This window comes from Robertmurraya massiliosenegalensis JC6, assembly GCF_000311725.1.
Classification (GTDB): domain Bacteria; phylum Bacillota; class Bacilli; order Bacillales; family Cytobacillaceae; genus Robertmurraya; species Robertmurraya massiliosenegalensis.
In genome coordinates this window covers 620372-678042 of sequence record NZ_HE978512.1, presented here as the reverse complement: position 1 = coordinate 678042, position 57671 = coordinate 620372, and the positions used below count along the sequence as shown (strand labels likewise).

Below are 57671 nucleotides of genomic sequence, written 5' to 3'. Positions count from 1 at the left end.
TTCCATGCTCTGCAAAACTTAAAACCTAATTATCGTCAAGTCATTATATTTCGTAAGTTAAAGGAGTTTTCCACCAGGGAAACAGCCGAAATATTAGGTTGGTCAGAAAGTAAAGTGAAAAGCACATTACAGAGAGGCATAAAGGATTTAAAAAGGAATTTAATTGAGGGAGTAATTGATTATGAAGCAACCTTTCGATGATAGTCTAAATGAGTCTTTTAAGAAACTAAATCAGAGTATTCGTATAAAGCCAGAATACAATGATAAATTAAGAAAACGTATTTTGTTTACAAGCATGACAGATGGGAGACGAAAGCGAGTAAACAAAAAAAGCTGGATTTTAGTAGCAGTTGCTATTCTTTTATTGTTAGGAAGCTCACCGTTTTATTCAACAACAATGGCATCGTTGGCTTCAAAAATAATTCCACTCAAAATTCAAGGAGGTAATTCTTCTAATATTGATGCACTTCATACGGATATTGTACAAATTGTAGAACAAGCTGGTTACAATCTATCATCTGTCGGTACTACACCTAACCCCTTTACAATTCATATCGTATTACTGAAAGAAGAAGATAGTTTAGCATCAATGAAAAAGGTTCTCGAACCTAAAATTGAGAAGTTAGTATATGAACAAGGAATCGATCAATATAAATTGAAGATTACGGAAGTTGAAGAAAAACAAGAAAGATATAGGAAATCAGATACGTTAATGGATGATGTTGGTGTTATTATTAGCGAGGCCTTCGAGAAGTATGGATACTCGGATTTGGCTCAACACGCTACTTATGGGATTACAAAGGGCTTTTTTTCAAACACACTTGGAATTGATATGCCAGATCATGTGAAGGAAGCAGAGGAAATACAAAAGTTTGTCGTTGAATCAATTGATAAAGAAGATTTGGACATTAAGAGTGTCGAACTACGTTATTACAATGCAGAACATCGTAGCCAAGACAATCGTTGGGCATATATTGTAAGTAACATTTATGAACCTTTAGCAGGAAAGTCAATTTATAGTGTAACAGGAATAAGCTATAAGGTTAAGGATGGAGTGACGCATGTTTCGATAAAAATGGAATTGTCAGACCAACCTGATGAACAAGTTCTTTCAGAAATTGAAAACGCAATTCGTGAGTATTTAGGATCAGAAGAAATTAAGGAATCGATTCAAAATGATAAATATGAGATTCAATTATTAAATAAAGATAAAGAAAGTTTGTTACAGATTACAAGTTCTTCTTGAAGAATTGTTAAATATGCATAAAGTTTAAAACGAGCTTGTGGTTGCAAGCTCGTTTAGTTTGTGTTTTTTGCCTCTTAAATAGTCACGGTGAACCGTATTATAAGTAAACGATATTCGACTAAAAGAAAAAAGCCGAAAATAGCAAGATTAAAGTCTTGTATATTTTTGGCTTTAATATATTTTGTTTAGATGAATCTTCTAACAATTCTTGCTTATCTTGAACAGTCTCAGTATAAAGGTAAAGTTTTTTTAAATAGTTTTAGAGAGGATGAATTTCAAATAAGTCAAACAGAGATTACTTTAGCTAACTAATGAAGTATTACCAGTGATGTATCAGTCTATAGAGTTATTTTTAGAAATGCAGACAGAAAATAACATGGTCAGAAAATATATTTCAAAAAATAAACATTTGCCTTCATCCGAATTGATTAAGCGATTATTTGAGATTTTCCCAAGCTTAGGGTATGGGGATACACAATATATGAAGTTGATTGATCAAATAAAGTGAATGAATAAATCGAAAGATATAATTATATTTCAATAATGAAACAATTTGTGTTCTCAGCTTAATATAAAGCCTTTAGATATTCCAGGAAGAACAACCTCATATGTAAGTGCGGTTACTAAATAAAAACATCTAGAACTTGAAAATAGACTTTTTTCTTTAACCGAAAATCATCTTAACTTATTTGGCGATATTTCGGATAAAAGTGTTTTGGACATTTGGTGTGGTAATGGGCATTCATTAAAATCACATGGCCAATGAATGGGGCAAAAGAGTTATGGAGATTAGACCTTACTTACGACAAAGCAAGTAACTTATTGTCAAGCTACAAGTTGATGTAAATTAATTTGAATCTCCAATGGAGAAATCTCTGGGCATTAAAGGTATCGTATGAACAGGCAGGTTAGTGAAAGGAGTAGTTTTATTTTAGTATGTATATATTTCTGAAAAGTTATGATATTATTAACTATTCTTAAATTGGAAAGGGGATAGTTCTATGTTTTGTCAATCACATCAATTGATATTGAAGTGATTTGTATGAGAAGGAGATATAAAATGGAACTAGAAACCAATAGATTAAAAATTATACCTTGTACGAAGGAAACTTATCAAATTGCTAAAAATCAAAATTATGATAATGGACCAGAAATTTCAACACATTTGGAGCAGTTAATTAGAGACCCTTCTTTATTGTATTGGGGGAGTTGGATTGTAGTTCGTAAATCAGACAATTTAGTAATTGGAGACATAGGTTTTAAAGGGAAACCAGATGGGAACAAAATGGTAGAGGTCGGATATGGTTTTCTTGAAAAGTATTGGAATAATGGCTACGCAACGGAAGCTATGAGTGCACTAATACAATGGGCATTCGATACAACTAAAGTAAAGAAAGTAAAAGCTGAAACAATGCAAGATAATTGTGGCTCAATTCGGGTATTAGAAAAACTAGGTATGAAAAAAATTGAGTATACAGAAACAATAATTAATTGGGAGTTATCAAATCAAATTGGATAATTACTTAAGGAATGTTATTGTACAGAGTAAACGATTTTGCACCTTTTGACGATTAGCAAATCTAAAACTCTCTTCATTCATGAAGGGGGGATTTGTGAGTTGGATCACATAAGGTGACAGGAGTTTTATGTGAAAAAACTTCTTAAAAAAGCTCAGATTTTTACTCTGAGCTTTTAATTAAATATCGCTTGTATTTTGTGCTAGTTATATTAATTTGAATTTTATGTATGTCCTTTGTGATGTGACGGTGAACTTTATTCTATTAAGATGAGAGATTACTGATTCCAAGAAACTTAGTTTATTTGTCATAATTTTTAGAGTTGTCCCTCCTAAATAAAGATACAATTTAATTTAGGAGGGGTTGTATATGTGGAAGCTATTTTTTCTATTAATTTTAACATTACACGGACTGATTCATTTTTTTGGATTTTTGAAGGCTTTTAGTTTAGCTGAAATAAGCCAACTGACACAAGAAATTTCAAAGCCCTTGGGCATAGTATGGTTATTAACTATGTTTCTTATGTTTTTTGTAGGCATCCTTGTAATAAATAATAAACATTGGGTTTGGATTCCTGCATTCATTGCAGTAGTGATATCGCAAATATTGATAATTGTCTCATGGCAAGATGCGAAATATGGAACCATTCCGAATTTAATCATTTTCATATTTGCTATTTTTTCATGTGCAACTTGGAATTTTTCTAGCCAGGTTGAAAAAGAAGTAGGCTTGCTTTTAGCAAAGTCAAATCAAACAGATATACCCATAGTAAATGAGCAAATGCTCAGTCCTTTACCGACACCTGTTAAACGGTGGTTGAACCATGTAGGAGTAATAGGTAAAGAGGAAATCCAATCTGCTTACTATGAGCAAATTGGACAGATGAAATTGAAACCTGATCAGAAAGCATGGTCCTCAGCTAAAATTGAGCAATACGTAACTGTTGATGCTCCTGGCTTTCTTTGGAAGGTAGATATGAAAATGAATTCTTTTTTTAATGTTGCTGGAAGAGATAAATTGCAGCAAGGAAAAGCACTCATGACTATAAAAATTGGCTCTCTTATACCGGTTGTGAATGTTGAGAATAATAAAAAGACAAATCAATCGACGATGCAAAGATATTTGATGGAATTACCCTGGTATCCATCTGCGGCACTGAGCCCTTATATTACCTGGGAAGAAGTAGACCAAAATACAGCCAAAGCAACCATGAATTATCAAGGGATTACAGGCATTGTTACGTTCTACTTTGATGAATCTGGCGATGTCGCAAAGGTAAGTGCTATGAGATATAAGGATGTGAATGAAGACTCCAAGTTAGTAGAATGTATTGCTGAAGCAAAAGCCTATCGTGACATGGATGGAATCAGAATACCAGTAAAGATGAATGTGACTTGGCAAATGGATGAGGGGCCATTTACTTGGTATAAGCTTGAAGTTATAAAGGTTAAATTTAATTTAAATTGAAATGGCTTGTATATCAGAAATACTCTAAATCAATCATGGGGATGATCCAGAGTTTAAATTTTTGCAGGGAAAGTTAAGTGAGGAAATAATTTGACGTTTGACGGAGATTAATTTAGAATGAGGGATATAATGTCGATGAGTTTAAACATTTGATTTGTTGTGGAGGATTATCATGACTGAGAAGCACAAGAATGAATCACTTTTAAAGAAAAAGGAGGCTTTTTATAACGAACTTAGAAAGAGTACTGAGATCTTTAAGGCACTAGCTGATCCAGTTAGGCAAGATATTTTACTGATGTTTATGGTATCGAAACGTCTTAATGTTTCGCAAATTGTTGAACAATCTCCTATGTCGAGACCGACTATTTCACATCACCTTAAAATAATGAAAATGGCAGGCATCTTAGATTCTAAAAAAGAAGCGACAGAAGTTTATTATTGGTTAACTGCTAACCATTCAACTGTGAAGCAGCTTAAAAAGATCGTGTCCAGTCTTGAAGAAATTGAAAATCATCAAGATAAAGAAAACGACAAAATATAGGGTGAAAAATTACTTTCTACGTTCAAAGAATCAGGACAAATTAGAAAGTATTATTTTTCGCTAAAACGTCGAAGTGTTTAAACATTTGATAAAAGGTGGAGAGAAAATGGTAAAGTATGAAAATAAAACAGCTTTAATTACGGGAGCTTCATCAGGTATAGGGGAAGTATTTGCATATGAACTCGCAAAAAGGCGATGTAACCTCGTTTTAGTTGCTCGTTCAAAAGATAAACTAGATCGTTTATCTAGTAAACTGGAGTCAGATTATCGTATAAAAGTAATCAGTTTACCGATGGATTTGACTAATCGTCATGCGCCCAAGTTAATATGGGATGCTCTAAAAGAGAGGGGGATTAGGATCGATATACTTGTGAATAATGCTGGAGCAGGAACGTTAGAACGCTTTCATCAAATCAACGAAGAACGGATAAACAATGAAATACAGCTAAATATTACTTCATTAACAGAACTAACACGTAGATTTCTTGAACCGATGATTAAAAGGAATAATGGGATTATTATAAATGTTGCATCTATGACAGCGTTTCAACCTGCTCCTTACATGGCTGTTTATGGTGCGACTAAATCTTATGTATTATCTTTTACACAAGCATTATGGGCTGAAAATAGGGAGAACGGGATCAAAATTTTAGCTCTATGTCCTGGTGAGACAAGAAGTTCTTTTCACACTTCATCTGGATCAGACCATTTAAAAGGAAATAGAATGGAACCAATTGAAGTAGTGAAAACGGCTTTTAAAGGAATAGAAAAAGGCAATAGTTATCAAATAGCTGGTAGAACAAACTATATTTTTTCCTTGTTTTCTCGCTTGCTTCCTAGAAAGACTGTACTAAACATCGCAGCGAACATGTTTAAGAAGTAAGGTACTTTGATGATGTTGATCAATTGAAATATTCTTTGTATAATTCATCCGTAATTTTTTGTGGACTTGTTCAGAGCGAAGTTTGATTTAAAAAAGCCGCTTAATTCATTGAGGAGAAAGTGCTTTAAGTGGTTTTTTGGTTTTAAATAGCTTATTGAATATGTATTTTATATATAAATCGCACACACGAAAGACCGTAGCAGCTTGTATCATAATCCTCGTTCTATACCACCTCATAAAATAGCTTTCTTCTCTTATATGATTCCCCTTATAGCAATTTTTCATTTTGTAATCTCTCTAGAAATAAAAAAAGGTTCCACAATTCGAAAAAATGTTTACTATTTAGAAGGTAGTATATCTAGTGCTTCTCAAGTTAAAAAACGAATGAATGCAACTCTAAACAATATAAATATTAGAACTTCAGGATGGAAGTGTTCGTTTTTAAATTTACCTTCGTACATTGTGAAATCGACTCGGACACATAAAAAACATACTCATAACTTAAGTTATGAATAAAACTGTCGCAAGAAATAAGGGAGTATAACATGAAAAAACGCGGGATCACTGTTAAATTATTCGCTGTAACAGCTTTATTCTTTTTGGTGTTTTACGCCATGATTTTGATATTACAGCTATTATTCTTTGATCGTTTTTATCAGCATCACAAAACGAAAGAGGCAGCAGAGTACATACATCAATTAGCAGAAGGGTATGAACAAAATTCTTGGAGTGAAGCGGAACTAACAAAACAGACACTTTCTTACATGAGGAAGACGAAAAGTCCGTTGACGATTGTCGATGCAGAAGGTTTCCAGTTGGTACAGGATCCGTTTATTATCATGCTGGAAACAGGAGATGGCAATGTTGTAGAGGTATCTCTTTCCTTACTCGTCACCCATTATGGAAAACAGATTCGAGCTTTGCATATCGCAGAGGGCGATATATTGATGGTGCAAGGAGAGGCAGATGCTGAAGTAGCTTCAGTCATTTATCCATCTGTTATTACGAAGAATGATGCTAGTGTCGGTGAAGACTTAGTAGAGAACGAAGTGACAATCGAAGGAAAAGTAAAAAGTATTTCACTGCCTAAGGCTGGGATGATCGAAAGAGGACTAGGAATTCTCTACGATGCGCTGTTGGAATGGTTTCCATTAAAGGAAGAGCAGATCAAGCAGCTTTCCAAAGGGGAAAGTTTGCAGCTGGATTGGGTGGAGCCATGGAGTGGTAAACATAATTTAGTACTCATTGAGCCGATTAAAAAAGATGACGAAATGCAATTTATGTTATCTGTCACATCGCTTCAAGAAATCAGAGAAACCAATGAAGCACTTCAACATTTTTATGTATATATCGGAATAGCGGGCTTCGTTCTCATTCTTTTGCTTTCGCTATTCTTTTCCCGTATTGTAAGCAGACCGCTGATTAAGCTAAATGAAATGGCTAAAAAAATGGTACATTTAGACTTTTCAACGGTGAAACCGATTAAGCAGAAAGATGAATTGGGGAGCCTTTCAAACAATATGCTTGTTATGGCAAAAAATCTCGATGTCGCATTAAATGATTTGAAACAAGCCAATGGAAAGCTAAAGCAAGATGTGGAAAAACGTGTGCAGATGGAAAAGGAACAGCGTGAATTTTTTGAGCATGCATCACATGAACTGAAGACACCGCTTAGCATCGTTAAAAGCTTCGCTGAAGGCCTACAGGATGGCGTTAATCCGGATAAGCAAGACCACTATGTAGAAGTGATTATTGAAGAGTCAGAAAAGATGGAAGTGCTGATTACAGATATGCTGGATTTGGCTAAGTTGGAGAACGGTGCCATTAAGCTAAGAAAAACATCTTTTCTACTCAGTGAAATGATAGAGAACTTAGCTGATAAATTATTCTATATCGCAAAGAAGAAAGATGTCCTAATTGAAATCCTACCGAAGAATGAACAGCATATTTTGGCCGATTATGAGTGGCTGGAACGAGTGATGCAAAATCTTCTTATAAATGCGGTCCGGCATAGTGAGCCCAATTCTGTCATTGTCATTCGAATTGAATTAGATCAGGAAAACGGTAGGGTTGTGTTCAAAATTGAAAACAAAGGTACGCAAATACCAGAAGAGCAACTGGATAAAATCTGGAGACGTTTCTATCGGACCGAATCTTCTCGGAGCCGAATGACGGGCGGTACAGGATTAGGACTGGCAATTGTTCAGCAAATATTAGATTTACATGGATTTCAATACGGGGCCGAAAATATGCCTGACGGTGTGCGTTTCTATATCCTTTTTAAGTAATAGGACTAATTTCTTATGAGGACACATGAAAGACATATATCCTTGTTAATATTTAGAAATTGGAAGGAAGATTCACGATGGGGAAGAAAGTGGTGCTTGTCGAGGATGAAGTACGAATTCGAGAAGTGGTAGCAGATTATTTCAAAAAGGACGGCTGGGAAGTGTATGAAGCGGATAATGGCAGCAGTGGTATCGACTGGTTTGATGCTATAATTCCGGATTTAATCATTCTCGATATTATGATGCCACAAATGGACGGGTTTGCTGTTACCAAGCACGTTCGAATGAGGTCAGGAGTACCCATTATTCTACTAACAGCAAAATCTAGTGACGATGATAAAATTCATGGGTTTGAACTTGGAGCTGATGATTATGTAACGAAGCCATTCAGTCCAAGAGTGTTAGTAGCACGTGCTAATTCTTTAATGAAACGAGTAACTGAACAATATTTGCCAACTGGTCATATGCTTAGCTTCGGTGAAGCAACCATTAATACGAAGTCCCATCAGCTTCAGCTTGAGGGTCAACAAGTCGAATTGACACCAAAGGAATATGAATTATTGTTGTTCTTGATTCAGCATAAAAATAATGTTCTTTCTCGTGAAACCATCTTGAACCATGTATGGGGGCTGGATTTTGATGGTGATAGTCGTGTTGTTGATACCCATATTAAAAAGCTCAGAGCTAAATTAGGCTGTGAATCCCATCATATCCGTACTGTGATAGGAACTGGCTATAAATTTGAATAAAAGAAGAGAGAAAATGAATAAGCTTAAACAACTGTTTAAGAGCACTGGTGTCCGGTTTGCTTTACATACTAGTTTTTATTTGGCAATCCTAATTACCTTGTTCTTTATGTACGGTTTCCATACAGCCAATACAGGCAACTATATTTATAATGATTTTTAAATGGAGTAGATACTTTAAATGAAACTTTTAAGATGGATTGCGCAGCATGCGGCAAGAAACCCCGAACAGATCGCGTTTCGTACAGAGGACAAAGCGCTTAACTATAAAAAACTATGGAGCAGATCGAGCAGGCTAGCAAGTTTTATACAAGCCATCCAGCTCGAGCGGCAGACTCCAGTTGTCGTGTATGGTCATATGGGAATGGATATGCCAGTGTCATTCCTTGCCTGTGCACAGGCTGGACATCCTTATATACCGGTTGATACGTCCATCCCAATGGAACGAGTTCGTCTAATCGTAGAAAAATCTGGTGCAGGTTTGGTCATTAATACAACTGATAACATGCTGGATTTTGAACATGTCATGGTTTTAGACATGCAGGTACTGGAACTCGTACTAGAACAAGGAGAGCTTATTAGTGATGAATACTGGATTAAGTCAGATGAAGTTTTTTATATCATTTATACATCCGGAAGTACTGGTAATCCCAAAGGTGTGCAAATAACTGCAGCAAATTTACAATCTTTTACCGATTGGATGACAGGTGACTTTCCGTTAGGTCAAGGCAAGGTGTTCTTGAACCAAGCGCCTTTCTCATTTGATCTGTCTGTCATGGACTTTTACCCATCGCTTCAGAGCGGGGGTACCATTCATACATTGGAGAAAGAAGTCATCAATAAGCCAAAGCTTTTGTTTGAGAATTTAAGTCATTCTGGATTACAAATATGGACTTCAACGCCATCCTTTGTACAAATGTGTTTTCCAAATCCAGATTTTAATCAAACGATGCTTCCTGATCTTGAGGTATTCCTTTTTTGTGGGGAGGTCCTACCTTTAGCTGTAGCCAAAGAGCTGAAAGAACGTTTTCCAAGTGCAAGGATTTTTAATACGTATGGTCCTACAGAAGCAACAGTAGCTGTGACGTCTATTGAAATTCAGGAAGATTTGCTTGCAAAAGAGAAAGCACTACCAGTGGGCTATCCAAAATTTGATATGCGTATTCTCGTTGTGGATGAATCGGGTAATCCGCTTGCTGAAGGAGAAAAAGGGGAGCTTATCCTTGTGGGGCCAAGTGTCTCAAAAGGCTATCTGGGTGAACCGTTGCTGACAGAAAATGCATTCGGGATGATAGACGGAATGAAGGCCTATCGTACCGGAGACGCCGGTTTTATTCAGGACGGATTGGTGTACTGCTTGGGCAGACTGGATTATCAAATTAAACTTCATGGCTACCGAATGGAGTTGGAGGAGATTGAGTTCCACCTTAATCAGTCTAAGTATATTAAGGCTGCCATTATTATCCCTTATGCACCAAACGAGGAAATTGAATACTTGATTGCGGCGGTGGTACCAGCGGAACATAACTTTGAGAAGGAGTACCAATTGACTGCTGCGATTCGAAAGGATCTTGCTTTACACTTACCAGCATATATGATCCCGCGTAAGTTCACGTATCATACGGCTATTCCAATGACGATGAATGGAAAAGCAGACCGTAAGAAAATGCAGGAAGAGGTATTTGCATGACCCCATATAGCTCATTCCTTTTCTTTATCATTCTAGGTATTTTGCTGTTGCCAACGATGATTCTCGGCATAATGGGCAAGCGCCTGCGTTATTACAATGTGTTCGTCACCATTGTTGTATTGGCTATTATATTTTCTGGAGGAAACGAAGGCTTCTTCTCGTTAGTAGTCTTTAGCATCTTTCAGGTTGTACTCGTAAAAGGCTATATCACGTATCGTCGGGTAAAGAATATCAGTCTCGTATTCTATATAATTAGTTTTCTGTCGATTCTGCCTTTGATTTTATTGAAGGTATTGCCGATTTTGGCAGTGGATAATTGGGCAAGCTTTCTAGGGATCTCCTATCTGACATTCCGAGCGGTCCAAATTATTATGGAAACAAGAGATGGATTGATTAAGGAGCAGATCTCGACTTTTCAGCTTGTCAATTTTATGCTGTTTTACCCAACGATTTCATCAGGTCCGATTGATCGCTTCCGCCGATTTCAAAAGGATGAAGAAAAGCACTGGACAAAAGAGGAGTACAAGGGACTGCTTTATAAAGGGATTAATAAAATCTTCCTTGGTTTTTTATATAAATTTATCATTGGTTATAGCATCAATACGTACTTCATTATGAATCTAGATTATATAGCGGATGGTCAGATCACGAAGGAACTGTTGTATATGTACAGTTATAGCTTATACCTATTTTTCGACTTTGCCGGCTATACGGCATTTGCGGTCGGAGTTAGTTATATTATGGGAATCCGATCACCGGAGAACTTTAATAAGCCCTTCATTAGCCGCAACATCAAGGATTTCTGGAACAGATGGCATATGTCACTGTCATTCTGGTTCCGTGATTATGTATTCATGCGCTTCGTCTTTCTAATGAAGAAGAAAAAATGGATACAGAACAAAATGCTCGTTTCGAATTTAGGTTATATCCTACTGTTTTTGCTGATGGGAGTATGGCATGGATTGGCGATTCAGTACATCATGTATGGAGCCTACCATGCTTTGATGATGACCGGATTTAACTTCTTCGAGAGCTGGAATAAAAAACATAAACGCTGGCCAACAGGAAGAGCAATGACAATGGTATCAATCGTCATCACTTTTCATGTCGTTTGTTTCGGTTTTTATCTGTTTTCCGGCAGACCATTTCAATAAAAGGGGAATGTAAATATGGATTTTAAAGAGAAGGTACTACAAATTATTGCAGAAGTTTGTGAAGATGATGTTGTGAAAGAAGAGCATGATTTGGATATATTTGAGGCAGGATTGATGGATTCATTTGCGACAGTGGAATTACTTGTTCAATTCGAGGAGCAGCTTGATATTAATGTACCAATAACGGAGTTTGACCGAGATACATGGAATACACCCAATGCTATCGTTGAGCGTCTAAATGAGCTGAAATAATGAAGAAGAAGTATCTGTTTGGGCCAATCATACTTGCATTGGTCCTATTTACAGGGGTCGTATTCATACCTGAATCATGGCTGGCCAAATTAATTCCAGCAGATCGTTTGGAAGAATCAGCTATCAGTATGGAGCCAAATATGTTTCAAGGAACCTATTTGCAAAGTGAAATGCTCAAAAGTTCTACGTATGTCCCGATCTATGGTTCTTCTGAATTGTCGCGCTGGGATCCATTTCATCCATCGAATTATTTCGAAACGAATGATGCAGCCTTTACACCTTATTTAATTGGAAAAGGCGGAATGACCTCTATTATTCATGACTTAAACTTTGCAACGCATGCCAAACAATTGAAGAACAAGCAGATGGTCATTATCGTATCGCCGCAGTGGTTTGTCAAGAATGGTACAGACGAGCAGCATTTTTCACCCAATTATTCCTCACTGCAAGCGTACCAGCTTCCTTTCAATAAGGAAGTGGACGAGCAGGTGAAACGGAAATTGATGCAACGTTTACAACAGTACGATGCAGTCAAGAACGATACGATCCTTTCTCAACTTTACAATGCGTATCTGAATGACAAAAAGGTGATGTTTCATGCCTTATCAGTTCCTGCAAAGGCTTATATATCGATTCTTAAGAAAAAAGATATGTATTTCACCATTCTGATGGATAAACCAACGAATCGTTATCAGTCAGATGAAGTGAAGGACAAGACTTGGGAGGAGTTACGGGCACAAGCCGCTACATATGGCGAAGAAAGGACGCAACATTCCCGCTTTTATATTGATGATAGAGTGTATAAACATCGGAACGACTACATCAAGAGCATGGAAGGAAAGAACAAAAGACATTCCTATGCAGAATCGCTAGAATACGATGATTTCCAACTGATGCTTGATATTCTCAAAGAATCAGATGCTAAACCACTGTTTGTCATTATCCCCGTGAATGGGGCGTATTATGATTACACAGGCTTTCCTAAAAAAGGACGTCAAGACTACTACTCTCGTATTAAGAAGCAGATTAGTGATAGTGACTTTACTTATGCCGACTATTCCGACCATGAATACGATCCGTATTTTATGCGTGACACGATTCATATTGGTTGGAAAGGTTGGGTATATTTAAATGAGGATTTGCAGAAGTTCCTCGAATAACAGTAGGACGACTCATCTAATAGGTGGGTCGTCTTTGTATGTGATATACATCATGATGAAAGATAATATGGATTTTATCTCTATTGTCTCTGTTGACCATGATTTACCCGAAAAAGTGGTGCAACAGAGACAGCTGCACTTATCCTTATACTGCGAACAATGTTTCGCCAACTAGTAAATTGTTGAAATGTAATAAATGAGATTGAAATCAATAGTATTTCAATTACAATTTATTTATGAATAAATATTCTTAACTGCGTTTTAGTGTAGAATGTGGTTTAATGATATATTCATAGTAAGTTGAAATGAATAACTTGCAAAATAATTTGTAGATGGTGGCTTTAATGATGATGGAAAATAGAAATACCTATATATATAATTCACACCAAAGATGTCTTAATCGAAACATGAAACCGCATGTTTTTTCGGCGCCTAAGGATAAATTGTCAGAAAGAGAGTTAGAACAAAAGAAAACTAAGCTCGCTGAAACTATCTCTGTAGCAAGAACATTCATGACGAAGTTAATAGCTGAATTGGATGGGACAGCCGTTGTTATCGTTATTACTGATCATGAAGGTTACATGATAGAGATGTACGGAGATGAAATGATTAAGGGGCAAATTGAATCTTTAGGTTTATCTACCGGAATTAGATTAAAGGAAGAAGAGGCGGGAACAAATAGTATTGAAATGGCATTAAAAATAGGACAATCAGCCCAACTCATTGGACCAGATCATTTCTTTCAATGTTTACATGAAAGTGCTTGTTTCTCTGTACCATTTTATTCCTCTGGGAAGATAAGTGGAACGATTTCGGTAATGATGGCTGCTCATCACGCATCTTCTTTCCATGTAGGATTACTTCAGTCTGCTGTAGATTCGATCGAACGAGAGGTTAGAGTAAAGAAGCAAAATAAGAGACTATTAGTCTTGAATCAAGTGCTTATGGAGAACAGTCGAAACGGGGTCGTTTTAGCCAATGAGGACGGAAAAATAGTCGAAATAAACCCTTTTGCTGAGAACGTTTTAGCTTGCAAAAAAGAAGATATTTGTAATCGTCAAATTACAGAAGTAGCTGTTATCGGAGAGTACATGGGGGATGTGTTAAGAGGTCATAATAAGTACGAAGATGTAGAAATATCGATAGCCAATAAAACGTATCTATTTGACTCATTTCCCATCTATGATGAATCCAATCAAATAAACGGAGCATTTGGCCAGTTTAGAGATATTACAGAAAGACTTGTTTTGGAAAGACAACTGATGCTAAGTGAGAAATTGTCAGCAATAGGGAAAATAAGTGCCGGACTTGCTCATGAGATTCGAAATCCACTAACATCCATCATTGGTTTATTAGTAGTTCTTAAAGAAAGTTTAAGAACGGGTAACGATAAGCAAAAAGAATATTTTAGAATCATGTTTAGTGAATTAGAAAGAATAAAAAATCTTGTTCAGCAATTTGTGATGATGGCAAAACCTGATCAAAAAGAAATCTCGAAATCTAGTGTAAGCATACATGCCCTTATCGAAGATATTTTGACGTTAATGGAGAATGATTTTAGAAATAAAAATATTAAGATTCATTATCATGCTTCTTATAAAGAAAAGGTTCAAATAGATAAGGATAAAATGAAGCAGGTCTTTCTAAATATTCTACAGAACGCCTATGATGCAATTGAGTTTGAGGGGAATATATCAATTGATATTCAGCAGAGTCATCTAGATAATGGGATTGAAATCGGGATTAAAGACGATGGATTTGGAATGGATCAAAATACGTTAGACAAACTTTCTGTTCCTTTTCATTCAACGAAGAAAAACGGATTAGGTCTAGGATTATCGTTAAGCTATAATATTATTGAATTGCATAATGGAAGAATCAAAGTAGAAAGTGAACAAGGAAAAGGGACTATTTTTACCATATGGTTGCCTCTATCTTAACATCAATGAAATCAAAAAAAGTAACAGCACCTTCTAATTGGATGGAGAGGTGCTGTTTACGGTTAGTATTCGCCTTTAATGACAAAAAACGATCCACGAATGGTTCCGGCTAGTTTAGACCTCTGCCTACTAAACTTAAACTTTCCGTCTAATGCCTTTGGAACTTCCATCCCTATAGGTCCTATTTTGTTCATTTATAAAAAAGTAAACCCGAAGATTACGATGTATACAACTATCGGCTGCATCTACCTTTATTTTTATTACCTATTAAAAAATAATCCGTTTTTAGTAAAGTATCTATTTATGTGGTTAGCTCTTCCGTTAAGTGCTATTTATCAAAGCTACCAATTGGTAGTGATGGGTGGCATTGCTTCGATTATTCTTACCTTTTATTCATATTTTTATCTTCGCACTGAGATTTTTCCGAATGTTAGTACGGAGGATTTGGTTTACTTTGTGATGTTCGGAATATTTACGACAACATTTTTATTAACCTTTATTTTTAAAATAAAAGAGGCAAACAATAAGCTTAAGCAACTGGCCTATAAAGACCCTTTAACTGGGGCTGCGAATCGCTTATTACTAAAGGAGAGGTTTTCTTTATTAAAAGAGAAAAAAGTTCAATCAATCGCATTATTATTTATTGATATGAACGGTTTTAAACGAACAAACGATACCTATGGACACGAAGTTGGGGATCAATTACTGGCAAAGACGGTATCTAGGTTAAATGAGTTATTGAGTAATAAAGACTTACTTTGCCGATTAGGTGGAGATGAATTTGTCATTTTATCATCCAATGTCGATATGTCTAATGTAGAAAATCTAATAGAGCGCATTCAAGATGCACTAGAAGAGCCTATACTATTAACGGAACAAACGATAAAAGTGTCAGGGAGTATCGGGTGGTCATACACAGCAGATGTACCTGATGCAAATTTAGAAAACATGATTAAAGAAGCAGATAAGGCAATGTACAGAGTAAAGAGACCAAGGATGTAAAATAAGATTCGTGTGATTTTTAGGAGTGGGGGAATAAAAAGGGTATAATGAATTAGTATAAATATAAAAAGAGGAAGTGTGCTTCAATGATTAACATAACGATTCCAAAAGCGGATGTTACCATTACAAAAAAGGACCATCCAGAGCTTAGTAATATTTATGGTTTTACAGATTTCCACCTCATCACCAGGGATAAGGGCGGTATCTTTATGTTTTATAACAATAATGATGAGCTACTGTTTGTAGGAAAAGCTAGGAAGTTAAGGCAACGAATTAAAAAACATTTTGAAGATACGGTATCTCCAATGAAAATGCACAGAGACGAAGTGACGAAAATCGCCGTCTGTATCGTGGATGATCCTGTGCATAGAGAAATTTATGAAACCTATATCATTAACAAATTAAAAGCTAAGTATAATATAGATAAAGTATTCTTTCGCTGATCGTTGATTCACGATAAAGCGATCTCTTCTGATTGAAGGAAGGAAAATACAAGTACCGGGCAAGTAGTGCAATATGCCCGGTTTTTTTGTGTTTCCGGAATTATTGGAGAAAGTTCCGGAAAAAGTGAAAAAGTTCCGGAATTCCTGCTCAAAGTTCCGGAATTAATTTATTTTTTCCGGAATTATGCTCAAAAGTTCCGGAATTCCGATGTTTGCAGGTGCCATAAACCTTTAAAATTTAGTCACTCATCTTCTTCTTGATACATTTTCTCCACGTATTCTTGAAATCTTTTTGCAGCTGGACTTAAATATTTCTCCTTGTTCCAGGCTAATCCAATCTTTCTTTCAAAAACAGGTTCACGAATGGACAATTGCTTTATATTTCCGATGCGTAAGCCTTCTATTTTTGGAAGTAGAGAGATGCCGAGATTAGCAGAAACAAATCCTAGAACTGTAACCGCTTCATCTCCCTCGAAAGTGATGGACGGTTGGAGTCCTGTGGCGTTAAATATTTGATCAAAAACGGTCCTTATACTATATCCCTGTTTTAATGTAACAAACTTGTATTCTGCCAGCTCGTGAATGGATACATTTTTTCGATTCGCTAAGGGGTGGTCATTTGAGACAAAAGCAAAGATCTTTTCGTTCCACAAATGTACCCATTCAATTCCACGTCTTTGTTGCGTGATGGCAGAAAAGCAAAAGTCTATCTCTCCTTTATCTAGCTGATCGAGTATTTCGTTCGGAGAGTTTTGATACATTTCAAAATGTACGAAAGGATACTCTTTTAAAAAATGATGAATAAGCTTTGGAACAGAGGATGCCCCGAGTGATTGCAGAAAAGCTATTGATATTCTTCCATGATCGGGGTCAACCAAATCTTGAAGCTCTTGCTTTGCCAATGAAATCTCTTTAAGTACTCCGCATGTCCTTTTATAAAACATTTTTCCATAACGGGTAAGGATTACTTGACGCCCAAGTCGTTCAAATAGAGGAACACCAAGATCGCTTTCTAGATTTGAAATTGAACGGCTGAGGGTTGGTTGAGCTATGGAAAGTATTTCTGCTGCACGGGTAAAATGTTGAGTTTCCGCCACAATTTTAAAGTATTCGAGTTGCTGCCACTCCATAAGTCACCTCTATTAATAGTAAATTTAATTCCAATCCATTACTTAATACTATCAGATTTATAATAATAATGTATTAGACGTCATCGATTATAAGTGTTTTAATGAAGACGAATAGATAGATCTTCCAATAAGTTAGCGATTTAGAAAGCGATTATAGGAGAGGATTAACATGCATGCAATCGAAAAGCTTTTAGCAAAAAAATCCGGAAAAACATCTGTGTCAACAGGTGAAATTGTCAATTGTGAGGTTGATCTTGCTGGGATTAATGATCTTTATCTGCAGACCATTCGCTCTTTCTATGAAATGGGTGGAGAAAAAGTCTATGACCCTAGTAAAGTCATCATGTTTCTCGATCATTATGCTCCTGCTTCGACGATTACACAAGCCGATAATCAAAAGCAATTTCGGGAATTTTGTTGGGATCAGGGCATTGATTTATTGATGGATACTAATCAGGGTGTATGCCATCAAGTCATGGCTGATCGAGGACTTTCCCATCCAGGTGAAATTGTCGTTGTTACCGATTCACACACAACAACCCACGGTGCGTTTGGGGCATTTGGAACAGGAGTTGGGGCCACCGATTTGGCCACCATTTTAATTACGGGTAAGCTTTGGTTCCGTGTACCTGAGATTGTACGTATTCATCTCGTTGGCACTATTCCAGAGGGTGTTTTTGCAAAGGATATCATCTTACATGTTATCGGCCAAGTAGGTGCTGATTATGCTGTTTACAAAGGCGTAGAATTTACGGGACCTGTCGTATCACAACTCTCAATTTCAGAGCGAATGGCATTATGTAATATGAGCACTGAAATGGGAGCTAAAACAAGCTACATTCAACCAGATGAGGTCACCTTTGATTATTTAAAAGCTAAAGTAACTCGGCCGTATGAGATTTTCACAACAGATCCGGACTTTCAGTATGCGGATGAACTTACTTTTGATGTTTCAAATTTAAGACCACAATTAGCAGCACCATTTAGCGTAGATAATGTTGCTGATCTTCAAGAATTTATTGGTAGACCTGTTGATCAAGCCTATTTAGGATCTTGTACAGGTGGTCGAGTCGAGGATTTAGCCGCAGCCGCAAAAGTCTTGGAAGGAAAGAAAATTAATAGTCGAACAAGATTTGTTGTCGTTCCAGCATCTCAAGAAGTCTTCTTGGAAGCTATGGGGCAAGGTCATATACAAACTCTTTTACAGGCAGGCGCAACATTTGTTACCCCTGGTTGTGCAGCATGTTTAGGCACACACCAAGGTATGCTCGCTGAAGGTGAGACATGTATTAGCTCGACAAATCGGAATTTTCCAGGAAGGATGGGTCATACGAAAGCGAATATTTTCCTAGGGTCACCAGCTGCTGTAGCTGCCGCCGCACTCGAAGGAAAAATTGTAGACCCAACGCAGTATTTAAAATAAGTTGACAAAGGAGATCCTTAGAATGGAAAAACAATTACAAGGAAGAGCTTTTGTTTTCGGTAAAAACATTGATACAGATCAAATATACCCAGGTCGTTTTGTTGAGCTGACAAATGTCGAGGATGTTGCCAAACATGCGATGGAGGGAGCAGACCCGAACTTTGTTAAACAATTCAAAAAAGGAGATATTATTGTTGCTTCAACCAATTTTGGGTGTGGTTCCAGTAGAGAGCATGCTGCGATTACTCTCAAAGCTGTCGGTGTCGGAGCGATAGTAGCTGAATCCTTTGGAAGGATATTTTATCGAAATGCAATTAATTTGGGAGTACCTGTACTCGTTTGTCCAGGGATTAGTACGGCCGTTACGCCAGGAGATGAATTAACGATTGATATCCAGTCAGGGACGATCGTCAACGAAACAAAAGGTTCCGTTATACAGGCCCAGCCGATATCGGAGTATATTATGAATATACTTGCAAGTAGTGGAATTAAAGCAATGATCAAAAATCAACTTCAACAATTATAGCGTTCATAAACTAGATGGGAGCTACTTCCTTTTTCTGGTTGCCACCATATTATTGATAGAATATGAAGGAGTTTGACTATGCCTTTAAAAAGAAAAAAACTTTCAATCATTGGAAGTGGATATACAGGTTCCACAGTTGCATTATTACTAGCGCAAAAAGAATTAGGAGATATTGTGTTAGTTGACACACATCATAATAAAAATGCAACGAAAGGAAAAGCACTTGATATGCTTCAAGCTAGTCCTGTCCAGGGGTTTGATGTCCATATTACCGGAACCTCAAATTATGAGGAAACCGCTGATTCTGATATTGTCATTATTACCGCAGGAATGGCACGTAAGCCTGGTATGAGTCGTGATGATCTTGTTCAAACGAATCAAAAGATCATGGCTAGCATCACAAAAGAGATTGTAAAATACTCTCCTAACTGTATCATTATAGTTTTAACAAATCCTGTTGATGCGATGGCATATACCGTTTTTAAGGAGTCTGGTTTCCCAAGAAACCGTGTGATCGGACAATCTGGGGTGCTTGATACAGCTCGTTTTCAAACTTTCATTGCGGAGGAATTAAATATCTCAGTGAAAGATATAAAAGGTTTTGTTCTCGGTGGACATGGAGACACAATGGTACCATTAGTAAGGTATTCTTATGCAGGTGGAATTCCATTGACAACCTTGTTATCAGAAGAAAAGCTTGCTGAGATCGTAGACCGGACTCGTAAAGGGGGCGGAGAAATTGTCGAACTGCTTGGAAATGGTAGTGCCTATTTTGCTCCAGCAGCCTCTTTAGCTGAAATGACGGAAGCAATATTAAAGGATCAGCGCCGAATATTACCAGCGGTTACTTATCTTGAAGGTGAATATGGCTATCATGATCTTTTTCTCGGTGTTCCGACTGTTTTAAGTGCAAATGGGATTGAAAAAATTATTGAGCTTACTTTAACAGATGAGGAGAAAACAGCTCTTGATCGCTCGGCAGAATCCGTAAAAACTGTTATAAATGTGTTAGCGTAATAATATAAAAAACAGTTCATCCATAAAGTTGTAAAGAGAGAGGTCGTCATCATTTGACGGTCTCTTTCTTTATGTCAACTAAGCCAATTTCAATAAAGATTTTACAATAACTCCATATTAAATTAACAAAACAGTAAAATTTTCTGAATATTTTAATGATAAACTGATCCAGGTTGTCAAAAATTGTTGCATCTAGTTAGCTCGTGTCAAAAATGGTGACTTTGGGAATGGGATGAAAAACAAGGAGGAATTTTAATGAAGCGTAATGAAAAGTTCAGCTTTTTCAGTAAGGTTTTTCTTGCCGGTACATTACTAGTTTCCGGTATTCCAGCTTATGCAAGTGATGCATTCGCAGAAACGGGCTATCAAAATTCGCTGGAAGTCAAAAAAATTGCAGGGTATAAAATGGGTCAGGCAAATGCAGATGGTGGCGTTGCTGAAATTGTTAAATACAACGCCGATAACGCAAAATTCTATGTGATTAACGGGCAGGAACAAACACTCGATATCGTCAGTCTTAAAGGTTTAACATCATCAGATACTGTTCAGCAACTTCAAAAAGAGAAATCAATTAATATTGCAGATGCAATAAAAGATGCAGAATTTACATATGGAGATTTAACGAGCATTGATATCAATACATCACATGACATGATCGCTGTAGCTGTTCAGGAGAAGGATTATACAAAACCAGGGAAAATCGTCGTCATCGATTATGATGGAGAAATTAAAGCTGAATACGAAGCAGGTGTCCAGCCAGATATGGTCAAAATAGCTGACGATGGAAAGTATATATTATCTGCTGATGAGGCGGAGCCTCGTCTAGGTTTAGGTCATGTTGATCCAGAGGGTTCTATTACGATTGTGGATGTGGCTTCTGGAAAAAGCAAGCTAGTGAAATTCGATGATGTACATGTGATTGCAGACGATGTTCATATTCGCAATAATGGAACGAAAGCAGATGCAAGCAAAGACTTTGAACCTGAATACATTGCCATTTCAAAAGATGGGAAAAGGGCCTATGTAACGTTACAAGAGAATAATGCGATTGCGACAATTGATATTGAAAAAGGCAAAGTTTTATCTGTAAAATCCCTTGGATATAAGGATCATTCCTTGCCAGAAAACGAACTTGATGCTGCAAGAAATGGAAAAATTGAATTCGAAAATTTACCTATTTTAGGCGTGTACATGCCAGATGCAGTTGCCTCTGTCAATATTGGTGGCATTGATTATTTAGTGACGGGTAACGAGGGAGATGCAACAGAGTGGGGCGAAGATGATTCTGAATTTATCAATATAGCAGACTTTAAAGATTTCAAAGATTCGATCACACTTACTAAAACCTTTCAAGGGATGTCAGCTGAAGAAGCACAAGAAGCATTTGAGAGGATGAAAGGTTCAAAGGATTATGACAAACTTGAAGTATTAACCGATCGTGGAACAGATGCAATCTATACATTGGGTGGCCGCTCTTTCTCTATTTGGAAGGCTGACACAATGGAACTGGTTTACGACAGTGGAAGTGATTTCGAAAAAATCACAGCAGAACGTCTTCCAGATTATTTTAACTGGTCAAATGATGATGATGAAATGGACAAGCGTAGTGCGAAAAAAGGTCCAGAGCCTGAGGATGTAAAAGTCGGTGTGATTGGTGATCAAGTTTATGCCTTTGTCGGTCTTGAGAGAATCGGTGGGGTGATGACCTATAATATTTCCAATCCCCAAAATGCGCAGTTTGCTAACTATCTAAACACAAGAGATTTCTCTGCTAAAATAGCAGGGGATGTAGCACCAGAAGGTCTCGAATTTGTTCCGCAAGATCTAAGCCCAACAGGTCGTCCACTTGTGATTGTCGGAAATGAGGTAAGTGGAACGGTTTCTGTGAATGAATATCAAGTTCCTATTCAACCAACACCACCTGAAGATCCGAACAGTGCTTATGAAGAACTAGATAAGAGTTTAATGAACGAGGGCGGGAACATCATTTTCGATTTTTCAATAAACTCGCAGTTAAGCTTAACCTTAACGACAGATAAAGTCACAGACATATTAAGTGCAAATCCAAAAGCAAAAGTTAAAATCATAATGGACACGATTGAGGTTGAATTGCCGCTAATTTTATTGAAAAATGTGCAACAAAGCGTTACGATTAGCATAATTCCGAAGTCATATGAAGGTGCAGTTGGTCCAGTATATGACTTAACAATTCAAGCTGAAGATGGAACAGTCATTGATAAATTTGAAGACAATAAAGGTATTCTTCAGTTTAAAGTTGAACCAAATAAGATTGAGAATTGGGCAAATGTTGTTGTTTATTATATTGATGAGAATGGAAAGAAGGCAGAGAAAATCACGCCTACAAGCTATGATTCTACTCTAGGAAAAGTATGGGTAGAAGTAAGCCATTTTAGTACATTTGGAGTATTTGAAGAAACTTCTTCAGATAATAATGGAGAAGATTCATCCGATGATCATAAAGACTCCAATACTGACGGCGATCAATCGGGTGATAAAGGCTCTGATAGTGGAGATAATTCAGCGAATTCAGGTGGAAATGTACCTGGGAATAAAGATTCTAATACAAATGGAAAGCAATCAGAGAAAAATAGTTCAGGAAATAAACTTCCAAATACAGCGACAAATCACTTTAATCTCATCGCAATAGGCTTCGTGATAGTCATCTTAGGTGGGATTGGAGTATTCATAAGAAAAAGAAGAGTTATGCACGATTAATTGCTTCGGTCAACTGAAGATCCCTCTGTTTTAAGGGGGATCTTTTTGAACTAATGTAAAAAAGATATGAGGGAGATTATGAAAAAATATTACCTTATTATATTGGTTGGGGTTTGTTTAATTGGCTATGCATCATGGGAAATTGTTCAGTCTAAAGTGAAAGCCAGCCAAACATTGGAGGAAGCTAAAAGAGTTGTTGTAGAGTCATCAGCAGATAGCGTGAAAGATACTTTTTCACCGAAGCAAGGAGATACGGTAGGTTTATTAAAGATTCCCGCAATCAATTCAGAATTAGCCATCGTTGAAGGAACCGATCCCGAAGAATTAGAAAAGGGAGTGGGTCATTATAAAGGGTCCTATTTTCCAGAACAAAATGGTCAAATTGTTTTATCTGGACATAGAGATACCGTGTTTACGCGACTAGGTGAGCTAAAATTGGGAGATGAACTCCAAGTTGAAATTCCTTATGGAGAATTCTCATATAAAATTATTGATACTAAAATCGTTGACGCAGATGATAGAAGTATTATCACATTACAAAATGAAAAAGAAGAGTTGATTTTAACGACTTGCTACCCTTTTGGATACATTGGAAATGCACCACAACGATATATTATCTATGCAGAAAAAGTAAAAAACTAACCGTTCCGTATTCAGTTACCTTCTTAATTAAGGGCTCATTTCTCAAACATCGTTGCTTTTGGACAATAGGATTTATACACAATATTTTGTTTGAAAAACCGAAAAAGAAATTTATACGTACCGCACGCCCTGTATGAGACGGAATGGCTGGCACTTTAGTCATTTCAAAACCACAATCCGTATTGAATAGACACACCAAAAGACGTATGAATGGGCATACGTTTTAGGAAATTATAAATTCCCTCGACTTGTGGATAGGTTCGTATAAACAGTAGGCGTATCGGTATGAAAACATAACAGGAAAAATTCCGCTTAATGAGCAACCATCATGAAAAAGAGCCGAAATAACAGGAAGAATTCCTGCTATTCCCTCAAAAAATGCCAAAATAAACGTTTTTGCCCTCCATAAGCGGAAAATCTTCCGTTATTTCTCCTAAAAGGGACGTCATTGAGGAGATAACAGGAAAAATTCCGCTTAAGGGGGAGAGATGTTTGGAACGAATAAGTCAAACCGGAAGCTCCTACATTTTGTAGGTGTTTTTTTTTCATATATCCTCATCACGACTCAAGTTAAAAAATAGCTCTCTTTTTCAACAGAAAATTGGTTGATAACCTCCTAGTTTGGGACAAAATAGGATCAATACTTCCAAATTTCTGTTCAAGGATGGTTGAAATGATCCTCTTACTTTTAGCTTCAATATCTTGGATAATACTGATTGTATTATGCCTCATTCCGAAAAATTTAAGAGTTAATGAGCTTGTTTTTTTGTACATGCTTATTGAAATAATCACCATTTCAATCTTCACTTTCCTTGATATTAATTTGCATTGGGTCATCGTGTCTAAAAGTATAAAGGGATCTCTTTCCATGTATTTGGCTCGCACTTTGATCATTCCTTTCCATTACCTCTTGTTCATTAGCGTGCTTTTTTCACATATAAAAGCGAAGTGGAAAGGTTTAATATCGGCAGCAATTCTAATCTCATTATGCCTAAATGACCAAGTATATTTATGGGGGAAGGTGATGTCCTTTGAAAACTGGCATGTCATCTATTCAGTTTTGATGTATGGAGTATTCATGCTGCTCCTTTGGTGGATCGCACATTGGTTTAAGGGACTTGAAAAAGGAGAACATCAACAGACATGAAGGTAATTTACTATGACAATCAATTTAATTTGAATGAATGGTTTATCATTGGTGCACTTGTTATTGGCGTTTTAGTAGTAGTTTTACTCCCCAAACGCTTTACTCAACAGACAACAATTGTTTTTATTACCACAGGTGTGTTTTTTGGTTTCTTTGCCGATCACGGTCTCAGTGTTTTGCCAGTAAGCTTTTATGATGTAAATGATAGTAGTCACTTTGAAGTGATGGATTTTTTTTCGCATATCATGTACGGTCCATACAGTTATCTATTCTTTTATCTATTTCATCTTTTAAACGTCAAGCCACGTTATACACCGATATATGTGTTAGCTTGGGCGTTTGTGAGTCTAGGTATGGAAATCATTTGTAAAAAAATAGGGATCTTCCACTATCGACATGGATTTAATTTTTATTATTCTTTTGTCATTTATTTATTGGTTCTAAGTTTCTGGGTGTATTTTTATTCGCTGATTATGAAATACGGAAATAAAGAATTATAAGCAGGGGATTTGCTGCGAGAGTAGACATATTTCTTTGAAATTCGAGGAAAGATAAAGTCAAACTGGCTTGCCGGATTAGGGGCGTTCTATAGATGATGGGAACCGCTTTTTGGAGTCATACAATTTGGTTTATCCTACTCGGAATAACGACGATTATTGAGTTAATTGTTATCTTCTTAAAGGTAAAACAACGAAAACCCATTTTTGCTTTGTATTTAACGGTTAGTGGGATGACCTTTTTCTTTGAAATGATTATTTTATCTGTTTTAAAAGCGTATACGTATTTCCCCAAAATCATTTTGAACTCTCCACCGGATGATTCGATAGTTGGAAATTTATTTTCGCAGTTCTCAGTATCGGCTACAGCACTACTGCTTGCCACATTGAAACTGAGATATTATTGGTATATTGTTTTTGCCGTACTATATGGATTAATTGAGGAATTATTTAAAGCTTTGGGGATATATAAACAAAACTGGTATCAAACTTGGATGACCGTTGTCTTTTTGATGTTTTTTTTCTGGGTAACAAAGCAAGCTTATCGTATTTGTTTTACACGATTGAAAGGTTTTCTATCGTACTTATATATATTTCTCGGATTGTTAACGTTGCATCAAAATACCATTGTTTGGGTATTACGCCTAAGTGGTATTCAGAAATTCAGTGATCATTTGCTTGCCGATAAGGTACATAGTCTGATTCTGTTATCGAGCATGTATATGCTACTACTTGGTACAATCATTATGATTATTTATTATGCGGGAATTCGCTGGAAATGGAAAATCGCAGTGATCGTATTCCTTTATATGGCACATTTTTTGGCTATGAAGCTCGATTTGATGAGTTTTAAGGAAGGCTGGTTTTGGATTTCTTCATCCATTTCTATATGGAGTATGTACTTGTATACTTACATGCTTGATACATTATATTCAAGTAGGAAGGGAGCTTTATATAGACAATTGGAAAATGAACGCTAAATTTACAATCTTAGATTCTGATTTTTAGGTGCAAAGCCTTTAAACCCTAATTGAAAAACAAAGAATCACTCCTGAGGTCAGGAGTGATTTTTCATTAGTAATTTGATTCTATTTTCGGTTTGGGTATCTTGAAGGGGGATATGGACGGAAACTTCAAGATCAGCATAGCCCAATGGTTGCAGTGTAAGATGATCAAAGGTCAGTACCCCGACGTCTGGATGATTAAGGACTTTATAGGCATCTTGATCATCGAGTACATCATGTTGTTGCCAATAGTTTACAAACTCCTCACTTTTTATAATTACCTACGGGTTTTCAGAATAGACTACGAACGCTAATAGAATAGAACGACAAGAAATATTTAATCAATTAAATGGGGAATAAGTAAATGTTTCGTAACAAAACTGGCTTAGAGAAATTCTCAGCCAGTTTTGTTATAAAGTTTTGGAAGGCTAATTTATATTTCACGAATAAAGCGAAATGCCCGACTAATCGTTGTTGGAACAATGGAAGCATGATTTTCATCTGAAGCGATATACAGCATTCTGGAAGAACTAGGTAATTCTTCATAAAACGCTTTTGCATCCTCTACCATGAAGCCTTCATGTTCACCGACAGCGATAAATAATTTTTGCAGATCGTGAGGATGAGCCTTTTTTACATAATCAAAGAGCTCTTTTCCGTTCCACCAAATAGAAGGACTTATGGCAAGATATGTTTGAAAATCGTGACAGTGAGTCAAATAGCACCAAATTGTATAGTATCCAGCTAAAGAATGCCCATAAAGCGTTTGTTTATTTGTATCCACCTCAAACTTTTTTTCAATAAAGGGTTTTAGTTCCTCTTCCATGAATTTTTGAAATAGGGGTGCTCCACCATTTTCTCCTAGGTCCATTTGTTTCCCTTTAGCATGTTTAGGGAAAATATATTGGGCTGCAGGGGCGGTGAATTCATAGAATCTACGCTGCCTCATATCCTGCTCATCGTGACAAATACCGACAACGATACTCGGTTCTATTCTCGTTTTCCGTTTATTTTGTGACTGAAGTTTAATCGCATGTTTAGCAAATTCAAAATAAGATTGTCCATCCAACACATAGATAATCGGAAATCCTGTTTGAGGAGGAGTCGTATTCGGTACATACACTTGAATGGTATATTCATACTCAGTTGATTGCGAGAAATACTGAAACTCAAAATCTCTTTTTTGCAAATTTTCCAGTCTCCCTTACAAGAAAATAATCATTGAATGAATCCAATAGTAATACATTCCTTCGCTATCATACAAATCTATTTTCTATTTTCTCATACTAAAAAATTACAAAAATGAATGTACATACTTGAAAAAAATCCATTATTTATAAAAATAAATGTTTATTTTATAGGAAATCGTGGTTTGATTTAGGGAAAAATGTCCATTCTTTCATCCGCAAATATCTATTCATTTCCCTAAAATGGTTTGATAGGATGGGATTAGTAATGAGAATCAATATCAATTAAAGTTGGAGGGAAATAGATGAGTAAGTATTGGAAATATGGAATGGCAGCCTTGTTAACCTTTTCTTTGGCTGCTTGTAACACATCAGAAGAAAGTAATACAAAAACAGAGGAAAAACCGGTTGAAACAGCAACCAAATCAGAGGTAGAAGAAGCGAAGGAAATAAAATTGAATTACTTAGGGGCAGAGTATACCTTCTCAAACCCAGTAGAGAATATTGTAGCCGCAAGCTTTGAAGCAATGGAAGATTCAGTCGCTCTTGGCATTAAACCAGTCGGTGTTTTAGAAGTGGGTGGAAAAATCCCCGAATATTTAAATGAACTAGAGGGAGCAACATTAGTTGGAAATAAGAGAGCCCCGAGTGCTGAAGCCATTCTCGCGCTAGACCCCGATGCCATCATTGGAACGTCTAAATGGGGGGAAGATGTGATGACTCAAATGAATAAATTGGCTACGACTCTCCCATACTCTCATATTTCAGCCAATTGGAAAGATAATCTATTAGCTTTAGCTGAATTGACCAATAAAACGGCAGAAGCTGAAAAATTGATTGCTGATTATGAACAAAAAGTGGCGGATACAAAAGAGGAGATTGCTAACTCTGACATAAGTGAAAAATCAGTTCTCATGATTCGTGTCCGTGGTGGGTTAATGTACGTTTATCCAGAGAATGTTTATTTCAACCCGATTCTTTATCAAGATCTAGGATTAAAAGTTCCGGATGTCGTTGCAAAGGCTGAAGCACAAGCGGAAATTTCATTAGAAACGTTATCAGAGGTAGACCCAGATAGTATCTTCTTACAATTTGAGGAGACAGAAAATGCCGATGCTCCTAAAGCGTTGGAAGAGCTTCAAAATAATGCGATTTTTAATAGCTTGAAAGCATCAAAAAATGGAGAAGTGTACGTGAATACAATCGCCCCATTAGCTGAAGGTGGTACAGCTTGGTCGAAAACAAGATTTTTAGATGTTGTGGAAGAAAATTTACTGAAGTGAGCTGATTTCACGCTGTAAGACGGTGCGCGAAAAACGAATATTAAGAGGTTACGTCGCTTATTAAGCCATATGCGTTCGTTTTTTAACTTGAAGTGTAGATTAAAATATGGAAGTGGGGGATTGGAAGCAGGATGATTCTTTGCTTCCAATCTTCACGTTAGAAGATAGGTGCAAAAGAGTGAATCAAACAGCTAACATTCGAAAGATTATTATGCTCATAACTCCTGTACTCATCATCGGGATTACGGTGATCTCTGTATTGTATGGAACAAAGGAGATAAGTATTGAAACGATTTGGCAAGCGCTGTTCGATTTTGATGAAAGGAACGCTGATCATCAAATCATTCGCACTAGCAGAATCCCTAGAGCAATCGCCGTTTTATTCGTCGGTGCCTTTTTAGCTGTTGCAGGAGCAATTATGCAAGGAATTACCCGTAATTATCTTGCCTCACCCTCTCTAATGGGGGTGAATGATGGCTCTGCTTTTGTCATCACAGTGGCCATTGTATTTGTGCCAGGATTGGCTAATTATCAAATGATTCTATTATCGATTATTGGTTCTGCACTTGGAGCAGGCCTAGTTTTTGGATTTGGAGCAGCGATTAAAAATGGGTTATCACCTGTACGGCTAGCGATTATTGGAACGGTTATTGGAACTTTTTTAAGCAGTGTCGCATCCGCTATTGCGATGTATTTTCAAGTCTCCCAAACCGTTGCCGCATGGTATAACACAAAAATTCATATTGTGAACACCGATATGCTGTTGCTTTCCATTCCATTTGGCTTAGTCGGGATGCTCATCGCTTTATTTTGTGCACGTGCCATTACGGTCACATCCTTAGGCGACGATATTGCGGTTGGACTTGGGCAAAAAACAAAGTTGATTCGCTACTTATCGATGATTGCTGTTGTTTTATTAACCGGAACTGCAGTGGCCCTTGTCGGAAAAATTGCTTTCGTTGGACTGGTGATCCCGCATATCGTTCGATTTTTAGTAGGAGTAGATTATCGATCGATTATTCCATGTTCCATCCTTGTTGGGGCTTTTTTCCTTAGTCTTTGTGATTTAGTTAGTCGTTTTATTAACTATCCTTTTGAAACGCCGATTGGGGTCGTCACCGCTTTTGTCGGCATCCCATTCTTCCTCTATTTAATCCGCTCTCGTGGAGGTGATAGGCATGCCTAAACGAAAGAAGAGTCAGTTTTTTATCAAAATAACTATCCTTTTCTTACTTATCTTTATCGGATTTTACCTCCATGTCACTAATGGCATGTTTGATATGAGTATCTTAGAGGTGGTGAATACCCTTGTTGGTTTAGAAGATAATGAAAAGTTTCGCTTGGTTATTTTCGAACTTCGCCTCCCGCGGATTGTGATTGCGATTTTAGTAGGGATTGGTTTAGCGTTAGCTGGCTGTGTGCTACAAGGGATTACGAAAAACGATCTTGCTGACCCGGGGATTCTGGGCATTAATGCAGGAGCAGGAGCGGCCGTTGTCTTTTTCATGTATTTCTTTCAATTTCAGGCGGTGCGTACAGATGGTTCTGAATGGCTAAATATTATGATGATGCCGTTATTTGGATTAGTCGGTGGAACCATCGCTGCTGCAATTATTTTTGTTCTTTCCTATAAAAATGGTCGTTTAGATGTACAACGATTGCTGCTAACAGGGATTGCCATAAATAGTGGATTCGGAGCCTTGTCTTTGTACCTCTCCTTGAAAATGAATGAAAAAGACTTTGAATCAGCTGCTCTTTGGCAAGCTGGTGCGATCTATAATGCAAACTGGATATTTATTATTTCGATGCTGCCATGGATTCTCATTTTAGGATTCTATTTATTTAAAAAGTCTTATTTACTCGATTATTTTCAGCTTGAAGATAACATGGTTGTCAGCTTAGGAATTCATTTGGAAAGGGAAAAAGTCATTTTACTCCTTGCTAGCGTTGGTCTAGTTAGTGCCTGTGTATCAGTATCTGGAAGCATTGGTTTTATCGGATTAATGGCTCCCCATATTGCCCGTCAATTAGTGGGGGTTAAACATCGCTATGTTGTTCCTGTGAGCGCACTAAGTGGCGCAGCATTGCTTGTGTTTTCTGATTTTATTGGAAAAACCTTATTTGCGCCATCAGAATTAGCGGTAGGGATTGTTGTTGCCATTATCGGAATCCCATACTTCTTGTATTTATTAGTTAAATCCCGATAAAAGGAGGGCGAGCGGATGCAAACGGCTTTCCGTATTAAAGAATTAACAGCAGGTTATGAACGAAATCTGATTTTTGAAAACTTAACAGCTTCAATTGAATATGGAAAAATAACGACGATCATTGGTCCAAATGGTTGTGGCAAATCAACCTTACTTAAAACAATGGGACGGATATTGAAAAAGGAAAGAGGTCAGGTGTTTATTCAAGAGCAGGACATGCAGACTCTTTCAACGAAGGAAATTGCGAAACGATTAGCAATTCTATCTCAATCTCCTTCAGCTCCTCCGCAGTTAACAGTAGGAGAATTAATTTCATACGGTCGTTATCCCCATCGAAAAAATGTCAATCGTCTGACCGAGCATGATAAGGAGATGATTGAGTGGGCGATGGACGTAACTCAAACAGCTGAGTTCGAAGCACGTGAGTTGGCTCAATTATCAGGTGGTCAAAGACAACGAGTATGGCTTGCGATGGCATTAGCGCAAAAAACGGACATTCTTTTATTGGATGAACCTACGACATACTTAGATATGGCTCATCAAATTGAAGTCTTAAAAATTGTAAAAAAATTAAATGAAGAGCACCATTGTACGATTGTCATGGTCCTGCATGATATCAATCAGGCTTCTCGCTTTTCAGATACGATTATGGCGATGAGAAATGGGAAAGTGTTAGCGACTGGCACACCTGAAGCGATTATGACACCATCCGTTTTGAAAGAGGTATTCCAGATTACGGCTAATATTATCGAGGATGAGGGGATTCCGATTTGTGTATCGTATGATGTACTCTCATGAAGGTGAAGGAAGGAGAATGGACATGTCTTTGTGTATTGGCTTAACTCTTTCCCCAACATGGCTAAATGGAGATGGTTGGAGGAAGGATGATAGTAAAGCTGAGCAGCTATTGTCAAGTGATTATTATCTAGAATTGGCTAAAAAAGCAGAAGCTTCCAAGCTGGATTTTGTCTTTAAACCAGACAGCCTCTTTCTAAATAAAGAAATGATCAATCAATCTCCAGGCTTTAGTAGTTTAGATCCTATTGTATTGCTAACCTCTATTGTGAGAGAAACTGAGAAAATTGGTCTTGTTGCTACGATGTCAACCACTTTTAGTGAGCCATTTACTGTTGCCAGACAGCTTCAATCCCTAAATTGGATTAGTAAAGGGCGCATCGGTTGGAATATTGTTACATCTATTGAGGGGAGCGGGAACTTCGGAAAAAGTTCAATGCCATCTTCAAAAGAAAGATATGACCGAGCACTAGAATTTACCGAAGTAGTGCGAAAACTTTGGGAAAGCTACCCAAATGAATCCCTTACAATGGATCGTGAATCAGGTCAATTTGCCAATAAAGATATGATTTCTGCCATTCACCATATAGGCGATTTTTATAAAGTAGAAGGTCCATTGAATATCCCGTCATATTGTTCTAAGTCAATTCCATTCTTTCAGGCAGGTGCCTCTAATGTAGGCAGAAACTTTGCTTCACTAGTGGCGGATGCGTGCTTTGCCGCAACACCAGATATGGAGTCAGCAATTGAATTAAGAAGTGATTTGCAAAAAAGAGCGAATGAACATGGGCGTAAAACGGAGGCCATCCGTGTTTTACCTGGCATGCACTTCTTTTTAGGAGAAACCCACGAGGAAGCAACACTGCTTTATAAAAATGCACATACCCATTTAACGACAGAACAGAGATTAGGATCGGTTAAACGAATCTTAGGAGTGGACCTAAGTCATCTTCCTCTTCAATCGAAAGTAACGACTGATCACATTCCTGAAGTGTTCACAAACGTACGAAGTAAAACGCATGCAGATTTATTAAGAAGGATTATTGTCAAAGAAGAGCCAACCTTGCAAGAATTACTTTTAAAACCTGAAGTAATTGGTTCTGCTCATTGGGTGATAGTAGGTACAGCTGAGGAAGCTGTAGCAGAAATCACAAAATGGTTTGAGCATGGGGCATTAGACGGATTTATTGCTTTACCAGGTGGCTCTGTCCGATCATTGAATCTATTTTTTGAAAAAGTAGTCCCTCTATTAGTCGAAAAAGGGTTATTTAGAGAAGAGTATACCGGCTCTACGTTGCGAGAGCATTTGAATAGTAACAAATCGAGGGGACGGCATCCCCTCGATTAACCTTGATGTACTTTTCGATAGTTGCTTGGTGACATTTTCGTAATATTTTTAAATACTCTACTAAAATAGAAACTATCTTGATATCCAACTGCTTCGGATATTTCAGAGACGGTTAACTCACTAATGGTTAACAATTCTTTCGCTTTTGAAATTCTGTATCTCGTTAAATACTGAATCGGGGTTAAACCGGTAATTTTCTCAAAAAGATAGGCAATTCTTCTCCGATCTATATCGAACATATCAGCTACTTCACTAATGGATACTTCTTCCTCATAGTGAGTATGAAAATAATCTAAGATTTTCGTCACTTGCTGCAACGTAAAGTTATATTGACTATTTCTAGCTCCATGTAAAATGGCTTGAAGGAGATTCATAAAAAGAACCTTTAACTCAAATTGCGAAAAATAATCAGGATTCATATTTTTGCCTAATAACTGTTGAATTACATTTAGGACATCGTCCATATGATCAATTTCAATCGAGAAATGCTTGTTTATAAATGATTTAAAGTGCTCTTCTGCATGGATTAAATGATAGTGTATGACGACATAACTCCACTCTTCCTCAAACGTTTTAATCTCTATATCCATACCTGCACCAGCATGAACGATCAAATTTTCATTGATATAATAGGGAACTCCATTCAATGAGAAGCGAGCGGAGCCCTTTAATGGTATGATCAGTCCACAAGTTTGCGAATCGGTCTTGCGATTTGTATCTATTTTTCCAGCCGGTAATGTACTTTTAAACGCATTTCTAAATTCAATCGAGGAGGTCGCAAAATACTCGATTAATTCATTCGTTTTGATAGCCAATGTAGTCACCCTTTATAAACTCAATTGAAAATGATTATCATTATTAATAATTATATCAATATTTAATCCAAAAATCCTCCCAAATTATTACGATAAAGGTTCTTTACAAGATGTATTTGCCATACTAAGCTTGGAAATGGATAGAAACAAGTTGATTTTTAGGGAGAGAATACGAGCGTGAAAAAAATTTCATGTATATCAATTTTCATTTTTGTTCTTTCAATGTTAATTGTTGGTTGTAATAGTAAAGAAAATGTTAAAGAAGAGAATACGGAGAATGCAACTGCTGATAGTGAAGTAGTAGTTACATCTGATCTTTCTAATGGAGAAGATTTTGAATGGGTAGCAGAGAAACAAGAAGAATTAACGGTTTTAATCAAAAATCAATTAAAAATAAAGGAAGAGTCCGTTTTGTTAGTACTTTCACAAATAAGTGAAGGAGAGCTTTCTCTAACAGCAGTATTAGATGTAGACCAAGAACTTGATAGTAAATCGATACAGGAACTCGTAGAAAACATGATTCAATTAATTTCAGAGGATGGAGCTTTCAGAATCAATAAAGAAAATATCGTCATTACAGACAGCAATAATAAGCAGCTTAATTAGGAGTGAATATAGAATTGTGTGAAGCATCGTCGATTGATAATTATTTTTTTAGTTAAATAGTAATGGATGTTGAAGAAAATTTCCCAATGGAACTTTAATAAAAATCGATTGGTGATCATAATGAAATATTTCCGGGAAATATATCGATAGCTTCATAGCGTTCCGAACGGTATGAATAGTATTAGCTAGTTGTATAGACAACTATATCGGTTAATGCTATAATCGAACCGAGATATCGGTTGAAAACGCATTCAGATAAGTTTTTGCACTAATTATTTTTAAATGGGATTTAGAAGAATGCGAAATCGATTCGTTAAAAAATATGTAAGAGGAGGTCTTTTACCATGATGAAGTATTTACAAAATCTTGGTAAGTCCCTTATGTTACCGGTTGCGGTGCTACCTGCTGCTGCCCTACTAATGGGGATTGGATATGCTATTGACCATGAAGGCTGGGGTGCCGGAAATCCAGTTGCTGCCTTTTTCATTGGGGCAGGTTCATCGATTTTAGATTTTATCCCGATTCTTTTTGCGGTTGGGGTCGCCATTGGGATGACGAAGGCAAAGGATGGTGCGGCTGCACTTAGTGGTTTAGTCGGCTATCTTGTGATAACAAAATTACTTTCTACTGATTCAGTTGCGAATTTAAGGCATATTCCGGTTGAAGAAGTAAATATGGCTTTTGACGGAATCGAAAATGTTTTTATTGGTATTATGGCGGGTTGTATTTCAGCGGCCCTTTACAATCGTTTTAGTAATGTAAAACTACCAGATGCTTTAGCATTCTTTAGTGGGAAACGATTAGTTCCGATTTTAACGGCAATTGTTATGTTGGGCGTTTCCATGATCATGTTATTTGTATGGCCAGTTGTTTATTCTGCTCTTATTTCATTCGGAGAAGCGATTAGTAGTTTAGGTGCTGCTGGAGCTGGTTTATATGGATTCTTTAATCGTTTATTAATTCCGACTGGTTTACACCATGCACTAAACAATGTGTTTTGGTTTGATGTAGCAGGAATTAATGATATCGGAAATTTCTGGGCTGGTAATGGTGAACAAGGGATTACTGGAAGATATCAAGCTGGTTTCTTCCCAATCATGATGTTTGGTCTCCCTGCAGCAGCTCTTGCTATGTATCATACAGCGAAAACAAAGCGTAAAAAGCAAGCCGCATCACTACTAATGGCCGGTGGAATTGCTGCATTCTTAACCGGGGTTACAGAGCCGCTTGAATTTTCATTCATGTTCTTAGCGCCAGCGCTATATGTGGTGCATGCTGTGTTAACAGGGATTTCCTTATTTATCGCGGCAACATTCCAATGGACTGCAGGATTTGGCTTTAGTGCCGGACTCATTGACTTTGTATTAAGCTCACAGCTACCTTTAGCAAATAAGCCGTTTATGTTAATTGTGCAAGGATTAGTATTTGCTGTTATCTATTATGTCGTCTTCCGATTCCTTATTTCGAAGTTTAACCTCAAAACACCAGGACGTGAAGATGAGGATGTTGTCGTAAATGAAGATATGGCTCAAGCTGGTTCAAAAGACCGATTTGGCATCATGGCTGAGACGATTTATGCAGGACTAGGTGGAGATAGCAACGTCGTTTCAGTTGATAACTGTGCAACTCGCCTACGTGTTGAAGTAAAAGATATGGACGCTGTTGACCAAAACAAAATTAAAACAACCGGTGTTCCTGGAATTAAAGTGGTTGGAAAGAATAGTATCCAGGTCATTGTAGGAACCCAAGTACAAGCAGTAGCAGAAGAAGTGAAGAAAATCCGTAAAGAAGATTAATTAAAAAAGGCTAGTATCTACTATGGATACTAGCCATCTTCTTTGGGAAAAATAAATCAACTATGTTTTCAATAAATGCAATTAGTCACGTTTCATGGTCATTTTAAATTTATATTTATCTGCTCGGTAGGTAGAGATTACAAATTCGATTGGGGTATGTTCTTCATTTTGTAAAAAGGTGGTGCGCTCCATCACTAAGACGGGACTATCCTTTTTAATCTTCAAATACGTTGCTTCGTCATCGTTTGCAAGGGAAGCTTCAATGGTTTGATGACCAAAGCCAATTTTAACGTGCAATTTTTTTTCTAAGTAATCATAGAAAGAAGTTGAAAATTCTTGAACATTCATATCACCAATGATTTTTTTCGGTGTGTAAATGGTTTCTAATGCTACAGGTTCCTCATTTGCTAAACGAACTCGCTTAATTTTGCAAATCATGTCAGTAGGAGAAATAGCCAGAATGGAAGCCAGTTTTTCATCTGGTTGTTCAAAATCAAAGCTAATTAATTGATTAGAAGGGATGAGTCCACGATTTCGCATATCTTCACTGAAACTAGTGAGACCGGATAAATCCTGTTCAAATTTCTTATCTGCGACAAATGTACCTTTTCCTTTTTCACGATAAACAAGTCCTTCTTTTACCAAATTATTGATTGCTTGTCGTACAGTCATCCGACTAATTGCATATTTTTCGGCAAATTCTCGTTCTGACGGTAATAGATCTCCAGGTTTAAAATGTTTTGAGTAGATCATACTTTTTATTTGTTCTTCTAATTGATAATATATAGGTATATGGGATTGTTTATCAATCAAGGAAATACCCCTCCTTCTTGGGAACGTAAGACACTATAAATTTTATCAAAATAATGTAAGCCTGTACATACGTCTACTGGTATAGACAACTATACTGATTAAAAGGATGCGAAACAAAAAATGGAACGTTTATTGATTAACGATGTAAAAATCTTTTTAGAAAACAAAATTATTGATGGTGGAGCTGTATGGATAGAAAATGGACAAATTAAAGCAATAGAGGAGAAGCCTGTTGATAACATAGGTAGTGATGTTCAAGTAATCGATGGGAAGGCTCTCAATTTAATTCCAGGCTTTATCGATGCACATATTCATGGAGCAAATGGCGCTGACACGATGGATGCAACCGAGAAAGCAATAGATGATATGGCTATCCTGTTGCCAAAAGAGGGGACGACGAGCTTTTTAGCGACGACGATTACTCAGTCTCCTGAAACTATAGAAAGAGCATTGGAAAATGTGGCTCGCTATAACAATAAACCAGGTCATGCAGAAGTGGTGGGGGTCCATTTAGAAGGACCGTATGTCAATAAAGTTAAAGCAGGGGCACAGCCTGTTCAGTATATTACAGAGCCGGATTTAGAACAATTTAATCAATGGCAGAAGATTTCTGGAAATCAGATTCGCACCATAACCATGGCACCAGAACTTGATCAAGAGGGAATTTTTATCAGAGCTTTAAATGAGCAAGGGATTAACGTATCAGCAGGGCATACGGATGCTAGCTTTGCTGGTATAAAAAAAGCGGTTCAGCAAGGGGTCCAGCAATTAACCCATTTATGTAATGCGATGAACGGAATTCACCACCGTGATATTGGGGCAGTTGGAGCTGCTTTTCAGTTAGAGAGCGTGAATGCAGAGTTAATTCCTGATGGCATTCATGTTTCCCCTGACATGATGGAGCTGATTTATCGAAATGTTGGAAGCGAGAGGTTGATTTTAATTACCGATGCGATGCGGGCGAAGGGATTACCTGCGGGTGATTATGAGCTAGGAGGACAACCGGTAAAAGTAACGGAAGACCGGGCCGTATTAGAGGATGGAACATTAGCTGGAAGTATTGTGACGATGCGGGACGGTGCTGCAAATATGTTAGCCATAGAGGGAGTGACGCTCGTAGATATCGTGAAAATGGCATCTAGTAATCCAGCTAAGCAAGTGGGCGTCTTTGATCGTAAAGGAAGCATTGATATTGGAAAAGACGCCGATCTTTTATTAGTTGATGATCAATTGAAGATCAAATACACAATTTGTCGTGGAGAAATGGCATTTAAAGGAGAGTAGTACAAATGGAATTTATTAAAGTTAATGATTATCAGGACATGAGCGATAAAGCTTGTTCGCTCATGATTGAGGCTATTAATCGTGTGGAGAATCCAGTACTTGGTTTAGCAACTGGCTCGACTCCAGAGGGTCTTTATCAAAAATTAATTGAGAAATATAGCGAAGGGAAGGTTTCCTTCAAAGATGTGACGACATTTAATCTCGATGAGTATGTCGGTTTGAAGCGGGAAGACGTCAACAGCTATTATCGCTATATGAAGGAAAAGCTTTTTAACCATATAGATATTGAGATGGAACGAGTGCATTTACCAAATGGTACGGCAGATGATCTGATTGCTGAATGCAAAAATTACGATCAAAAAATTCAAGAGGCAGGGAGAATTGATCTACAGATATTAGGAATGGGGATCAATGGTCATATTGGTTTTAATGAGCCAGGGACTCCTTTTTCAAGTCGAACACATATTGTTGATTTGGCAGCCTCCACTCGTGAAGCGAATTCAAGATTTTTCCCTACATTGGAGGATGTACCGAGACAGGCTGTAACAATGGGGATTGCTACGATAATGGAAAGTAAAGAAATCCTATTGCTTGTTTCAGGAGAACAAAAAGCAGAAGCGATTGCTCGCCTAGCTGAAGGAGAAATTTCAGAAGACTTCCCAGCTTCCATTTTACGTAACCATCCGAATGTAAAGGTAATTGTAGATGAAGGGGCAATGATAAAGCTTAACGAATAAGGTGGATGAAATGATGCTTAAAGAAGCATGTGTGGAGAATTTTACGAAGGTTCCGGAGCTTATTGTGAAGGGAGCAGAACGAATTGAGTTATGTGATAATCTTGCGGTTGGCGGCACCACGGTAAGCCCAGGGGTTGCAGCGGTGACGATCAAGTATTGTCAAAAAGAAAATGTTAAGGTTATGGCGATGATTAGGCCAAGAGGTGGAAACTTTATTTATAATCTAGACGAAATAGAGATCATGAAGCAGGATCTCCTTCATCTTAAACAGCTAGGCACAGACGGAGTGGTGTTTGGCTGCCTAAATGATGCGAACTGGATAGATGAAAAGGCGATGACTTCTTTACTAGATTTGGCCGAAGGATTAGACATTACTTTTCATATGGCATTTGATCAGATAGCTCCTGAAGAGCAGTTCAAAGCGATTGATTGGCTGGCTGAAAATGGTGTTCAGCGTATTTTAACCCATGGAGGTCCGGCGGATTCTAAAATTGAAGACAATTTAGCAAGGATCCAGGAATATATTGACCATGCGGCTGGCAGAATCATTATTCTTCCTGGCGGTGGCATAACGGATAAAAATCTGCACGTCATTAAAACCCAATTATTGATCCATGAAGCACATGGGACAAGAATCGTTGGGTAAACCATTTCGCTATCGTTTTTGAAAGAAAACAGGCTGGGACAAGGTGAATTTGAGGATACTCAAATTCACCTTTCTCTATTTTTGTATGAACCAAGCTACCGTACAATCAACCGATTCATGCTCAACCAGAAGTGAAAGATTTAATTCGGCAATGTTTCGTTCCATTTCGCTGCCAAGCCAACTACTTCATACGGAAAATTGGGTTTCCATTTTACGTTTATGCTCCGAAAAGAGAGATTGAGTGTAAGCATTATGCGTGGAGGATAGGCAGGACAACTCCATTTCTTCCGGTTCATCTAATTCGATCCAACCATTTCGCGCCCTTAAGCGGAATTTTTCCTGTTATCTCATCAATGGAAGCCCTTTTAGGCGAAATAACGGAAGATTTTCCGCTTATGGAGAGCAAAATCGTTTATTTTGGCATTTTTTGAGGGAATAGCAGGAATATTTCCTGTTATTTCGGCTTTTTTTTCTTGAGGTTGCTCATTAAGCGGAATTTTTCCTGTTATTTTTTCATCCTGATACGCCAACTGTTTAATCCACTCCAAACTGGAATCAAAAAGACGTTATCATCGACTTTTTGGACATTTTAAGGTGGTTTACAATTATGTTTACTTGTACACAAACGGTAAACATTTTGTCCGCAATCACGTTTACTTGTAAACAAACTCGTATACATATTATTGCGACGGGGTGTAAACGGGTTTGTTACTAAAGATTACGGAAATGTCTACAAAACAATGGAGTTTACGAACTGTTTACAGTTGTATATCTTTTAGCCAAAGCCGATTGAAGAATCTAGTAATCTCTTATAGCCTTTTAATAGAAGTAGAGGATATACCAAAAATTATTAAAAAAGGAATGATGAAGAGATGAAGTCAAGAATTGCAGCTGTAGATGTTGGAAATGATTCCATTAAAGCTATTTTTGGTGAATTAGAATATGAATTAAATATCCCTAATATTGTCGCAAGAGATACAGAAGATCGCCCGGTCATTGGAATCGAAGAACTCGATCATAAAGACCCGCTAGAAGGTATACATATTAAGGTCCACTCCCCTGCCTTGAAAGACAATAACGCAATCTATCGTGTTGGCCATTTAGCCACAAAGAGTAGCAATGCAACAGAACTTGATCCAGGCAGTTCTAAGTCTGAAGAAGATCAAACATTAGTGATGTTATTTGCGACTTTGGCATTGGATGCGGTTCGTGGAGAAAATCATTTTCCAAAAGTTAAAAATGTAGTTGATGCAAATTATACGCTTGGTACGGGTCTTCCTCTTCGTGAAGTGAAGGAAGGCAAGGATGCTGGATATCGCTCTAAATTAGTAGGTTCTGTCCATCAAGTCGAATTTTTAGTTACGCCCAAATACCAAGGACTAAAAGTAAATCTCAAATTTAATGAAGTGAAGATCTATCCTGAAGGTTTCGCTGCTTTTATTAATCTTGTTATGGATCATCAGCTAAAAATTATTAATAAGGATTTAATCGATAAAAGAATCATCATCCAAGATATAGGTGGATTATCGACGGATATTGCTGTGATTAAGAACCGTACTGTCGATGACGATAAAGCACAGGGATTTAATCTCGGAGTATCGGAATCTCTTGAAGCGATAAGAGAGGAAATTAGATCGAAGCATGGAATCGAGCTTGATAGCCGCCGTGATGTTGTGGAAATTATTACGAGAAAAAATGATCGAAATCATATTATGGTAAAAGGAAGCCGGACGAGTGTTCATGATATTACGGATCGCATTTTATTAGAGTTGGCGAAAAAGCAGTATCGATTATTACGGAATGTTTGGCAAAGGAATTCACAAACAGAAATATGTTATTTCGTTGGCGGTGGGGCCAATGTGTTAAAAGAGTATATAAAAACATTGAATAACAATTTAGATGGATACAATATTGACTTTTTTGAAGACGAGAAAGAGAGCATTTGGATGATGGCAAATGCTTATTATAAACTGATCACCGATTTTGTTCGGAAGACAGAAAAACCTAAATCTCCGCAAGAACCTGTAAAGAATTAATAGGGTGTTTCAATGAAAAGCTCTAGTTCAAATGAGATTAAGAGAGGACAAGCCATTTCATTTCGTGTCCCCTCTGATACTCCAGATCATCTATTAAAGCATTTACAAAGGCTGAAGGAAATAGAAAGAAGGAATTTTTCGAGTAAAATTGCTGAGTTTGTCCTCCGAGGAGTTGGAGAAACATCGTCAAAGGAACGGGAGACAATTACCGTTCCTCTTCCTCATAAATTAAGTAAATCACAACGAGATTGGCTAAAGCATGAGCATTCAGAGGCCCTCTTAGGGACGATAGTCTATCAACTATTAAACGATCCAATTCGAGCAACCGCCTTGATGACATCACTAAATAGCAATTCTATTAATATAAACGAAGCATTGTATTTACAAGAAGACGAAGAGTTCCCTGAAACGGAGACACCGCATGATTCGTTTCCAGTTATAAAGGAAACCGCTGTAACGATAGAAACGGATAAGATGGATGATTTAGATGCATTTGAGTGGAATTCAGTGGAACACAACCAACCGATAACCGAAGAAGAGGAAGAAAATGATCTAGATCATTTATTAGGGGATTTTCTTAGTAAGATGAATAAGTAGTATTCTTTTAATTGAAACTAAAAACGATTCGTAAAGTATCGAATCGTTTTTAGTGATTATGGAGGGTTAATTGCTTAAAAGACGCTTTTTTTCAAAGTGTTCATGCCTTTTCTTAAATTCAAGTGGAGATTCTTTTTCGTATTTTAAAAATACTTTACTGAAGTAGGCAGCATCAGAGAATCCTAAATCTACTGCAATCCGATAGATAGGAAGATTAGATTCTTTGAGGAGGGTCTTTGCTTCTTCAATTCGTAATTTTGTTACGTAATCGGTAAAGGTTGTTCCTAATTCTTTCTTAAAAAGCCTGCTAAAATATTGTGGATTTAGATGGACCATAGTTGCCACCTCGGTTAGCCGAAGCTCATGCTTGTAATTTTGCTTTATATAACTTATGACTTCCATTAATATTTGTTGGGTAGAGTTGTTTTCAAATATATTAGTTGTGTGATTTCTGTCTAACTTTGAGTTTAATGATAAGGCTTTTTCAATCGCATTTTTAATTTCTTGAGGTTTTGCGGGCTTTAATAAATAGTCAATTACGCCATATTTAATGGCTTCTTGTGCATAGATAAAATCGTTATATGCAGTAATAATGATGCACTTTACATTTGGAAGAAATTGAATGATCTTTTTCTGTGCTTCAATACCAGTGGACTCTGGCATTCTTATGTCCATAAGTATAACGTTAGGTTGCTGTGTTTTTGCCATTTCAATGGCTTCGGTACCATTTTTTGCATCTTCAAGGATTTCAATATTATGAAACTCCCTTCCAATAATCTTCCTTAAAGCTACTCTTTCCAAGGGTTCGTCTTCAACAATCAAAAGTTTAATCATTTCATATCTCCCCTTATTTTGGATAGTCTTTAATACATGGAATATGGACTGTCACACTTGTTCCAACATGGGGGGTGCTTTCAAAATGCAATCCATACTTTGAACCGAAAAAATGTTTTAATCGTTCCTGAGTATTGAGTACTCCGATTCCAGTAGAGTTCGTATCATCAAAATGATTAAGTCGCTCAAGTAATTCGGTTGCAATTCCGATCCCATTATCCTTAATCGTAAGTATTACTTCATCTTGGTCATTGATTAGACCACTAATTTCTACCTTTCCTCCTTCCTTTTTTGTTTCAAGACCGTGGACTAAACAGTTTTCTACCAATGGTTGCAAGGTCATAGAAGGAATACGATATTCTAGTAAGGTATCGTCAATGGAAATACTATACGTAATTCGATCACTAAAGCGTAGAGTCTGTATAAAAAGGTACTTCTCAATATTACTCATTTCATCCCTTATTTTAGGGAAATCTTCAATATTTTTAAGGCTATATCTTAATAAGTCTGATAGATTATAAATCAATTCTTCTGTTTGTGGAGCATCTTCAATTAAAGACATTCGAGCGATTGAATTTAATGTATTAAAAAGAAAATGGGGATTGATTTGGGCTTGAATGGTCTTTAATTCCATTTTCTTCGCTTTTTGCTCAAGGCGAAGCTTATCTCTACTTTCTCGTAGATATTTCTCCTGTGTTAGCCTATGCATCCCCATCTGAGCAAAATAGTTTGCTAGAAAATTATAAAAATCTGAGCAATTTTCTAAATATTCCTGTGATACGATCGGAATTTGGTTAATGACCTCTTGTAATTCATCTTCTGGAATATCGAACTCTTTAGAAATCGTTTTCAAATCTATGGAGTCTCTTGTCTGTTCACCTTCTATTAGTACTTGTCCACCTAATACTGAACCGAGGAAAATATCGTTTACAAAAATAGGGGAGACACAGTCCTTTAAGCCCATGTGACAATCATAAATTCTTGCTTGCCGATATTTGACGGCTAGTTTACCAGCTCTATCATCACATGAAACGCATTGTTTGGCTCCTTTTTGTGAAGAACGAATGAGGCTACAAAAAGGGGTGAAATTATTATGACCGATTGGATTACCCTCACAATCCACCGTAATGACAGGGATATTAACGATTTTTGCCAGTTTAGCTTGTGCACTCATTAATGTCTTAACATCGATGACGTCTGTTAGTAGTAAATTTTCTTGCACGACTCTACTACCTCCTAGTAAATAAAATATATGTAAGGAACTAGGTGTCTAAGTACTTCTTGTGAATGATTGAACAAACTAAGCAATTACATTTTAACATAGTCAAATAAATTAAAATACTGACTATTTCTTGAACGGTATTTCGAAATAATTACATAAGGGTAGAGTTCTTTCTGTAGTAAATATATTCACTATACCTACCTATTTTTGTATTTTCTAACATGAATGTCAAAAAAGTATAAGTTAAAAAGTTAAATTTCTTATAGTTCTTGTCAAAATAGTCAAATGAAAATACGAAAATGAATAGTAACATTTTAAATAGATTCACAATAATTTTTTGGAGGTGTTTTCTTGTGGGACAAGAAGCATTAGGAATGATTGAGACTAAAGGTTTGGTGGCAGCAGTTGAAGCAGCAGATTCAATGGTAAAGGCAGCTAATGTTGAGCTAATTGGGTATGAAAAAATTGGTTCTGGCCTTGTTACGGTGATGGTTCGTGGGGATGTAGGGGCTGTTAAGGCGTCAACTGATGCAGGAGTAGCTTCCGCAAAACGTGTTGGAGAAGTTATTTCTGTACATGTAATTCCAAGACCGCATATGGATGTTGAAAGAATTCTACCGAAGTTTGCTGAAATGGAACCTGTGAGGTAAGACCATGGATCAATATTTGTTACAAAAGGTATTAGAAGAAGCCCAAAGGAAGTTAAATACGGATGGAGATGTAAGCCCTTTCGTTAAAGTTGGGACAAATAATGATCATCAATCAGAACAAGGAAAGAAGGTTGGAACCATGACGGTTGAAATGCCTACAATTACGGAATATGTTGGCTCAACAATTGGCGATACAGTTGGATTGGTAATCGCCAATTTAGATAGAAATCTTCATGAGAGTGTTGGATTAGACCCGAAATATCGATCGATTGGAATTATCAGTGCTCGAACCGGTGGAGGACCGCATATTATGGCGGCCGATGAAGCTGTTAAAGCTACTAATTCCGAAATCGTATCAATTGAATTAGCGAGAGATACAAAAGGAGGAGCAGGACACGGGGCAACCATTATCTTTGCCGCTGAAGATGTTTCCGATGCAAGAAGAGCTGTAGAAGTCACATTAAAAGAAGTAGAACGTACTTTTGGAGATGTATATGGCTGTGATGCGGGACATATTGAACTTCACTATACGGCTAGAGCTAGCCTTGCGGTGGAAAAAGCATTTGGTGCTCCTATAGGAAAGTCATTTGGAATCATTGTGGGTGCACCTGCTGCAGTTGGATTAGTGATGGCGGATACTGCACTTAAGACGGCTAATGTTGATATAGTGACATATGCAAGTCCTGATAAGGGAACAGCGCGTTCAAATGAAATTATTGTCACAATTACTGGGGATTCTGGTGCCGTTAGGCAGTCCCTTATCTCTGCAAGAGAAGTTGGCTTAAGCATCTTAATATCAATGGGACAAGATCCTCAACCCGTGACAACACCAAACCTTTAAATCATCAATGAAGGATAGCCATTTGAGCTAAAAGAAATAAAGCATTTTTGGGAAAATTTTCTCTTTTAGCTCTCTGGTTTAACTTTGTAGAAATGAATGGGATTAAGGAACAATAGGAGTGTTTTTTATGAAACAAGAAGCTCTAGGATTAATTGAAGTTATTGGATTGGTTCCAGCGCTTGAAGCCGCTGATGCTAGTTTAAAAGCTGCTAATGTTCGTTTTGTTGGGTATGAGACAGTCACTCCAGGAATGGTAACGGTAAAAATTGAAGGGGATGTCGGTGCTGTTCAAGCCGCTGTTGCTGCTGGGAAGATGAGCGCCTCAAATATTGGTACAGTTATTTCCAGTTTGGTTATCCCTAGACCTGCGCTAGCACTTAATCAGTTCCATCAATCTTTGGAGGCTACAGAGGAAAAAGAAGAAGAAGGGACTTTATACGTAGAAGAAGCTCATGAAGAAACATCAGAATTAGTGTCAGGGATTGAACAACAAGAAGTTTCAATTGCGATAGAGGAAGAAGCGGAAGCTAACGATGTAGTCTTGACGGAACAGGAAATTGAGTCAGAGGATTCTTTAGAGATAGCTAAAGCAGAAGCAAGCTGTAATCTATGCAACGACCCGAAATGTACAAGAGAGAAGGGACAGCCAAGAACCCTTTGTTTACATCATAAAGAACATCAAGAAGTGTTAGGATGATTGGGAAAATGAATGTAGAAGAATCCATTATCAAAGAGTTTGCCTTAGAGCTAACTAAGAAGATGAGTATTAAAGATAGAACCCTGAGTATACCAGTTGGCGTTTCGAATAGGCATATTCATCTTAATAAAGAAGATATGGAAGTCCTATTTGGAACAGATTATGAACTAACATTTAAATCACCCTTAAGTCAGACAGGTCAATTTGCAGCAAAGGAAACAGTCTGTATTGCAGGGCCAAAGGGCTGTTATCCAAACGTACGTGTGCTCGGACCTGTTCGGAACTATAGTCAAATTGAAATATCAAGAACCGACTCATTTCAATTAGGGATTAAACCGCCGATTCGAGTTTCTGGTGATACGCTTGCCTCATCTGACCTATGTGTAATTGGACCAAAAGGGATGATGGTTTTTAAAGAAAAAGTAATATGTGCAAAAAGGCATATTCACATGTCTCCAAGTGATGCCGAACAATTTGGGGTTACAGATGGTGAGTTAGTGGATGTAGAGACTATAGGAGAGAAAAAGGCAATTCTCCATAACGTGTTAGTTCGAGTAACAGGAGACTCTACATTGGAATTACACATTGATACTGACGAAGCAAATGCAACTGAATTAAAAAATAGAGATATGGTTCGCATAATAGGTCGTAGTAGGTGAAACCAATGGAACAGTGTGTAAATGCATTAATCAAAGAGTTGGAGACAAAGATTCTGACTGAAGAAATAGATTCTTCTTATGATTTGAAATTAGGAATAAAAGTGGGTGTTGATCTAGGTACCTCTAATATTGTCATCGTCGTTTTAGATAAAAATGATCAACCTATCACAGGAGCAATGGAATCAGCAAAAGTAGTTAGAGATGGAATTGTCGTTGATTTCATTGGGGCCGTAAAGGTTTTGGGTAGGTTGAAGGCCCAACTTGAACAACGTTTGGGTATTCAACTTGAAGAGGCTGCTACAGCGATACCACCAGGAATTTTACCGGGAAATATTAAAGTCATTACCAATGTTGTGGAAGCGGCTGGTTTTGTAGTAACTAATGTCGTGGAAGAACCCGTAGCTGCAGCTAAAGTACTAGCCATCTCGGATGGAGCTGTTGTAGATATTGGTGGAGGGACAACCGGCATTTCAGTTCTGAAAAATGGAGAAATCTTATATTCTGTGGATGAACCTACTGGTGGAACCCATTTAACACTCGTTTTATCTGGAAGTATGAAAGTTGAGTTTGACGAAGCAGAAAAGATCAAGCATCAACGAGAAAGCCATCCTTTAGTATTTCCGATTGTACGTCCAGTTCTTGAAAAAATGGCTGAAATTACAAAGAGAAATATCATTAAAGATGTTAAACAAATCTACTTGGTGGGTGGAACGTCCTGTATGGATGGTATAGAAGAAGTATTCCAAAAGTATACTGCTATCTACACCATAAAGCCATACAATCCATTACTTGTCACTCCTCTAGGAATTGCGATGTATGCAAAATAAGGGGGCGGGTTGATAGATGAATATCGAAGAGCTTGTCCGGAACTTGCTCCAGAATTTACTTCCTGAAAGAAGCAAGAAAATCCTCATTTTTCTAAGTGGAGGCTCAGTTAATACGGAAATTTTATTAAAAGTATTAGCTGAATTTGACCAAAAGAATTATGAGCTTGTTCTTTCCGATAGTGGAAAAAAAATGATTCCAAATACACTGATTGAAGAATTGAATGGTGAAACAATCCAATCTTTTTCAGAACTTGAAAAGTCACTGAATGAAGCTGATTTTGTGTTAATTCCAATAATGACACGTAATACACTATCTAAAGTAGCCCTTGGGATTGCTGACAATCTTGTAACAACAGGGATTGCAAGAGCTCTGATGATGGGCAAAGAAGTGTTGGCTGTAAAAGATAGTTTTGATTCAAACCATCCGATCAATCGGGTGAAGGAATTAGCCCGTAATCAGGCATATAACGAAATGTTGAAAAGCTATGAAACATGTTTGGAACAGTTTGGGGTGAAATTCATCCCATTAGAAGAGTTTAAATCAGTTCTCTTAAATAAGATAAATCCAAGTAGTGAGAGAATTAATGCTGAAAAAAAACTTGTACTAACGCAAAGCAATCATCAAACATCTTCTGAAGACAAGGTAAAGGTGGATTCGTCCATACTTACAGCAGGGGATATTAGAAAATATGAACAACATGCTGTCATTCAAATTAAACCTTCCACTATTGTTACACCGTTAGCTAAAGATTTTATAAGCGACAATCAAATGAAAATAGAAATTACGAATGAATAGATTTCTCATGGGCATTAGGAGGTAAAGAAATGGAAATCTGGGATAATGATTTAAGATCCATCCAAGAAACTAGAAATCTTATAGACAAGGCAAAGGAAGCACAACATATTTTCAGCCAATTTACTCAAGAACAAATTGATCGAGTTGTTTTAAAGATGTCTGAAGCGGCAGAACAACAAGCAGAACGACTAGCGAAAATGGCATATGAAGAAACAGGCTTTGGAAAATGGCAAGATAAAGTATTAAAAAATCATTTTGCTAGTTCTGTAGTTTATGACTATATAAGAGAGTTAAAGACAGTTGGTATCATCCAAGATGATCAAATAAAAAAAATATATGAAGTGGCTGTCCCAGTGGGGATTGTAGCAGGATTAATTCCTTCCACAAATCCAACTTCTACAACGATCTATAAATCGTTAATTGCTTTAAAGTCTGGAAATGGGATTGTATTTTCACCGCATCCATCTGCAAGAAATTGCATTCTAGAAACAGTTAAAATTCTTTCAAAAGCTGCGGTACAGGCAGGTGCTCCAGATGGGTTAATTGGTTGTATTAAGACACCTACACTTCAAGCAACAAATGAATTGATGAAACATAAGGATATTGCTTTGATCCTTGCTACAGGTGGAGAAGCAATGGTAAAGGCTGCGTATAGTTCAGGCACACCTGCCATCGGAGTTGGACCAGGTAATGGACCAGCTTTTATCGAAAGGTCAGCTAATATTCCATTAGCTGTTAAACGAATCTTGGATAGTAAGACATTTGATAATGGCGTGATTTGTGCATCTGAGCAATCGATTGTAGTGGAAAAAGACATTGAAGCACAGGTAGTTGCTGAGTTAGTTGATCAGGGAGCTTATTTCCTATCAAAAGAAGAGTCAGATAAACTCGGAAAGTGGCTGTTGCGAGCAAATGGAACGATGAACCCTCAGATCGTTGGAAAATGCGTGGAAGAGATTGCTGATTTAGCAGAGCTTAAAATTCCAAAAGGGACAAAAGTGCTAATCTCTGAACAAAATAGCGTTTCGAAAACCAATCCATATTCAAGAGAAAAGTTAGCACCTATCTTAGCTTTTTATTGTGAGGATAATTGGGAAAAAGCTTGTGAAAGATGTATGGAATTACTATATAACGAGGGTAAAGGTCATACATTAATCATGCACTCTGAAAATGAAGAAATAATCAGGGAATTTGCCCTGAAAAAACCAGTATCAAGAATGTTAGTAAACACACCTGGTGCCCTAGGCGGGATTGGTGGTACGACAAATTTAGTTCCAGCTTTAACACTTGGATGTGGAGCAGTGGGTGGTAGTTCAACGTCAGATAATGTTGGTCCACTAAACCTCATTAATATTCGTAGAGTCGCCTATGGAGTGAAAGAACTGTATGACTTAAAAGGTGATAGACCAATAAATTCACCTGTAAAAATTTCTGAGGAAAATATTGAAGAAATTATTAAGAACCTGCTTGAGGAAATCATTAGGTAGTTTTGATACTAGCTAAAGGGAGTCGAGTTCAATGTTTATTGCAAAGGTAATTGGCAAAGTCGTATCCACCCAAAAGGCAGAAAAGCTTGTAGGTTCAAAACTACTTGTCATTAAATCACTTAATGAACATACCAAATTTTCAGAAGAAGGTGCCTTAGTGGCAGTTGATAGAGTAGGAGCCGGAATGAATGACATCGTTCTTGTAGACTGGGGGGACTCCCTTTATGAAGAAGCAAAACTTGCTGCAGATATGGCAATTGTTGGGATAATTGATGAAATTCAACTTGAAGGTAAATAAGTAAAAGTCTCTTTTTTGGGAGGGCAGTGATGGAACATTTTAAGATTAAACCAGAGGTGTATTTTAATAATGGAGCGTTGGAATATTTAACGATGGTTAATAAAACAAAAGCTCTCGTAATCACCGATCCTTTTATGATTGAAGTTGGATTCTCTGAACAACTTCTAAATATACTGAAGAATTCTGTATCCGATTGTACTCTTTTTTCTAATATAAAACCAGATCCACCAATTGATATAGTCGCTGATGGAGTTAAGGAAATGTTACGAGTGAAACCTGATATTCTTATTGCTTTAGGCGGAGGATCAACCATTGATGCGGCAAAAAGTATCTTATGGTTTTATGAAAAAATTCTTCAAATTAATGGTGAGGTTGGCTATGAAAGACCGCAATTCGTTGCCATTCCGACAACAAGTGGGACTGGCTCTGAAGTAACGACATTTGCAGTCATTACAATGGGTGATAAAAAAATCCCATTAGTGGACGATGAGTTATTACCGGATATAGCGATTATCGATCCTATGTTTGTGAAAACAGTTCCTCCTTCCATTACGGCTGATACAGCGATCGATGCATTAACACATGCAATTGAAGCTTATGTATCAACGGAAGCATCTGATTACTCGGATGCCTTAGCAGAAAAATCAATAAAATTGATCTTCGATTATTTGTTGCTAGCCTTTAAGGATGGAAATGATATGCACGCAAGAGAAAAGCTTCACAACGCCTCTTGCATCGCCGGGATGGCATTTACAAACGCATATCTCGGATTGAATCATAGTTTGGCACATGCTTTAGGAGGCTCATTTCACATTCCTCATGGGAGAGCAAATGCCATGATTCTCCCACATGTGATACGTTACAACGCTAACCTTGAAAGTGGTCAAGAAACACAAGCTGCTAAAAGATATGCAGAGCTTTCGAAGATTTTGGGGCTGCCAGCTGCCACGGTTTGTGAAGGAGTACACAATTTGGTTACTGCAATAAAAGTATTGTTGGCAGAAACCAATACTCCTAATAGTTTAAGAGAATTGAAGGTAGATAAAGAAATATTTAGAGAAAAGCTCGACTATATGAGTGAGGCAGCACTAAATGATCGCTGTACAGCTACGAACCCAAGAACTACATCAAAAGAAGAGATTATCGAACTATATTCAGCCATCTACGGCGAAAAAGTGAAAGAAGAGAAAATAAGCTTAGTACTTTCTAATTAAAAGGAGAGTTAAAAATGAGTAAGACCTTATGGGGCGAATGTTTAGCTGAATTTTTCGGAACCTTTATCTTGATTTTTATAGGGGTTGGAACTGTAGCAGCAATGGTTACTGCTGATATCTCAATGAGTTTTTGGGAATTATCTATTGCTTGGGGTATAGCGGTAATGATTGCCATATATGTAGTAGGGTCAATCTCAGGAGGCCATATTAATCCAGCTGTTACCATTGGTCTAGGTGTTTGGGGCGGGTTTGACAAAAGGAAGATCCCACACTATATCGCTTCACAAGTGATAGGTGCTTTTGCAGGGGCGGCGGTTGTTTATGGATTGTTCCGCAATGCGATAATCAATTTTGAAAATACGAACGAGATTGTCCGGTCTACAGAGAGTGGGTGGGCATCTGCTGGGATTTTTAGTACCTATCCAAAGCCTTACCTTTCCACAATGGAAGCTCTTTTTGTTGAGATTGCCATCACTGCGTTCTTAATGATTGTAATCTTCGCTGTTACCGATAAGAAAAATGGCGCAGCACCAACGGCTGGATTACCAGCAGTAGCGATAGGGTTAACGATTGCGATTTGTGGAATCTCTTTCGGACCTCTAACGGGGTTTGCTATGAATCCAGCCCGTGATTTAGGTCCACGTATTTTCATGATGATATCAGGTTGGGAAACAAACGTAATTGGACCACAATTATACGGTTTAATCGTTCCGATATTCGGACCAATTATTGGAGCAGTTCTTGGAGGGGGTATTTATAAGAAGTTAATCGCTCCATATTTTCCAGTTGCAAAACAAGAGTCTATGGACAAGGATTATAAAAAAGTTTCTTAAATAGAAAAATGGAGAATCCAATATTGGAATTCTCCTAGATAAAAGTACAAAGTAATCTCACATAATCATACAAAAACGAGTTGAATTTGTAAAGTGTAATAGAAGTAATAAGATACTATCAATCTTTTATATTGAAAGGGGAAACCTATTCATGTCAACAGTTATAGTAGAACCAACATTACGTATCCAAAATTTAATTGATGTTCTTTACTCTGTCACTCCTGAAATTGAAGCGGAAAGAGCTGTTCTAATTACTGAATCCTATAAGGAAACAGAAGCTTATCCAATGGTTATTCGACGAGCTAAAGCACTTGAAAAGATTTTAACTCATATGACGATCGTCATCCGAGACCATGAACTGATTGTCGGAAATCTCACGACTAAACCGAGGGCTAGCCAAGTGTTCCCAGAATTCTCAAATAAATGGCTGGTTGAAGAGTTTGAAACCCTTGCAAAACGTAAAGGAGATGTCTTCTTAATTTCAGAAGATACAAAAGCAAGACTTCGTGATGTATTCACATACTGGGAAGGAAAGACGACAAACGAACTAGCAACTCAATTGATGTATCCAGAAACAAGAGAAGCGATGGATGCAGGGGTATTTACGGTAGGAAACTATTACTTTAATGGTGTAGGGCATATTGGTGTTGATTATGAAAAGGTCTTAAAGAATGGTTTTAACGGTATTATTGCTGAAGTCGAAGCAGCAAAAGCACGTGCGGATAAAGCAGACCCAGAGTATATCAAAAAAGATCATTTCTTAAATGCCGTGATGATTACTGCTAACGCCGTAATTAAGTTTGCTCAAAGATTTGCAGATGAAGCAAGAAAATTAGCTGGACGAACAACAGATATAAAGCGTAAAAATGAGTTGTATCAAATTGCAGATAACTGTGAGAATGTACCGGCTAATCCAGCTAAAAATTTCTATGAAGCTTTACAATCTTTCTGGTTCGTACAAGCAGTCATTCAAATTGAATCAAATGGACATTCCATTTCACCTCTTCGCTTTGATCAATATATGTATCCATACTATAAAAACGATTTAGCAAATGGAACTCTTACAGAAGAAGAGGCACAAGAGTTACTAGATGCTTTATGGGTGAAATTTAATGATGTAAACAAAGTTCGGGATGAAGGTTCAACAAAAGCGTTCGGTGGTTATCCGATGTTCCAAAACCTCATTGTAGGAGGTCAAACAGCCGATGGTCGTGATGCTGTTAACCCATTATCCTTTGCATGTTTGCAGGCAACCGCTAATACAAAATTACCGCAGCCTTCTATCTCTATTCGTTACTGGAATTTGACTCCTGATGAGTTAATGTTTAAGGCTGGCGAAGTTACTCGACTGGGACTGGGAATGCCTGCTTATTACAATGATGAAGTGATCATTCCAGCATTAGTGGGACGTGGCGTCTCATTACAAGATGCTCGTGACTACGGAATCATTGGTTGTGTGGAACCTCAAAAAGGTGGAAAAACAGAAGGATGGCATGATGCGGCCTTTTTCAATATGGCAAAAGTACTTGAGATTACCATTAATAATGGGGTTATAAATGGAAAACAACTTGGTTTAAAAACAGGAGAATTTACTTCGTTTAAAAGCTTTGAGGATTTCTTAAATGCTTACCAAAAGCAAATGGAATATTTTGTGCGTTTACTTATCAATGCTGATAACTCAGTAGATATAGCTCATGGTGAACGTGCACCACTTCCATTCCTTTCATCAATGGTAGATGACTGTATCGGAAAAGGAAAATCACTGCAAGAAGGCGGGGCTATTTATAACTATACAGGTCCACAAGGGGTCGGTGTAGCAAATGTTGGAGATTCTTTAATGGCAATTAAACAACTTGTGTTTGATGAGAAGAAAGTTTCTTTAGCTGAATTAAAACATGCATTAGATACCAATTTTGGTGAACAACAAGGTCAGCCTTCTGAAAACTTAAGTCTGGATCAACTTACCCAAGATAAACTTGTAGAAGTCATCAAAAAATTAATCCTTGAAGGAAATAAAGTCTCTTTGGATGAACTAAAGAATGCAACAAACGTTAAAGTGGACTTAGGTTCAAGCAATGACCAAGAGTATTTACGCCAACTCCTTGAAAATCGTGCTCCTAAGTTTGGAAATGACATTGATGAAGTAGACAGTCTTGCACGTGAGGCAGCTTTAATTTATTGCCGTGAGGTTGAGAAGTATCGCAATCCACGAGGAGGTTCTTTCCAACCAGGATTATACCCAGTGTCTGCGAATGTTCCAATGGGCGCCCAAACGGGTGCGACGCCTGATGGAAGAAAAGCAGGTGAACCGTTAGCTGATGGGGTATCTCCTGTTTCTGGTAGAGATAAAACAGGTCCAACGGCGGCTGCCAACTCTATCGCCAAATTAGATCATCATATTGCATCGAACGGTACATTGTTTAATCAGAAATTCCATCCATCTGCTATTTCTGGCCAAACGGGATTAGAGAATTTATCCGCATTGGTCCGTGGTTATTTTGACCAAAAAGGCATGCATGTACAGTTTAACGTTGTAAGCCGTGAAACATTGTTAAAGGCCCAACAAAATCCTGAAAAGTATAAAAATCTCGTCGTACGTGTAGCTGGATACAGTGCACATTTCACATCATTAGATAAGACTATCCAAGACGATATAATTAACCGTACAGAACAAGCATTCTAAATTGAAAAAAATAAGAGGGGGAGTTATTTTGAACTCCTCCTTTTTATAAAGGTTGGTGCAACGAGAAATGGAAGATAAGGGAATTGTTTTTGATATTCAACGTTTTTCTGTTCATGACGGACCAGGAATTCGTTCCATCGTTTTCTTGAAGGGCTGTCCTCTACGCTGTCGTTGGTGTAGCAACCCTGAGTCACAAAGTAAAGAACCACAAATAATGTTCGTAAAAAGAAACTGTATCGGATGTGGCAGATGTACGGAACTGTGTCCAACAGGTGCATTACAAATCGTTCCTACTTTTAAGATTGACGAGAGCAAATGTACAAAGTGTGGCATTTGTGTAGAAGCCTGCTATAGCGAGGCACTTAATTTTGCTGGGAATCCGAGATCCGTTCAAGATGTAATAAATGAGTTAAAGAAAGATCATATACATTATAAACGCTCTGGTGGAGGGATTACTCTTTCTGGGGGAGAGCCTCTTTCTCAACCATACTATGCTGAGGAATTGTTAAAGGCATGTAAAGAGAAAGGGTGGCATACAGCCATTGAAACGACTGCCTTTACAAGTCAAGCGGTTTTAGAGCAAGTGCTACCATGGTTGGATTTGGTGTTATTAGACATCAAACATACGGATGAAAGAAAACACCTAGAGTTTGTTGGAAGGTCAAATGAAAAGATATTGGAAAATGCGAAATTTATTGGTCAATTCGGTGTTCCTATAATCATACGTGTGCCTGTTATTCCAACCTTTAATGATGGAATTGATGAGATGGAAACTATTGCTTCGTTCGCATCAAACATTAGAGGAGTAAAGGAGATGCATCTTCTTCCTTATCACCGTCTTGGAGAAAATAAATATGATTATTTAAATTATGAATACGAAATGAAAGGAATACCGACACCAACAAATGAGAAAATGCAAAAACTCAAAACCGTGGTTGAGGAAAAAGGGTTAATATGTAAAATTGGTGGTTAAAAAATCCTTCCAAGGTGGAGAAAATTGTCCACCTTGGAAGGATTTAATCTTCAATAAGTACTTGCCCGATTATCATGATACCGCCCAATAGGTACGACGTTTGGTGAGCCCGAAACGGGATCTTTTATGACCGTACAATTCAGACCAAAAATCTCCTTTATTAAGGTATCGGTAATCACCATTGATGGCTCTCCTTCTGCGACAAGATTTCCTTCGTGCATGGCAAAAATATAATCTGCGTATCGTGCGGCAAGGTTGATGTCATGGAGGACCATAACAATGGTAGTGCCATATTTTTGGTTTAAGTCGGTGAGCAAGTCAAGAATTTCGACTTGATACGTAATATCTAAAAAAGTAGTCGGCTCATCAAGAAACAAGATATCGGTTTGTTGTGCTAAAGCCATAGCAATCCATACGCGCTGTCTTTGACCACCTGATAGTTCATCAATATTGCGATTGGCAAGCTCTGTAATATTCATGATTTCCATCGCTTCAGCAACAGCTTCATAATCCTTTTTCGTCCATCCACTGAACAAGGATTGATGAGGAAATCTTCCGCGTCCAACTAAGTCAGCCACAGAAATACCTTCAGGCACAATAGGGGATTGTGGTAACAATCCTACGATTCGAGCTAATTCCTTTGATGGAATTTTGCTGATAGGCCTTCCATCAAGTGTGATTTTTCCAGAGGTTGGTTTAATCAGCCGAGCTAATGTTTTAAGAAGGGTGGACTTTCCACAGGCATTCGCCCCAATAATGACACTGATTTTATTGCTGGGAATGGCGAGGCTTACCTCATGAATGACCGTTTTGTTCTCATAGCCTGCAACAATGTTTTCTGCCTCAAAAAGATGTGTCGGTTTCATTATAAATCTCCTTTTCGATTCATGCGGATGAGCAAGTAGATTAGATACGGCGCCCCGAGTATTCCGGTGATGATTCCGACCGGGAATCGGACTTCAAAAGCGAATTGGCCGACTAAGTCTGCCGCCAAAACCAAATTAACACCAACAAGTCCGGCAGGGATCATGTTTGAAAATCCAACTCCTACTAGTC

58 protein-coding genes and 2 pseudogenes (1 of these 60 cut by a window edge) are annotated in these 57671 nt (G+C 37.5%); 49 read left to right on the top strand and 11 right to left on the bottom strand.

What is annotated here, in order from left to right; genetic code table 11:
• The 15 genes and pseudogenes from BMSHG_RS09590 to BMSHG_RS09525 form a co-directional block, all read left to right on the top strand.
• Positions 1-201 carry the 3' end of an RNA polymerase sigma factor gene (locus BMSHG_RS09590; protein ID WP_019154236.1) on the top strand. It extends 324 nt beyond the left edge of the window, so the window shows 201 of its 525 coding nt (coding positions 325-525); its start codon lies off the left edge, out of view; it ends in the stop codon at positions 199-201.
• Positions 182-1246 (top strand): DUF4030 domain-containing protein, encoded by a 1065-nt coding sequence (locus tag BMSHG_RS09585; protein ID WP_019154235.1) that lies wholly within the window; start codon positions 182-184, stop codon positions 1244-1246. Before BMSHG_RS09590 ends, BMSHG_RS09585 begins: the two co-directional genes overlap by 20 nt.
• 164 nt (positions 1247-1410) lie before the next feature.
• A pseudogene (locus BMSHG_RS29070) lies at positions 1411-1754 on the top strand (AraC family transcriptional regulator); the annotation flags it as partial.
• Between the two features lie 552 nt (positions 1755-2306).
• Positions 2307-2765 (top strand): GNAT family N-acetyltransferase, encoded by a 459-nt coding sequence (locus BMSHG_RS09575; RefSeq protein WP_019154233.1) that lies wholly within the window; start codon positions 2307-2309, stop codon positions 2763-2765.
• A gap of 367 nt (positions 2766-3132) precedes the next feature.
• Positions 3133-4230 carry a DUF6920 family protein gene (locus BMSHG_RS09570; protein WP_019154232.1) on the top strand — a complete coding sequence of 366 codons (1098 nt, stop codon included), beginning with the start codon at positions 3133-3135 and terminating at the stop codon, positions 4228-4230.
• A 172-nt stretch (positions 4231-4402) separates the two neighbouring features.
• Positions 4403-4771: an ArsR/SmtB family transcription factor gene (locus tag BMSHG_RS09565; protein ID WP_019154231.1), complete on the top strand. Its 369-nt coding sequence runs from the start codon at positions 4403-4405 to the stop codon at positions 4769-4771.
• Positions 4772-4877: 106 nt separating this feature from the next.
• Positions 4878-5654 (top strand): SDR family NAD(P)-dependent oxidoreductase, encoded by a 777-nt coding sequence (locus tag BMSHG_RS09560; RefSeq protein WP_019154230.1) that lies wholly within the window; start codon positions 4878-4880, stop codon positions 5652-5654.
• 545 nt (positions 5655-6199) lie between these two features.
• Positions 6200-7942, top strand: a complete 1743-nt coding sequence (locus tag BMSHG_RS09555; RefSeq protein WP_019154229.1) for a sensor histidine kinase — start codon at positions 6200-6202, stop codon at positions 7940-7942.
• A gap of 77 nt (positions 7943-8019) precedes the next feature.
• Positions 8020-8691 carry a response regulator transcription factor gene (locus BMSHG_RS09550; protein WP_019154228.1) on the top strand — a complete coding sequence of 224 codons (672 nt, stop codon included), beginning with the start codon at positions 8020-8022 and terminating at the stop codon, positions 8689-8691.
• A 13-nt stretch (positions 8692-8704) separates the two neighbouring features.
• Entirely contained in the window at positions 8705-8851 is a 147-nt protein-coding gene (locus BMSHG_RS27485) for a teichoic acid D-Ala incorporation-associated protein DltX (protein ID WP_083879334.1), read from the top strand.
• A gap of 18 nt (positions 8852-8869) precedes the next feature.
• The gene (gene dltA, locus BMSHG_RS09545; RefSeq protein ID WP_019154227.1) at positions 8870-10378 is read left to right on the top strand and encodes a D-alanine--poly(phosphoribitol) ligase subunit DltA; all 1509 of its coding nucleotides are present in this window, start codon (positions 8870-8872) and stop codon (positions 10376-10378) included.
• Positions 10375-11532, top strand: coding sequence for a D-alanyl-lipoteichoic acid biosynthesis protein DltB (dltB, locus tag BMSHG_RS09540; protein WP_019154226.1), 1158 nt, complete (start codon positions 10375-10377; stop codon positions 11530-11532). Before dltA ends, dltB begins: the two co-directional genes overlap by 4 nt.
• Positions 11533-11547: 15 nt before the next feature.
• Entirely contained in the window at positions 11548-11784 is a 237-nt protein-coding gene (dltC, locus tag BMSHG_RS09535; protein ID WP_019154225.1) for a D-alanine--poly(phosphoribitol) ligase subunit DltC, read from the top strand.
• The gene (dltD, locus tag BMSHG_RS09530; RefSeq protein ID WP_019154224.1) at positions 11784-12944 is read left to right on the top strand and encodes a D-alanyl-lipoteichoic acid biosynthesis protein DltD; all 1161 of its coding nucleotides are present in this window, start codon (positions 11784-11786) and stop codon (positions 12942-12944) included. The genes dltC and dltD overlap by 1 nt, the downstream gene beginning before the upstream one ends.
• A gap of 347 nt (positions 12945-13291) precedes the next feature.
• On the top strand, positions 13292-14884 hold the full coding sequence (locus BMSHG_RS09525) for an ATP-binding protein (protein ID WP_019154223.1): 1593 nt from the start codon (positions 13292-13294) through the stop codon (positions 14882-14884).
• A 62-nt stretch (positions 14885-14946) separates the two neighbouring features.
• Here the strand turns inward: BMSHG_RS09525 and BMSHG_RS29065 are convergent.
• Positions 14947-15057, bottom strand: a pseudogene (locus BMSHG_RS29065) (phage tail protein); the annotation flags it as partial.
• A gap of 49 nt (positions 15058-15106) precedes the next feature.
• On the opposite strand from BMSHG_RS29065, the gene BMSHG_RS29060 reads away from it, so the two are divergent.
• Complete coding sequence (locus BMSHG_RS29060; protein ID WP_316245663.1) at positions 15107-15886, top strand: GGDEF domain-containing protein; 780 nt, start codon at positions 15107-15109, stop codon at positions 15884-15886.
• 86 nt (positions 15887-15972) lie between these two features.
• Positions 15973-16329, top strand: a complete 357-nt coding sequence (locus tag BMSHG_RS09515; protein WP_019154221.1) for a nucleotide excision repair endonuclease — start codon at positions 15973-15975, stop codon at positions 16327-16329.
• A 242-nt stretch (positions 16330-16571) separates the two neighbouring features.
• On the opposite strand, the gene BMSHG_RS09510 is transcribed toward BMSHG_RS09515, so the two are convergent.
• Positions 16572-17459 carry a LysR family transcriptional regulator gene (locus BMSHG_RS09510; RefSeq protein ID WP_019154220.1) on the bottom strand — a complete coding sequence of 296 codons (888 nt, stop codon included), beginning with the start codon at positions 17457-17459 and terminating at the stop codon, positions 16572-16574.
• Positions 17460-17628: 169 nt separating this feature from the next.
• On the opposite strand from BMSHG_RS09510, the gene BMSHG_RS09505 reads away from it, so the two are divergent.
• The 8 genes from BMSHG_RS09505 to BMSHG_RS09460 all read left to right on the top strand — a co-directional run bounded on the left by BMSHG_RS09505 (position 17629) and on the right by BMSHG_RS09460 (position 26427).
• Positions 17629-18882 carry a 3-isopropylmalate dehydratase large subunit gene (locus BMSHG_RS09505; protein ID WP_019154219.1) on the top strand — a complete coding sequence of 418 codons (1254 nt, stop codon included), beginning with the start codon at positions 17629-17631 and terminating at the stop codon, positions 18880-18882.
• Between the two features lie 22 nt (positions 18883-18904).
• Positions 18905-19408, top strand: coding sequence for a 3-isopropylmalate dehydratase small subunit (locus tag BMSHG_RS09500; protein WP_019154218.1), 504 nt, complete (start codon positions 18905-18907; stop codon positions 19406-19408).
• Between the two features lie 78 nt (positions 19409-19486).
• Positions 19487-20425, top strand: a complete 939-nt coding sequence (gene mdh / locus BMSHG_RS09495) for a malate dehydrogenase (RefSeq protein WP_019154217.1) — start codon at positions 19487-19489, stop codon at positions 20423-20425.
• A gap of 255 nt (positions 20426-20680) precedes the next feature.
• Positions 20681-23161: a choice-of-anchor I family protein gene (locus BMSHG_RS26010; protein WP_019154216.1), complete on the top strand. Its 2481-nt coding sequence runs from the start codon at positions 20681-20683 to the stop codon at positions 23159-23161.
• 78 nt (positions 23162-23239) lie between these two features.
• Positions 23240-23803 (top strand): class D sortase, encoded by a 564-nt coding sequence (locus BMSHG_RS09485; protein WP_026073393.1) that lies wholly within the window; start codon positions 23240-23242, stop codon positions 23801-23803.
• Between the two features lie 1024 nt (positions 23804-24827).
• The gene (locus BMSHG_RS29270; RefSeq protein WP_019154212.1) at positions 24828-24950 is read left to right on the top strand and encodes a hypothetical protein; all 123 of its coding nucleotides are present in this window, start codon (positions 24828-24830) and stop codon (positions 24948-24950) included.
• On the top strand, positions 24947-25450 hold the full coding sequence (locus BMSHG_RS09465; RefSeq protein WP_019154211.1) for a hypothetical protein: 504 nt from the start codon (positions 24947-24949) through the stop codon (positions 25448-25450). The genes BMSHG_RS29270 and BMSHG_RS09465 overlap by 4 nt, the downstream gene beginning before the upstream one ends.
• Positions 25451-25542: 92 nt before the next feature.
• The gene (locus tag BMSHG_RS09460) at positions 25543-26427 is read left to right on the top strand and encodes a hypothetical protein (RefSeq protein ID WP_019154210.1); all 885 of its coding nucleotides are present in this window, start codon (positions 25543-25545) and stop codon (positions 26425-26427) included.
• Between the two features lie 77 nt (positions 26428-26504).
• On the opposite strand, the gene BMSHG_RS29445 is transcribed toward BMSHG_RS09460, so the two are convergent.
• Both BMSHG_RS29445 and BMSHG_RS09450 read right to left on the bottom strand, forming a co-directional pair.
• Positions 26505-26726, bottom strand: coding sequence for an MmyB family transcriptional regulator (locus tag BMSHG_RS29445; protein WP_392397251.1), 222 nt, complete (start codon positions 26724-26726; stop codon positions 26505-26507).
• A 158-nt stretch (positions 26727-26884) separates the two neighbouring features.
• Positions 26885-27640, bottom strand: coding sequence for an alpha/beta hydrolase (locus BMSHG_RS09450; RefSeq protein WP_019154208.1), 756 nt, complete (start codon positions 27638-27640; stop codon positions 26885-26887).
• 303 nt (positions 27641-27943) lie between these two features.
• Between BMSHG_RS09450 and BMSHG_RS09445 the strand changes: the two genes are divergently transcribed.
• The 5 genes from BMSHG_RS09445 to BMSHG_RS09425 all read left to right on the top strand — a co-directional run bounded on the left by BMSHG_RS09445 (position 27944) and on the right by BMSHG_RS09425 (position 33271).
• On the top strand, positions 27944-28921 hold the full coding sequence (locus BMSHG_RS09445) for an ABC transporter substrate-binding protein (protein WP_019154207.1): 978 nt from the start codon (positions 27944-27946) through the stop codon (positions 28919-28921).
• 211 nt (positions 28922-29132) lie between these two features.
• Positions 29133-30107 (top strand): FecCD family ABC transporter permease, encoded by a 975-nt coding sequence (locus tag BMSHG_RS09440; protein ID WP_034658723.1) that lies wholly within the window; start codon positions 29133-29135, stop codon positions 30105-30107.
• Positions 30100-31128, top strand: a complete 1029-nt coding sequence (locus tag BMSHG_RS09435) for a FecCD family ABC transporter permease (RefSeq protein WP_019154205.1) — start codon at positions 30100-30102, stop codon at positions 31126-31128. Before BMSHG_RS09440 ends, BMSHG_RS09435 begins: the two co-directional genes overlap by 8 nt.
• A gap of 15 nt (positions 31129-31143) precedes the next feature.
• Positions 31144-31926, top strand: a complete 783-nt coding sequence (locus BMSHG_RS09430) for an ABC transporter ATP-binding protein (RefSeq protein WP_019154204.1) — start codon at positions 31144-31146, stop codon at positions 31924-31926.
• Positions 31927-31948: 22 nt separating this feature from the next.
• A complete protein-coding gene (locus tag BMSHG_RS09425) occupies positions 31949-33271 on the top strand; it encodes an NtaA/DmoA family FMN-dependent monooxygenase (protein WP_213083598.1) in 1323 nt (440 codons plus the stop codon).
• Here BMSHG_RS09425 and BMSHG_RS09420 read toward each other — a convergent pair.
• Positions 33268-34095 (bottom strand): AraC family transcriptional regulator, encoded by an 828-nt coding sequence (locus tag BMSHG_RS09420; protein ID WP_392397247.1) that lies wholly within the window; start codon positions 34093-34095, stop codon positions 33268-33270. The genes BMSHG_RS09425 and BMSHG_RS09420 overlap by 4 nt on opposite strands.
• Positions 34096-34263: 168 nt before the next feature.
• Between BMSHG_RS09420 and BMSHG_RS09415 the strand changes: the two genes are divergently transcribed.
• The gene (locus BMSHG_RS09415; RefSeq protein WP_019154201.1) at positions 34264-34692 is read left to right on the top strand and encodes a hypothetical protein; all 429 of its coding nucleotides are present in this window, start codon (positions 34264-34266) and stop codon (positions 34690-34692) included.
• Positions 34693-35036: 344 nt separating this feature from the next.
• On the top strand, positions 35037-36488 hold the full coding sequence (gene nagE / locus BMSHG_RS09410; RefSeq protein ID WP_019154200.1) for an N-acetylglucosamine-specific PTS transporter subunit IIBC: 1452 nt from the start codon (positions 35037-35039) through the stop codon (positions 36486-36488).
• 81 nt (positions 36489-36569) lie between these two features.
• Here the strand turns inward: nagE and BMSHG_RS09405 are convergent, their stop codons facing one another.
• Positions 36570-37301, bottom strand: a complete 732-nt coding sequence (locus BMSHG_RS09405) for a GntR family transcriptional regulator (RefSeq protein ID WP_019154199.1) — start codon at positions 37299-37301, stop codon at positions 36570-36572.
• Between the two features lie 120 nt (positions 37302-37421).
• Between BMSHG_RS09405 and nagA the strand changes: the two genes are divergently transcribed.
• From nagA to BMSHG_RS09390, 3 genes are read left to right on the top strand one after another with little or no spacing between them, the layout of a single operon-like run.
• On the top strand, positions 37422-38585 hold the full coding sequence (nagA, locus tag BMSHG_RS09400) for an N-acetylglucosamine-6-phosphate deacetylase (protein WP_019154198.1): 1164 nt from the start codon (positions 37422-37424) through the stop codon (positions 38583-38585).
• A 5-nt stretch (positions 38586-38590) separates the two neighbouring features.
• Positions 38591-39322 carry a glucosamine-6-phosphate deaminase gene (nagB, locus tag BMSHG_RS09395; RefSeq protein WP_019154197.1) on the top strand — a complete coding sequence of 244 codons (732 nt, stop codon included), beginning with the start codon at positions 38591-38593 and terminating at the stop codon, positions 39320-39322.
• A 10-nt stretch (positions 39323-39332) separates the two neighbouring features.
• Complete coding sequence (locus BMSHG_RS09390; RefSeq protein ID WP_034658654.1) at positions 39333-39968, top strand: copper homeostasis protein CutC; 636 nt, start codon at positions 39333-39335, stop codon at positions 39966-39968.
• 365 nt (positions 39969-40333) lie between these two features.
• Here the strand turns inward: BMSHG_RS09390 and BMSHG_RS28200 are convergent, their stop codons facing one another.
• Positions 40334-40516, bottom strand: coding sequence for a hypothetical protein (locus BMSHG_RS28200; RefSeq protein WP_154651049.1), 183 nt, complete (start codon positions 40514-40516; stop codon positions 40334-40336).
• A 324-nt stretch (positions 40517-40840) separates the two neighbouring features.
• Between BMSHG_RS28200 and BMSHG_RS09380 the strand changes: the two genes are divergently transcribed.
• Both BMSHG_RS09380 and BMSHG_RS09375 read left to right on the top strand, forming a co-directional pair.
• Positions 40841-42004, top strand: coding sequence for a ParM/StbA family protein (locus BMSHG_RS09380; protein WP_019154194.1), 1164 nt, complete (start codon positions 40841-40843; stop codon positions 42002-42004).
• Between the two features lie 12 nt (positions 42005-42016).
• Positions 42017-42601 (top strand): hypothetical protein, encoded by a 585-nt coding sequence (locus BMSHG_RS09375; protein WP_019154193.1) that lies wholly within the window; start codon positions 42017-42019, stop codon positions 42599-42601.
• Positions 42602-42667: 66 nt separating this feature from the next.
• Here BMSHG_RS09375 and BMSHG_RS09370 read toward each other — a convergent pair whose 3' ends face one another.
• The gene (locus BMSHG_RS09370; protein WP_019154192.1) at positions 42668-43435 is read right to left on the bottom strand and encodes a response regulator transcription factor; all 768 of its coding nucleotides are present in this window, start codon (positions 43433-43435) and stop codon (positions 42668-42670) included.
• Positions 43436-43448: 13 nt separating this feature from the next.
• On the bottom strand, positions 43449-44657 hold the full coding sequence (locus BMSHG_RS09365) for a sensor histidine kinase (protein ID WP_019154191.1): 1209 nt from the start codon (positions 44655-44657) through the stop codon (positions 43449-43451).
• A gap of 374 nt (positions 44658-45031) precedes the next feature.
• On the opposite strand from BMSHG_RS09365, the gene BMSHG_RS09360 reads away from it, so the two are divergent.
• The 12 genes from BMSHG_RS09360 to BMSHG_RS09305 all read left to right on the top strand — a co-directional run bounded on the left by BMSHG_RS09360 (position 45032) and on the right by BMSHG_RS09305 (position 56615).
• Positions 45032-45307 (top strand): BMC domain-containing protein, encoded by a 276-nt coding sequence (locus BMSHG_RS09360; protein WP_392397250.1) that lies wholly within the window; start codon positions 45032-45034, stop codon positions 45305-45307.
• A 4-nt stretch (positions 45308-45311) separates the two neighbouring features.
• On the top strand, positions 45312-46148 hold the full coding sequence (gene pduB, locus BMSHG_RS09355) for a propanediol utilization microcompartment protein PduB (protein WP_019154189.1): 837 nt from the start codon (positions 45312-45314) through the stop codon (positions 46146-46148).
• 127 nt (positions 46149-46275) lie between these two features.
• Positions 46276-46845, top strand: coding sequence for a BMC domain-containing protein (locus BMSHG_RS29410; protein WP_019154188.1), 570 nt, complete (start codon positions 46276-46278; stop codon positions 46843-46845).
• An 8-nt stretch (positions 46846-46853) separates the two neighbouring features.
• Positions 46854-47504 carry a phosphate propanoyltransferase gene (locus BMSHG_RS09345; RefSeq protein ID WP_173391056.1) on the top strand — a complete coding sequence of 217 codons (651 nt, stop codon included), beginning with the start codon at positions 46854-46856 and terminating at the stop codon, positions 47502-47504.
• Between the two features lie 5 nt (positions 47505-47509).
• On the top strand, positions 47510-48331 hold the full coding sequence (gene eutJ, locus BMSHG_RS09340; RefSeq protein WP_019154186.1) for an ethanolamine utilization protein EutJ: 822 nt from the start codon (positions 47510-47512) through the stop codon (positions 48329-48331).
• A 16-nt stretch (positions 48332-48347) separates the two neighbouring features.
• Complete coding sequence (locus tag BMSHG_RS09335) at positions 48348-49127, top strand: flavoprotein (RefSeq protein WP_019154185.1); 780 nt, start codon at positions 48348-48350, stop codon at positions 49125-49127.
• Positions 49128-49156: 29 nt separating this feature from the next.
• The gene (locus BMSHG_RS26005) at positions 49157-50614 is read left to right on the top strand and encodes an acetaldehyde dehydrogenase (acetylating) (protein WP_019154184.1); all 1458 of its coding nucleotides are present in this window, start codon (positions 49157-49159) and stop codon (positions 50612-50614) included.
• Positions 50615-50645: 31 nt separating this feature from the next.
• A complete protein-coding gene (locus BMSHG_RS09325) occupies positions 50646-50912 on the top strand; it encodes a EutN/CcmL family microcompartment protein (protein WP_019154183.1) in 267 nt (88 codons plus the stop codon).
• 29 nt (positions 50913-50941) lie between these two features.
• The gene (locus BMSHG_RS09320) at positions 50942-52126 is read left to right on the top strand and encodes a 1-propanol dehydrogenase PduQ (RefSeq protein WP_019154182.1); all 1185 of its coding nucleotides are present in this window, start codon (positions 50942-50944) and stop codon (positions 52124-52126) included.
• Between the two features lie 14 nt (positions 52127-52140).
• Positions 52141-52959, top strand: coding sequence for an MIP/aquaporin family protein (locus BMSHG_RS09315; protein WP_019154181.1), 819 nt, complete (start codon positions 52141-52143; stop codon positions 52957-52959).
• 151 nt (positions 52960-53110) lie between these two features.
• The gene (locus tag BMSHG_RS09310; protein WP_019154180.1) at positions 53111-55642 is read left to right on the top strand and encodes a glycyl radical protein; all 2532 of its coding nucleotides are present in this window, start codon (positions 53111-53113) and stop codon (positions 55640-55642) included.
• Positions 55643-55709: 67 nt separating this feature from the next.
• A complete protein-coding gene (locus BMSHG_RS09305; protein WP_034658715.1) occupies positions 55710-56615 on the top strand; it encodes a glycyl-radical enzyme activating protein in 906 nt (301 codons plus the stop codon).
• A gap of 50 nt (positions 56616-56665) precedes the next feature.
• Here the strand turns inward: BMSHG_RS09305 and BMSHG_RS09300 are convergent, their stop codons facing one another.
• Together BMSHG_RS09300 and BMSHG_RS27475 are read right to left on the bottom strand one after the other, a co-directional pair.
• Complete coding sequence (locus tag BMSHG_RS09300; protein WP_019154178.1) at positions 56666-57481, bottom strand: ABC transporter ATP-binding protein; 816 nt, start codon at positions 57479-57481, stop codon at positions 56666-56668.
• Positions 57481-57671 (bottom strand): iron chelate uptake ABC transporter family permease subunit (locus BMSHG_RS27475; RefSeq protein ID WP_148346920.1); only part of this gene is annotated, 191 nt, incomplete at its 5' end. The genes BMSHG_RS27475 and BMSHG_RS09300, both read right to left, overlap by 1 nt.

Bases quoted from the DNA above. Each gene is read 5' to 3' on its own strand.
- BMSHG_RS09515 (WP_019154221.1), top strand. From the start codon at position 15,973: ATGATTAACATAACGATTCCAAAAGCGGATGTTACCATTACAAAAAAG.
- BMSHG_RS09500 (WP_019154218.1), top strand. From the start codon at position 18,905: ATGGAAAAACAATTACAAGGAAGAGCTTTTGTTTTCGGTAAAAACATT.
- BMSHG_RS09525 (WP_019154223.1), top strand. From the start codon at position 13,292: ATGATGGAAAATAGAAATACCTATATATATAATTCACACCAAAGATGT.
- eutJ (WP_019154186.1), top strand. From the start codon at position 47,510: ATGGAACAGTGTGTAAATGCATTAATCAAAGAGTTGGAGACAAAGATT.
- BMSHG_RS09300 (WP_019154178.1), bottom strand. From the start codon at position 57,481: ATGAAACCGACACATCTTTTTGAGGCAGAAAACATTGTTGCAGGCTAT.
- BMSHG_RS09345 (WP_173391056.1), top strand. From the start codon at position 46,854: ATGAATGTAGAAGAATCCATTATCAAAGAGTTTGCCTTAGAGCTAACT.
- BMSHG_RS29270 (WP_019154212.1), top strand. From the start codon at position 24,828: ATGTCCTTTGAAAACTGGCATGTCATCTATTCAGTTTTGATGTATGGA.
- BMSHG_RS09445 (WP_019154207.1), top strand. From the start codon at position 27,944: ATGAGTAAGTATTGGAAATATGGAATGGCAGCCTTGTTAACCTTTTCT.
- BMSHG_RS09335 (WP_019154185.1), top strand. From the start codon at position 48,348: ATGAATATCGAAGAGCTTGTCCGGAACTTGCTCCAGAATTTACTTCCT.
- BMSHG_RS09375 (WP_019154193.1), top strand. From the start codon at position 42,017: ATGAAAAGCTCTAGTTCAAATGAGATTAAGAGAGGACAAGCCATTTCA.
- dltB (WP_019154226.1), top strand. From the start codon at position 10,375: ATGACCCCATATAGCTCATTCCTTTTCTTTATCATTCTAGGTATTTTG.
- BMSHG_RS09380 (WP_019154194.1), top strand. From the start codon at position 40,841: ATGAAGTCAAGAATTGCAGCTGTAGATGTTGGAAATGATTCCATTAAA.
- BMSHG_RS09440 (WP_034658723.1), top strand. From the start codon at position 29,133: ATGCTCATAACTCCTGTACTCATCATCGGGATTACGGTGATCTCTGTA.
- BMSHG_RS09560 (WP_019154230.1), top strand. From the start codon at position 4,878: ATGGTAAAGTATGAAAATAAAACAGCTTTAATTACGGGAGCTTCATCA.
- BMSHG_RS09430 (WP_019154204.1), top strand. From the start codon at position 31,144: ATGCAAACGGCTTTCCGTATTAAAGAATTAACAGCAGGTTATGAACGA.
- BMSHG_RS09370 (WP_019154192.1), bottom strand. From the start codon at position 43,435: ATGATTAAACTTTTGATTGTTGAAGACGAACCCTTGGAAAGAGTAGCT.
- BMSHG_RS09585 (WP_019154235.1), top strand. From the start codon at position 182: ATGAAGCAACCTTTCGATGATAGTCTAAATGAGTCTTTTAAGAAACTA.
- nagA (WP_019154198.1), top strand. From the start codon at position 37,422: ATGGAACGTTTATTGATTAACGATGTAAAAATCTTTTTAGAAAACAAA.
- BMSHG_RS09505 (WP_019154219.1), top strand. From the start codon at position 17,629: ATGCATGCAATCGAAAAGCTTTTAGCAAAAAAATCCGGAAAAACATCT.
- BMSHG_RS29410 (WP_019154188.1), top strand. From the start codon at position 46,276: ATGAAACAAGAAGCTCTAGGATTAATTGAAGTTATTGGATTGGTTCCA.
- BMSHG_RS09320 (WP_019154182.1), top strand. From the start codon at position 50,942: ATGGAACATTTTAAGATTAAACCAGAGGTGTATTTTAATAATGGAGCG.
- BMSHG_RS09510 (WP_019154220.1), bottom strand. From the start codon at position 17,459: ATGGAGTGGCAGCAACTCGAATACTTTAAAATTGTGGCGGAAACTCAA.
- nagB (WP_019154197.1), top strand. From the start codon at position 38,591: ATGGAATTTATTAAAGTTAATGATTATCAGGACATGAGCGATAAAGCT.
- BMSHG_RS09485 (WP_026073393.1), top strand. From the start codon at position 23,240: ATGAAAAAATATTACCTTATTATATTGGTTGGGGTTTGTTTAATTGGC.
- BMSHG_RS09315 (WP_019154181.1), top strand. From the start codon at position 52,141: ATGAGTAAGACCTTATGGGGCGAATGTTTAGCTGAATTTTTCGGAACC.
- BMSHG_RS09575 (WP_019154233.1), top strand. From the start codon at position 2,307: ATGGAACTAGAAACCAATAGATTAAAAATTATACCTTGTACGAAGGAA.
- BMSHG_RS09570 (WP_019154232.1), top strand. From the start codon at position 3,133: ATGTGGAAGCTATTTTTTCTATTAATTTTAACATTACACGGACTGATT.
- BMSHG_RS26005 (WP_019154184.1), top strand. From the start codon at position 49,157: ATGGAAATCTGGGATAATGATTTAAGATCCATCCAAGAAACTAGAAAT.
- BMSHG_RS09425 (WP_213083598.1), top strand. From the start codon at position 31,949: ATGTCTTTGTGTATTGGCTTAACTCTTTCCCCAACATGGCTAAATGGA.
- nagE (WP_019154200.1), top strand. From the start codon at position 35,037: ATGATGAAGTATTTACAAAATCTTGGTAAGTCCCTTATGTTACCGGTT.
- dltC (WP_019154225.1), top strand. From the start codon at position 11,548: ATGGATTTTAAAGAGAAGGTACTACAAATTATTGCAGAAGTTTGTGAA.
- mdh (WP_019154217.1), top strand. From the start codon at position 19,487: ATGCCTTTAAAAAGAAAAAAACTTTCAATCATTGGAAGTGGATATACA.
- BMSHG_RS09465 (WP_019154211.1), top strand. From the start codon at position 24,947: ATGAAGGTAATTTACTATGACAATCAATTTAATTTGAATGAATGGTTT.
- dltD (WP_019154224.1), top strand. From the start codon at position 11,784: ATGAAGAAGAAGTATCTGTTTGGGCCAATCATACTTGCATTGGTCCTA.
- BMSHG_RS09360 (WP_392397250.1), top strand. From the start codon at position 45,032: ATGATTGAGACTAAAGGTTTGGTGGCAGCAGTTGAAGCAGCAGATTCA.
- BMSHG_RS26010 (WP_019154216.1), top strand. From the start codon at position 20,681: ATGAAGCGTAATGAAAAGTTCAGCTTTTTCAGTAAGGTTTTTCTTGCC.
- BMSHG_RS29060 (WP_316245663.1), top strand. From the start codon at position 15,107: ATGTATACAACTATCGGCTGCATCTACCTTTATTTTTATTACCTATTA.
- BMSHG_RS09310 (WP_019154180.1), top strand. From the start codon at position 53,111: ATGTCAACAGTTATAGTAGAACCAACATTACGTATCCAAAATTTAATT.
- BMSHG_RS09390 (WP_034658654.1), top strand. From the start codon at position 39,333: ATGATGCTTAAAGAAGCATGTGTGGAGAATTTTACGAAGGTTCCGGAG.
- BMSHG_RS09555 (WP_019154229.1), top strand. From the start codon at position 6,200: ATGAAAAAACGCGGGATCACTGTTAAATTATTCGCTGTAACAGCTTTA.
- BMSHG_RS09565 (WP_019154231.1), top strand. From the start codon at position 4,403: ATGACTGAGAAGCACAAGAATGAATCACTTTTAAAGAAAAAGGAGGCT.
- BMSHG_RS09550 (WP_019154228.1), top strand. From the start codon at position 8,020: ATGGGGAAGAAAGTGGTGCTTGTCGAGGATGAAGTACGAATTCGAGAA.
- BMSHG_RS27485 (WP_083879334.1), top strand. From the start codon at position 8,705: ATGAATAAGCTTAAACAACTGTTTAAGAGCACTGGTGTCCGGTTTGCT.
- dltA (WP_019154227.1), top strand. From the start codon at position 8,870: ATGAAACTTTTAAGATGGATTGCGCAGCATGCGGCAAGAAACCCCGAA.
- BMSHG_RS09325 (WP_019154183.1), top strand. From the start codon at position 50,646: ATGTTTATTGCAAAGGTAATTGGCAAAGTCGTATCCACCCAAAAGGCA.
- pduB (WP_019154189.1), top strand. From the start codon at position 45,312: ATGGATCAATATTTGTTACAAAAGGTATTAGAAGAAGCCCAAAGGAAG.
- BMSHG_RS09305 (WP_034658715.1), top strand. From the start codon at position 55,710: ATGGAAGATAAGGGAATTGTTTTTGATATTCAACGTTTTTCTGTTCAT.
- BMSHG_RS09435 (WP_019154205.1), top strand. From the start codon at position 30,100: ATGCCTAAACGAAAGAAGAGTCAGTTTTTTATCAAAATAACTATCCTT.
- BMSHG_RS09460 (WP_019154210.1), top strand. From the start codon at position 25,543: ATGATGGGAACCGCTTTTTGGAGTCATACAATTTGGTTTATCCTACTC.